The sequence below is a fragment of the Jeotgalicoccus sp. ATCC 8456 genome, assembly GCF_016313225.1.
Classification (GTDB): Bacteria; Bacillota; Bacilli; order Staphylococcales; family Salinicoccaceae; genus Jeotgalicoccus; species Jeotgalicoccus marinus.
Genome location: NZ_CP066224.1, coordinates 1,730,146 through 1,787,816, shown reverse-complemented (window position 1 = coordinate 1,787,816; position 57,671 = coordinate 1,730,146). Strand labels below are relative to the sequence as shown.

The following is a 57,671-nucleotide window of genomic DNA, read 5'->3' as shown; positions in this document are numbered from 1 at the left end:
CCTAGTTACCTCATTCTATCATAACCTTTATTTTTCCGGTCTAAAAGTCGAGGAGATTTTTACAGTATTAGAATGATACAATATTAATATGTATTAATAGGAGGATTTTTCATGAGTGTATATGTAGCAGAAACAGAAATTCAAATCTTGTATGCAGATACTGATATGATGGGCGTCATCTATCATGGTTCATATATCAAATGGCTTGAACTCGGACGTCGGAAACTAATTGAAGACATCGGTTATGATTATTTAGCGATGGAGAGAGAAGGATATTTAGCCCCAGTACACAACGTCAATATTACCTATGCCAAACCACTAAAATACAGTGATCGTGCCTTTGTCCGCACCTGGGTAGAAGAAAATACAGGTATGCGGACCATCTACGGTTTTGAAATTGTCAACGGAGATGGTGAAGTTTGTACTCACGGTACTACGACACTACTTGTAGTAAAAAAAGTTGATGGAGAGTTCAAACCAGTCGTCTTCAAGCGAGTTTTTCCAGAGTGGTACGCTAAATACGAAGAAATCAAAAAGAAATAAACAGTGTTACCGGCAAATGAGCGTATTCATCTGCCGGTACTTTTGTTTTACTGGACAAAGATAGCACTCATTGACCGGTATTTTGACTTTACCAGTCGATATAGAATTCTCATATCACTTATATTTTTTCGGACAAGTTAATAAATAAACTTAAAATAAAAAGACTCAGGAGGTCTTTTTAAATTTCTATAATTTCTAAGGCATCACGTATCTCATGAACAATATCTTTTGTCCGCCATTCTCTACGGTATCCAAGGCATGCACAAATATATTTAACGCCACCTTCAATAACTTGGTGTCGAAAGTGGATATGCCCCATAACGCTGTATTTAATATCATAGTCCCCATAAAATGTGTCAAAGTCTGACGTACCAATAAAGGCATTGTAGTAATCAAATAAGCGGTTTGGCATGGGAACTCTAAATGCTTTATGTGTTGCGACATGGGTCATTAAAATAATTTTCTTATCCTTTACCATTTCCAAATCATGTGCAGCTTTTTCTGCAAATTCTAAAGATATCTCTGGATCGCTTTTTCCCCAATCTACACGTACTAAATCTTGCCATGTTCCACCGTAATAACTCCGCTCTTCAAGACGCGCTTTGGAAAAGCGGTCACTTGCGTAAGTATAGTCGTACCAAGCGGCATTCATAACGATTGCCCAGCCGTTACCTAGATCTACAGGTTCGCCTTCTTTATAATACTTCGTGCTTTTGAAAAATTGATGAATCTCATTTGTCGTCTTATCATCTCCGGATTGATTCCAAAAATCATGGTTGCCTGGCACAAAGTAAATCACAACGCCTGTCATTTGTTCCAGTGCCTGCATGAAACGATAAGACCGCATATGATCGTTTGAAATATCGCCCGCTATCAACAACACATCGAGTGATTGACGATTCACCTCATTTGCCAAGGTTAAGGTAAAATCCTTCTGTTGAAGGTTTTCATCATTGTATCGATCAATATGCAAATCAGAAATCACACCAATTTTCATACTTCTTTTCGCTCCTATAATATGTCGAATTATATATATTATATATGATACCCTTACAAAATTTTAATAATTCGCATCAAGAAAAAAAGCCACCGGTTTTTACCAGCGGCCGATATTCAAATGTTCTATTCACCTTCGTCATCTGATTCAGTATCTTCTGACTCTGTATCTTCTGATTCTGTGCCTTCAGTCTCTGTTTCAGTTCCTTCTGTACCAGATTCTTCTGTTTCTGTACCTTCCTCTGTACCTTCTTCAGAACCGCCTCCGCATGCAGCAAGTGCCAATACGCCTACTAATGATGTAACAGTTAAGAGTTTCTTCATAATTAATTCCCTCTCCTTAAAGTAGTATAGGTTTTCAGACTGAATCGTGATGTTAGTCCTACCTTACCCCAAAGAAATTATGGAATACACATGTTTTACAGACCCTTAACAATTTAGAAAACTTATTATTATGAATAATTAATTTCCTAGTCATTTCTCTCCTTGTATAACATCCCAATTAGATTTATTTTCACACATCTCCCAAAACATATACTCGTACTTACTTGTTTTCACCACAATTTCCTCTAAGACAAGCAATTCACGCTCAGGTTTACCCTCTGCTAAACGATTCATCAGCTTCATTGCAGTATTATTTAATGCAGTAAACTCTGTGTCTGAATACATATCCACCCATTCTTTATATGGATTATCCTCATGGTCATAATTTTTCTTTAAGTGATTTCCTATAAAGTTATAAGACCATGCACAAGTCAATAAGCATGCAGCCACAACAGCTGCATCACCGCGCTGTGCGTGATTCAACATGTATGAGGTATATGCTGTATTTTCACTAGCCGCCTCAGTTTCTAATAGCGCATCCTCTGAAATTCCAAATCGTTTTGAAAAACTTCTATGAAGCTCCATCTCGCCAAACAACGTTCCATGTAACAACTCAGCAAATAAATTCATAGTATCTAAATCCGGTGCCTTCTCTGCACCAATCGCCATTAAGCGTGCATACTCAACTAAATACACATAATCCTGTTTTAACCAATGTTGAAACTTATCAATTTCAAGAGATCCATCACCCAAGCCCATCACAAAAGGATGGTCTAAATACGATTTCCAAATTCCTTCTACACGTGTCCATAATCGATCTGTAAACATATCAATTTCTCCTTTTGACTAAACAAGATAAAAACCCGAACCTTATGAGCGGTCCGAGTCCATAAATACCATGTTGCCAAAGTTTATCGACACAGACTTCCCTATCGCAGGTCCTAACCTACAGGTTCAAAGGGTCGATTGTTCATCTCTCAGCACAAAAGTGCACCCCTAGTCTTTATTATTTAATTTGTAGGTGAGCAAAAAGGCAAAACTTAACACCCAAAAGTTTTTGAGGGAAACTCCATCGAAAGAGATAATCATCACTATGATTGTCCATCAGTCGTTTGATTCGAATTCTTAAATCGTAACAGATAAATAAAACGTAAATTGTAATCCATCAAATTCTCGATTTAAAATAGGTCTCTTTCTACCAATACATGACTTATATGCTTGTTAGTGTGACGTCAATCGTTTCAGTACTGTTAAATTTATCGATTAAGATTGATTTTTTGTTAACGAGTGTTTCAAGTTCTGACAGATATTCTTTGATCTCATCTTCATTGATGATACCCTCTTCAACAATACCTACCCCAGATATAGTCTTAACACGTTCACGACCATAGCCAAAAGTAATATTGTTCTTTATATTGTTGATGATACCACGTTCAATTTTCAATGACTCTAAGGCACTAGATGCGGTTATTTCAGTGCCGTCAAGAACCACTGTAGCTGTAGAATTTTTGTGGTGAATTGCTGTTTTTAAAGTTACTAAATCATTTCTCAATTGCTTTACTTTAGCTAGTGATTCATTAACTTTAGAAAGCTTATCTGCATGATCAATTTTTTCATTGTTAACCGAAATAGGCACTCGGTACTCTGTACTGAATTTCTCATATTCATTAGCGAGTTCGGTTCTAAGATTACTTACAGTAAAAATTGCTTCTTGTAGAGTGAGTGTTGTCATCATAACCTCCAAATTTCATTCTTTATTTAACATTATCGATTAGTACAATCTTTTGCAAATAATTAAACAAAAAAACCAACTCTTGTAGAGTTGGTTGAAACAGCCGACAACGAGAATCGAACTCGTATTGCAGCCTTACCATGGCTGTGTTCTACCATTAAACTATGTCGGCATAAGTAATCAATACACTTTACTATAGTATAAATGGCAAATTATTTCTAGTCTATTTATAAGAAAATAAGAGAACACAGCATGTTGTTTAAAAGTCTTACTTAAAAGTTTTATATAAGAAGTCCAAATCTTCTTTTATTGCACTTATATCATTACCAAGATCATAGTTATATTCAAGAACTAAGTCCGCTTCTGGTGTATACATATTATACAATTTAACAAAGTCTTCAAAATCTAATGAACCATCATGAATTCTATTATGATCATCTCTCCCTTCAACATTATTATGCAAGTGATAATGCGTAATTTGCTCCTTTAAAGAAGAAATAATATTTTCAAGACTCCAGTTATTAGCATTAACGTGGCCAATATCGATAAGTAGATTATTTCCCTCTTCTTTACACATACTTATAAATTCTTCTTCATCAAATAGTACATTATTTTTAGCATAGACCCCTGCATTTTCAACGAGGATTTCAACATCAGATTCTTTACAAATGTCATCCAATTCATGAAGATTTTTTTGACTTTCAACTATTGATGAAGCTTTATTCTCATCAGTAATTTTTTTGTTATTATGATGAAAAACAAGATGCTTGATATTTAAGTCTTCACAGATTTCTAAGGTTTGTTCAATCTGGTCTATGGCATATTTATAAGCATCTGTACCTTTCTCTGCACTATGCTCCACCTTAAAATACGGACCATGCATGGACAAGGGTCTGTCTTTGATTAGCGATTTAATTTCGGCTAATTCATCTTTAAATCTTTTATCTTCAAAATTCGGGAACAGTTCAAGTCCAAAATCGAATGTATCATAATCAACTAGTAATTCTTTTAGTGGCTTAAATCCAGTAGTAATAAATGCGTTTGTACTAAGTAAAATATTCATTATAAATCCTCCATCAAATATTTATAGTTTGTTTCTGTTTCTTTATCAAAGAAGTGAACATGTTCTCGATTAACGATAACCGACACCTCGTCTTGATTAATGATTGTGTTAGACATTACAATAATTTCTGTTGCACCAATTTGAATGGTGTGAGCGACCTCTGCTCCAAAATTTTCTCTAAAAATGACTTTCCCTTTGATGTCCCCATCATCATTTTCACTAATCTTCATATTTTCCGGTCTAATACCGAGATATACTTTCTTACCTTCTAATTCTTTGCCCACTCCATTGATACTACTAATATCTATGGATTGTTCATCGAAACAGAACTGCTTATCTTTAACAAAACCATCAAGAATATTCATTGGTGGTGAACCAATGAACTGAGCTGTAAACAAGTTCCTTGGTTGATGATAGACGTTATAAGGCGTATCTACCATCTGAACTTCACCCTTATTTAAAACGACGATACGATCTCCAAGTGCCATCGCTTCAACTTGGTCATGAGTCACATAGACAAAAGTCTGTTTAAATTCTTCATGAAGCTTTAATAACTCTCTACGAGCCACTACTCTTAGTTTTGCATCTAGATTTGATAAGGGTTCATCTAGTAAAAAGTAATTTGATTGCTTCACTGTTGCTCTAGCCAAAGCCACTCTTTGCCTCTGACCCCCAGAAAGATCTTTAGGCATACGCTTTCTATACTGTTCTAATTCCAGCATTGCTAAAACTTTCTCTAAACGATTTTCTCTATCAGTTTTAGATACTCCATTACGCTTTAATGCATAGAGAATATTTTTCTCCACACTCATATGGGGATATAAGGCATAGTTTTGGAAGACCATAGCAATATTTCTTTCTCCAGATGCTAGATGTGTTACATTTCTATCTCCAAGAAATACTTCACCACTAGTGATTTTTTCAAGGCCTGCAATCATCCTTAATATAGTCGATTTACCACATCCAGAAGGGCCAAGAAATATAGTTCTCTCCCCTTCTTTAATCTCTAGATTCAAATTATCTATTACGGTATTGTCACCATAACTTTTGTTTACGTTTTTTAAAATAATTGATGTCATTAACTTACTCCTCACTTAATTCCGCTAGATGAAAAAGTATTTATGATGTAACGTTGGAAAATTAAATATAAGATCAATGGAATCGCCATTGTTATCACAGATAAAGCCATAGCTACCGTAAAGTTTGTCCCACCCTCTGAACTTACAAATAGCTGTAAAGCGAGTGGCAGTGTATAACTATCTCTAGAACGTAGCATTAGAAGGGGCCAGACATAATCATTCCACGCCAAGATAAAAAACCAAATTGCTGTTGAAGTTAGTGCCGGTCTGACAATTGGTAATACATGATCCTTCATAATATTAAAAGTAGAGATATTATCTACTTGAGCTGCCTCAATTAAAGGTTTAGGAATGTTTCTCATTGCTTGCGTTAACATAAATATTCCTATGGCATCTGCTAATTGTGGGAGAATAACTCCCCATACACTGTCAATTAGGTCAAAATGAGAAACGATTAAATAGTTGGGTATCATAGTGACTGTAAAAGGAATAAAAATGGTACTGATTAGTAAAAAATATGTTGCTTTTTTAAATTTAAAATTAAAATATGTCAATGCGTATGCTGCCAGCAAAGAAGTTACTATTTTGAAAAAAGTGATGATGCTCGCAATGACAAAGGTATTCAATGTAATCTTGAACAATGGAATTGTTTCATATAAACCTTGATAATTCTCGAGAGTAAATGAATTAGGAATTAAATTAATTGTTGACACGAAGGCGTCATTTAAATGTTTAAAAGAGTTTGATACTGCAAATAAAATTGGATATAAGGCAACCACTATAAAAATAATGATTAGAATGTGCCATATAAACTGTCTAATTTTCATAATATACATTCCTTTCTACAAATATGAATTGCATTGCAAGAAGAAACATAAATATGATTAAAGTAATGACAGAGCTTGCTGCTGAGACTCCTGTATTAAATAGATCAAATGCTTCATGATAGGAGTGATATATTAGGTTGCTACTGTGGTAGTTAGGACCACCTTGTGTGACAACTCTAATCGGAGTAAATACATATTGTAGCCCCTGCACAATGGTCATAATTAATATGTAAAAACCTGTTGCTGAACTCATCGGTATGATGATATCTGTAAAAATTCTAAATTTAGATATTTTATCCACCTTAGCTGCTTCAATAATTTCAGTTGGTATCCCGACAATTCCTGAATAGAGCACAATAAAGTTATAGCCAAATACTTTCCAAGCTACGATTAGACTCAGAACGACAATAACCATACCTTCAGTTACTGTCCAATTCGGTATAGATAAACCAAACCAAGCTAAAACGATGGCGACCGGTCCTGATACTGGATTCAAAATCCAAAGAAATAACATGGAGCCAACAACTAGAGAAATTACGGAAGGTGTAAATATCGCAACCTTGTATATACCTTTATTTGATTTAATTAAATGAGCGATAATATATGCCATTATGTAGGTCAGTCCTGTATTAAGAATAATAAAAAGTAAAATATATATGAAGGTTTGGACTATAATTCTTCTAAATGTTGGATCTGTTAATAGTGCCTTATAATTATCTAAGCCTACATATGTTTTATTTGGAGATATTAAGTTCCAATCAAAAAAACTTAAATAAATCGTATAAACTAATGGCCCTACTGTAAAAATAGCTAATAGTAATAATGCAGGTGCCAAAAGTAGTATATTTATATACTTTTTACTCACCAAAAAGCCTCCTTATTTTAAAGCTACAGGAGATTGACCATTCAATCTCCTGTCTTTAAAATTATTCTAAAAGATTGTTGATTTCTTCTTCTGTATTAGATACTGTTTCCTCAACATCTACATCTCCGCCTAGGATAATATCTCTCATATCTAATAATTTTTGTTCCGCTTCTAAGCCAGAATCTCCTGGGAATGAAGCCCACGGAACCATGGCATCCATCTGCTCAATGGCTGGGATCATTAGCTCATTTTCTTCTAAAAATGTTTTTAATCCTTCCTCACTATCCGATACGCCTTCACGTGGTGGCACATAACCCGTACCTTTAGTCCACTCGGCAATAGATTCCACACTGTATAAATATCTCATGAACTCCCAAGCGGCAGCTTGCTCATCTTCCTCTTGTGCTGTAATTGACAACATCGCTCCACCTGCTGGTACACGCTTTTCTTTTCCTTCCCAAGTCGGTGACTGTATTGCAGCAACATCAAATTGTGAATTTGATTCGACATTATTACGCTGTGCAATTGTCGTATAAAGCATGCCGACATTACCGTCAATAAAACTCTGAATGCCTTGATCCCATCCAATGTGTAGCGCTAGATTATCATTGACAAGGTCTTGATAATATTGGAATACTTCAATACCTTCTTCAGATGCGAAACTCGCTTTCCCATCTTCTATAAAGTTAGCACCATTACTTTCAACCATTGCTTGTTGACCCCATGAATCTGCTGGTTCTTGAATATAGACACCATACTTACCTGTAGTTTCATTAATTGCCTCAGAATATTCTCTGACTTCTTCCCAAGTTGTTGGGCCTTCAACATCTAAGCCAGCTTCTTCTAACAAATCTCTATTGATATATAAAACTGGGCTACTTAATGAATAAGGAATACCGACTTGATTTCCTTCTGTATTTTGACCAAGTTCTAGAATATTAGGTAAGAAATTATCTTCTAAAAATGTACTGTCTTCATCATGATAATTATCAATCACTTCCTGAGGTTCAACATACTCAAAATTCTCAGAGAAGTAATCTAAAAATGCCCACCCAACTTGTACAACTGCTGGCGATTTTCCTGAAGCAACTTCAGCTTGCATATTAGACATTAATCCTGCATACATATCTGGATTGTATCTCGCGATAACTTCTACATTATCGCTCTGTGCATTAAAATCCTCGACGAGTTGGTCGACAGTATTTCCACCTTGTGTTTCTGCATTGACGTGCCAGTATTCAATGACAGTTTTCTCTTCGGTTTCCGCTGATGCCTCATTTGATTCATCACTATTTCCACAAGCTGCAAGTGACAGAACAAATAGTGACATGAGTAACAATAAGTATTTCTTTTTCATAAAAATTTAAACCTCCATATATTTTTCAACTAGATAGTCGTTTAACTGATCAAGGTTATAAACGGTAATATTATGTACTGTTTGCTGATTAAAATGATTAATGTGTATTGAATCGATGCCAGAATCCACAGATGCTTGTATATCATTATGATAGTTATCCCCAATTTTAATAATATTATGCCCTGGAAATTTTTTAGCGATTTCTTCTATATGATTCCTAAGTTCAACGGGCTTCTTTGCATCAAAGATATACATATCAAAGTCGCCATTAAGGTTTAAATAATCTATAAATGGTGTCGCACTCACTTCCGGTGAGTTTGTCATTAATACCTTTGGTAACTTTAGATTCTTAATCGTATTGATTAGCTCGAAGTTGATTGAAATCTCCTGATTATTAATCATTTTTTCTCTTGTTTTAAGAAATGCTTGATGATTATCTTCTTCGGAAATATTATATTTATCTGCAATATAAAAGAGGATTTGCCATACATCACCAAGCGCTTTTTCTTTGTATAAAAGTTCTTTTTGATCCGGCATAGAGAATTGCTCAGCAATCTGCTTATAATCCTCCAACATCTCCGCTCTTTTACTTTCCACAACTGTTAAATTATTAATATATGTGTCGATAAAATCTTCCGAGTAATATAATGTGCCATCCATGTCAAATACTAATACGTCGCTAGTCACAGAGTTTCTCCTTTAATATATATTTACTTTTAAAGTGTGGCGCCTATCATTCCCTCCTTAAAATAAGAGAGACCAATACTGACATTTCAACTGAATGTCAATATTGGTCTCTCTATCGCACCATTTGCTATTCACTTTTCAATAATTATAATAACTAGTGAATATTAATTTTTGTTGATTATTTTGTTAATAATTGTTAGAAATATATTTCCACATATTAATATTAGAAGTGGAGACAGCTTCTGCACCATGTTCAAGCGCTCTTTCAAAAACGTAATCGTAATTGACTAAGCCACCTGTAATGATTGGTATATCTGTATGCTTTTTTATTTCAGGAATTAAATCTGAAACTAGAGCGGGCATGATTTCTAAATAGTCAGGTTGATTTTTTTCTAAACCTGCCAAAGTTAAGTTCAACATTCTAGTATCTACTATAAATGACCTTTGTACGACTTCTAATTTTTCTTTGTGTGCCCTTTTAATATGACCGGACCTCGTTGTGATTATACCTTTAGCTTTAACATTATTCTTTAAATACTTAAAAGCATAGTCATCGACCTTCAAGCCATCTATATATTCTAAATGAATATAACACGGAATGTCCTCGTCATTGAGCTGCTTGACTATGTGCTCTAAATTACTAATGTTACCAAATAAAACAAATACACATTTCAAGTTTTCCTTAAATTTAATTGCCTTTTCTAATTGTTTAAAATTTAATACTGCAGCGATTAGTTTTTTATCTGCTTTCATTTTTTCCCTCCATATTTAATCCTAACTAATCCTCTATAAACTTCGCAATGATTGTGCCAATTAATAAGGCCCATATTGGTGCACTGATATAAAAGTAAGTAATGCCTGATGCTGAAATAATAAAAGCAAAAATCACACTCATAGTATATTTAGGATTGGAAAAACTCCGTTTTAATGTTGAAGAAAATACTCCGATTAAGACAAAACCAGTCAGTATTGCCATCAATGATGCTGGTAGATCAAACATTAAAGGAACCAATGCCCAAGCGAATACTGCAAAGATAATCATGACCACACTTGAAATAACTGAAGAAATGTAACGTTTTGATTTTTCTCCTGAGGCATGATCTGACGCAATAGTCGTCATCATTCCACCAACATTGGCAGATTGTCCGCCAAAGATAGTGGCACCAAGTGAAGCAATTCCACTTGCCGTCAAAATATTGTTGACTGGGACTTTATAGCCATTACTTTCCAAAGCACCAATGGCAGGTGTCGCATCATTTGATAGTATTAATAAAGTTAAAGGCAATGTGATTGAAATGATTGCGGAAATAGAAAATTCGGGCACAGTAAAGGTAGGAGCAACCGGAGTGGTACCTATCGCCGAAAAATCGAAATGATTCAAGACAAAATACATAATCACCGCTGTAAATACACCCGCTAACATTGGTGGAATAATTAAATCCCATTTTCTAAAAATAAAAAACACTAGAATCGCAGTCAGACCTATAGCTGGCATTTCTATAGCTGCAGGTATGATTCCAAATACGTACGATGAAATAATACCTGCCAACATCGCAGCAATAATTTCCCGGGGAATCCAGCTCATCACTTTTTTAAATATCCCTGATACACCAAATAAAATGACGATGAGTGCAGTAATGATATAACTACCGACAAGCTCTTCAAAAGTGAAATATGGTGTCACTGTGACTAAAAATGCAACACCTGTAATAGAGTGTGCGCCGACTATAGGCATCCGGTAGTAAAGGGACATAATGAGTCCAAGTAGCGCACCAAAAATATGTACACCATAAAACCAAGTGATTGTTTGTTCATGACTGATCATACCCGCATTTGCCGCTTCAATTACCATAACGGGTGGACCGATAATACCTAGCATTCCAGTCATCAAACCACCTGCAATATTATCTCTGTTTATATCATTTAATATTTGTGGTTTGTATATACTATGTTTCATAAAAAAGTCTCCTGTCTACTAATAACATAATGCTATCACTACTATAAATTTTGTCTAGTTATATTGAGATATTAAGACCATATATAAATAATTCAACCCTCTCATATATAATATGACAGGGTTGATACAAAAGTTTTACCCTCAAAACTAAGCCGAACGTTAGCAATTCTTGAGGCATCGCGTGAGCCTGTAGTCTCACACAGATGCTATTCGAGGCTGCTGAAAAACCTTTAAGATGTTATGGCAATAAGATTTAATTGTGAAGAAAAGAAGCATTATCCAGAAAAACATTCTGATAATGCTTCTTTTTATGTGTATGAGCGTGATCTACTGTCTATTTTTCGTTAATTAGTTTGATTATTCTTTTCATATTAGTGACAAATATTGTGGATGCTCCCTGAATATTCATGCCAAATAGACCCGAGCTGTGTGCTTTTTTATACCCGTGTCGATGTTTTAATTCACTATTTTTCGCTTCAATTTTATATCGCTTTTTGGATAACCGTTTAAACCCTTCGGTTTCCTGAAATGCTTCCTGAGAGCTGTGTTCTGAAGATTTTATTCTGACAGAATAGGTTTTAGTTTTCGCACCTTCCCTGTAACACCCTTCACGTAATGGACATACCTTACATTTTTCTACGTCAAAGAAGTATTTTAATTGATCATTCCGGGCAGTGTCTTTCTGTTTCTTAACCCCTTTGTGGATAGCTAAATGTCCGGCTGGACAGACAAACATATCTGCGTCTTTATTAAATTCAAATTCTTTGTCTGAATGACGTTTACCGTGAGTAATGACGGGATGTAATCTTGAAGTCAACTGTAGATTTCTTTCCTGTGCGTATATAAGGTTTTGTTTACTCGAATAAGCTTTGTCTCCAACTATATGATCTACTGTAGTTCCATTTCTTTCACTTGTTTCGATGAGTGACTGAAGTTGCTTCGTATCACTCTGATTTCCAGTTGTAATGACTGCTGCTGTGATGATTCTTTCATCAGACATCGCAATGTGCGTTTTATAACCGACGAAGGAGTGGTCTGCCGCTTTATATCCTTTACGTGCATCAGGGTCTTCGTTAAAGTGATTATCATCGCTAATATCTTCAATAACCTCTTTAACATGGTTCATCTTTTCCTGAATCGCTGGAATCTGATTGATTTGTGGTTTATTTTTAATCACATCTATAATGTTATGAGTGTAATCTATAGTATCTTCTAAGCGGTCTGATGTCGGTTTCTCAGGAAATTCTGTTTTAATTGATTCATCATACTGGTAGATTACCTTCCTCAAAGACTTCGCATGTTCCTGTATAGACTCTGACGCAGACTTTGATTTAAAGCGAGATACAGTATGTGTAGAGTCCACAATCAATGTATGGCTAGTCAATACATTATGTTCTAAAGCCAGCTCAACAGTTTTTTTAATAAGTAAATCCAATAAACTTACATCTTTTAATCTTAATTTCCTAAATGTAGTAAGTGTACTTTCGTGGATCACAGTGGCTTCGGGACCTAAGTCCAAAAAATACTTAAAAGACATATCATACATTGCCCGTTCGACTAAATCTCTATCTGAAAGGTTATAAATTTGTTTTAAAAGAAGGTATTTGAACATACGAATAGGTGGTTCCGCATTCCGTCCATTATCCAAACAATATTTATCTTTAAGTTCTTCCTCAATAAAGCTAAAGTCAACTAAATCCTTCATCTGGCGAAGGATATTAGTTTTTGGAATAAGCGTATCATAGAGACTGTCGTGGGCGCTGAGTTGTAACGATTGTTGCCTTTCAAGCATCAGTTTCCCCTCACTTCATTTTTATTAATACTATTATAATAGAAAAAGCGGCTGCTGAAATAGTCAAAATGACTTTTTCAGCAGCCTCATGCTATTCCCCTAGAAGTCTAACGTCCGGCTTTTCAAATAAAATTATTTATTTTTCTGTTCTTTCAAGATTTTGTCCTAGACTCAAATAAAAGTTTCTACTTCTTATATTTTTCTTTTATAGCAGTCAACATGGTGGTTGTTAGCTTTTCTAAATCATATTTAGGTGCAAAACCCCACTGCTTTTCAGCTTCGCTACAATCTAGCTGTTCTGGCCATGTATCTGCAATTTTTTGTCTGACAGGATCGACATCATAGTCTATTTCAAAGTCTGGAATATGTTTTTTGATTTCAGTTGTAAATTCTTTAGGGCTTGCACTAATAGCTGTGATATTAAAAGCATTTCCAGTACTTAAAGATTTAGCATCTGCTTCCATCAGCTTGATGATTGCATCAATCGCATCATCAATATACATCATATCGAGATATGTTTCTTCTTCTAGGAAGCAAGTGTACTTGCCTGATTTGATTGCTTCAAAGTATATATCGACCGCATAATCTGTTGTACCGCCCCCGGGTTCTTTGATATGAGAAATCAAGCCAGGGAAACGCACACCTCTAGTATCTACATTAAATTTGTCATAATAATAATCACATAGTAGTTCTCCGGATACTTTATTTACACCGTACATTGTATTCGGTCTTTGGATCGTCGTTTGCGGGGTGTTTTTCTTAGGTGTTGATTCTCCAAAGGAACCGATTGAACTCGGTGTGAAAAATTTCAAATCATGAATTCTAGCTACTTCCAGCGCATTAATCAGTCCATTCATATTGATATCCCATGCTAATAGTGGATCTTTTTCACAAGTTGCACTCAGTAGAGCAGCCATGTGAAGAATTGTATCTGGCTTAAATTTTTTAACCAATTCATCCATCTGATCAAAGTCTCTAACATCTAGAATTTCTAATTTACTTGTAATCATCTCATTATCCGAATTTTTATGAACATCTGTCGGCAGTACATTCTCTTCACCGTACAATTCCATCAATTTTACTGTAAGTTCTGTGCCAATTTGCCCTAATGCACCAGTTATTATTATTCTTTTCATCAAAAACTCCTCACTATAAATTTGTCCATTACATTCTACTGTGTAAATATTCTTCATACTTGCTGGAAAGCGTAACCGTTATGGCCGATATTGCCCAATACATTAATGCCGCTGCAAAAAAATGCTTCTACATAATAAGAATTGTCCGTTGCGATTAGACGTGCTTCTGCAAAAATATCGACAACTGTAATCATGAAACCTAAAGAGATTGCTTTCATTACAATTAAAAACGAGCTACTAAATTCAGGTATAGCTTCTACTAAAGCTTGGGGTGCAATTATTTTTTTAAACATTTGATACGGCGTATATCCTAGTGATTGTGCCGCTTCAATTTGTCCTTTATTTATCGATAAAAATGATCCCCTAATTGTTTCAGCCTGGAACGATGCTACAGTAAAAGAAACAGCTACGATTAGAATAATGGCAGGTGGAATATTCGTCCCATTGTAATCAAGACCGACTAGACCGGATAGGTAAGTGACGGTATCCGGTAATGAGTAATACATCAAGAATATTAGTACAATCAGAGGCGTACCTCTTAATAATAATTTTGTTATCACTACAATTTGTTTGAGTACGGGTACATTATATTCTTGAATCAATGCCATGACCGTACCAATAAGGATTGATAATATAAATATCGTTATCGCCAACAATAACGTCTGCGGTACAACTGCTAATAATTGAACAAAATCCTCAAACAGTATCAAAAAATTCATAGCCTAAGCCCCCTTTGTATTTAAACCAGAATCTAGTTTGAATTTCTTGTTCTTCTTCTCGAAGAAGCGAATTATTGCATCTGATGCAAAAGTCAACACAACATAGATTGCAGCAATAATTAAGAATATTTGCACCTGATTCATCCCATAAGATGAGGCTGCGATTAGTTGTCCACGTCCCATAATGTCTACAACACCAAGTGCAAACACTAATGATGTATCATGAATTAAATGAATCAATGCATTCCCCCAACCAGGTAAGGCTACTGGAATTGTTTGAGGTAAAGTGATTCTTCTAAACTTTTGAATTGGTGTGTACCCCATACTGTCAGCTGCTTCGTGTTGCCCCTTATCTAAAGCTCTGTATGCAGCTCTGAATACTTCAACTAGATAACCACCGTGGTATAGTGATAATGCAACGATTGATGCGACGGTCGCAGTGATATAGGTCGTGCTAAAACCCATACTTTCAATGACTGGTGGAAGTGCATAAAACACTATAAACAGTTGTATAATTATCGGTACACTTCTTGTAAAAGATGAAAATGTGACTGTTATCTGCTTTAGTACAGGTATTTTCTTCACCACAATAATCGTTAAAATTGTTCCTAATATCAGCCCGCAAATTGCTGAAACAACTAACACAATCAATGTGATATATGACACCTGCATTAATGAAAGCAGAATCTCAGTAATTGTAGGATTTAACATTTTGTGTAGCCCCCTTTGTTAAATTACTATGTTATTCTTCCTCTTCTGTTAATTGATAATCGTAAATATCTTCACCATAGTACTCTTCAGAAATCTCAGATAGTGTCCCTTCTTCACGCAATTCCGCTAAAGCTTGATCAACTTCCTCAAGTAACTTTTGATTTTCTTCTGAGTCATGTATCAGCATGATAGTCTCACCGACAAAGATTGGTTCAGTCTCAACCACATCTAAGCCCATTGCTTCAATTACATCCCTTTGACCTAGGTTAGCCGGGCCTATAAATGCATCATATTTACCTGAATCAATTTCTTTCATTCTTTGTGCATATGGAATATCCCCACTTGACTCTTCCAATTTCAAGTCGTATTCTGGATTTTCCTCCATCCAATCTATAACGACTTGTATTGTGCCTCCCCCTGCAGTAAACGGCGTGATTTTCTTACCTTCTAAATCTTCCAGAGTTTCAATTCCACTATCAGACCTAACATACATCTTAATCAAACTTCTTCCCGTCGCATTTTCAGGAACTAAATACTGCTCCTCTCTTTCAGGAGTGGGATAAAAGCCTCCAACATTCAATTGGTACTTCCCTGTTTTCAATCCTGTTTCTTGAGCACTATCTGCTACAGCTTGAATGTTAAATTCATAATCCTCTAGCTTCTCATCAACCGCCCTTAGCACACCTGGCTCATAACCTAAAATTTCACCATCTACTTCTTGCCAACTTAAATTTTTAGAAGTAGGTGGCGTAGTCACGTCGATAACTTTAGCACCGTCTGCAGATACTTCATTTTCATCGTCATCATTACCACATGCGGCTAGTAATACCAATAAACCTAGACATGTCATCACCAAATATTTTTTCATCTGCAACTCCCCCTTTGTATCACTTATTTTGCAGATACAGCTTCTTTCAAATAGAACTTACTTAAAAATTGTTTCGTTCTTTCATTTAGTGACTTTTCGAAGATTTGTTCTGGTGAACCTTCTTCTACAACATAACCATTCTCCATAAAAACAACCTTATTAGATATTTTTCTAGCGAAATCCATCTCATGAGTGACCAGTAAAATGGTAACCCCTGTTTTTGCTACTTTTTCTATAACACTTAAAACATCGTTAACAAGCTCTGGGTCTAATGCAGAAGTCGGCTCATCAAACAACACAATTTCAGGATTTACAGCCAGGGCTCTAGCAATACTCACCCTTTGCTGCTGACCACCAGACAATTTAGATGGATATTCATTTTCTTTGTCACACATTCCAACTTTGTCTAGTAGTTCCATGCTCTTCTCATAGGCTTCACTTTTCGACTTATTATGAACAACAATCTGCGCATCCATAACATTTTCTACAACCGTTTTGTTTTTAAATAAGTTAAACTGTTGAAATACCATCGCTGTCTTTCTTCTTAAACTCAAAATCTCTTTCTTATTTATTTTCTTGAAATCCACACTCATATCCGCAAGGTGCATGTTACCCTCATTTGGTTCTACCAAATAGTTTACGCACTTCAGAATCGTTGTTTTACCAGTACCACTTGGACCAATAAATGTCACAACATCTCCTTTGTTTACATTCAAATCTACGCCTTTAAGCACTTCCTTATCACCAAATGATAACTTCAGATTTTTGAATTCTAACATTTCAATTCCCCCTATTTTTCTAATCCACAATCTTGTAGAATTTCTTCAATCGATAAGTCGTTAAAGCTTACGCCAGTTTCTAAATAATCATTACCTGAGAATAGAGATAAGATATGCACTAATTTTTCAGTGTAAACCGTGTCTACTTCTAGTTTTTTTGCTAACTCCATAATCGGTACTAACCCAAAAGGAATATCTTCAGTAAAATATCTGTGATTTAAAGTGTTCGGTCCCGCTCCATCCGGAAATAGTGATGGTAAGGCTTCAAATAAAGAATCATGACTTGTACCATAGAATTCATTTAATAACGACAGAATATCTTTCGTTTCAATGTTAAAGAGATCTGCAATCTTCATTCTTTCCTTATCAAGATTTTCAATATAATCAACCGTTAATTTAGAAACACCCTCTGGGTAAAATTCAAATTTTTGCGCCGAATCTATTCTGCTCGCATTGAAGGCAACTATAGGAACGTGTACAACAACATTTGTGTTATTTAAAGATGTCATTAAGACATTATTTGCGTGGTTTAAGTGTGGAAATTTTTCAAGTAGATTTTCGTATTTTGTTCTATCTTCTGTATTGGTATGTAAAGTACTGACCATTACATTGTTTTTAATTTTTCTTACCTCTACATTTCCTTTATCATCTGCCTTACTAATAAATGGTTGTGCACTTGTCTCTGCGACAATAAGGTTCTTGTCTTCAATGTCAGAGCCCAAGACTTGTCTACATTCTAATGCACCCCAATAACCTGGAATAAATAAGATAATTTGATCCTTTTGTAGATGCTCCTTCATTTTCTCGATAACATTTTTATGACCATCTGCCGTTGTAGATACAATGATAACTTCCGCATCAGTCACTACATCAGCCATATTTGTATGCGCTTCCAAATTGGCGGTACCTGAATAAACACCATTTACTGAAAGTCCTTTTTCGTTTAAAATTTGAGCTCTTTCTAGATTACTTGTGTATAGCTTAACTTCATCCCGTTTAAAGATAAGTATCCAGATATGGCCTGTCCTGTGTTTCCTCCACCAATAACTGCAAATTTCATTAAAATCTCCCCTTTGTTTTAAAAATTAATTCGTATCATATTCCTCTAGAGACTGCACAACAGAATCTTGTGCATCTAGTATGTGTTTTTCAAGTGTTTCAACAGCTTTTGATTTATTCTTTTCAATCATTAGCTGTAAAATCACTTCGTGCTCATGTGACGATGACTGTATGCCTAACTTGCTATCATGGGCAAGATTTCGGTATCTATTAATCCGATCGTTTAGCTGCTCTAATAGAATTAAAGCTGTGTCATTCCCACTTAACCGATAGATTTCAGCATGGAATCTGTAGCCGAAATTCTCAGTTTCATCTCGACTTTCGAGCTTAGAAGTGACTTTAATCATGTCTGTTAAGTATGTCAGATGGTTGATGCTTTCCTGATCCAGATGATCGATTGCTTCCTCGATTAGGATACCTTCCAATTTACTGCGGATTTTGAATAACTCTTTTACTTCTTTTTTTGATATTGAAGAAACTTTAAAAGTACCGTTAGCTTGTTGTGCAACTAACCCTTCCCCTTCTAACTTTTGTAAAGCCTCTCTCATCGGTGTTCGACTTACGCCAAGTTCCTTTTCTAGGTTAACTCTATTAATTGTTGAATCTGGTTTAAGTTCTAGTTTAATGATTCTTTCTTTTACTTGTTCGTATGCGATATCTTTAGTTGAAATTCTGGTTAATCCATTTATTGTGTCAGTCAAATTTTGATTCACCTCCGTAATTCGTATAATTGTATACAATTATTATAACGTACATAATTCAGATTACAACGAATATTATAATATTTCTGATAATTAATTAAAATTTGTAATCGTTTACTAAAATATTCTTTCTCTTTGCTCATTTATAATGTATATTCAAAACATCCTATAAAGAAGGTGATTATATTATGGAAATAAATCAAGTAACTTCGTTATTTTTAGCAATCTTAGTATTACTGATTGGCTCATATCTAGCTAAGAAAATTAGTATCCTCGAACATTATTCCATCCCTGCTCCGGTGATAGGTGGATTATTGTTTTCTTTTTTAATTTTTATTTTACATAGTTTTGATTTAATCACTATTAGCGTAGATACTTCTCTTCAGAGTCTATTCATGTTGGTATTTTTTACTACAGTAGGACTTGGGGCAAGTTTTAAGTTAATAAAACTAGGAGGTAAACTTCTAATAATTTATCTCCTAGCTGCTGGTTTCTTATCTTTAGTCCAAAACACACTAGGTGTGTCAATTGCCACATTATTAGGCATTGATCCGTTACTCGGTCTAATGGCATCTTCTCCTGCAATGATTGGTGGACATGGTGGTGCTGCAGCATTCGGTAGTACTATTGAAGGTATTGGAGTTGAAGGCGCAATAACAGTTGGGATTGCAGCAGCTACATTAGGTTTAGTTGCCGGAGGGATAGCTGGAGGTCCAGTTGCTCGCTTTCTTCTTAAGAAACATAATTTAAAAGGCCCAGATAACGAACAAATACAGGAAGGAGTTTTAGAGAACTTAAACTCAAAAAAAGAAGTCACGACTTCTGACTTCTTTGTATATTTAGGTATTATTACTTTCTCAATGGCTTTAGGTTCATATCTAGGTGATACCTTTTCAAATTTAACAGGCTTCGTATTACCAAATTATGTTGGAGCAATGATTGTCGCTATCATTGTGAGATCACTAATTGACCACTTCCAAGATAATATTAAATTTGATTTTAAGCCGTCAATGAATGATTCTATTGGAACAGTGGCTTTAGGAATATTCTTAGCAATGGCCATGATGAGTATACAGTTGTGGGAATTAGCAGATTTAGCTTTACCAATCCTATTGATTGTCTCTGTAAATGTGCTATTTATTATTCTTTATACTATCTTTGTAGTGTTTAGATTACTCGGTAAAAATTACGATGCAGTAGTAATGCTGAATGGTATGGTTGGACATGGTTTAGGAGCTACTCCTACTGCAATGGCAAATATGAGTACACTCACTGAGAAATTCGGACAATCAAGAACTGCATTTTTGATTGTACCTATAGTTGGAGCATTTTTAGTCGATACAATTAATATTCCGATAATTGTATTCTTTATTAATTTATTTGGGTAAGAAAAATGGTGGAGAAAATTTCTCCACCATTTTTGTCTGTGTCTACAACACCACTAGCAACTTACTAAGTAATGCTGCTCTATTCGGGACTTCACTTGCGATAATATGTTCATTCTTCGCATGAATACCTTCACCGACTGCACCTAGTCCATCGAGTGTCGGTATTCCCAGATTAGCAGTGAAGTTACCATCACTCCCACCACCGACATAGGCTTGTTTTAATTCACCTAAATCTAGATCTTCAGCAACATCTTGGGCAATTTCAAATAACTCTTCAGTTTTCTCATTTTTATTCATTGGTGGTCTATTAATACCACCAGTCACTTTAAGTTTTATACCTTTTTCATACGGTTGTATGTTTTTAATATATCGATCTATTCTTAATTGCTCCTCTTCATTTTTCACCCTGACATTCACTCCAAATTTCGCAAAGTCAGGTACTACATTTAACTTCCCACCACCTTTGATTGAACCTACATTAATTGTCGTACCAATTTTATAATCTGTTAGGTTTTCTAAATCAACAATATGTCTAGACGCTTCTTTAATTGCATTGATTCCATCTTGGTGATTATTACCAGAATGCGCCTTTCTACCTCTAACCTCTACATAATATCTAGACGACCCTTTACGTCCTGTTTTCAAGGCTCCGGTATCAGCAACAGGAGGTTCTGTAACAAGTACATAATCACTATCCACTGCCGCTTCTTCAATAATTTTCTTAGAAGAAGGACTACCAATCTCTTCGTCACTTGTACACAAGAATACAATCTTATTATCAGTGTCTAAGCCCAAGTCTTTGATTGCTTTAATTGCCCAAATTGCTTGAACTAAGCCACCTTTCATATCAAGTATCCCTGGTCCATACAATTTATCCCCTTCAATTTTTACCTGTAAATCCCCTTCATCCCACACTGTGTCAAAGTGAGATAATATCAGTACTGTACTATCTCCTTCACCATATTCAAATCTAAGATGATTTCCATAATCATCGTTTTCAATGACTGCAGCAGTGTATCCAAAATATCTATTGAACAATTTTTGAATTCTATCTGCACATAAATCAACCAAATCTGCATCATTAGATGGTGAGTCTCTTTCCACAATATACCTAATGTCACTAATAATATGCTCTTGATTTTCTTCCATGTATTTTAAGACTTTATCCATTTAATTACCCCTTTAGAATGGTCCATAGTTCACTAATACTGCAACTGCAACTGTTATGACACCTACTACTGTCCACATCAACACCAGTGGCCAAACGAATTTAAACCAACTCACAAATGAAACTTTACCGACTGCTAATACTGCCATCAGGACTCCAGATGTTGGTGTAATAATGTTTGTGATTCCATCACCTAATTTGAAAGCAATAACACCCGTTTGACGTGTAATATCTAACATATCTACAAGCGGTACTATGAACGGCATTACAATTGCTGCTTGCCCTGTACCTGATGTAATTATCAAGTTAAATAAGAAGTTGAAGAAAAATAATGTGATTGCGCCGAGCATTGGTGGTAGAGTATTTAATGGCTGGAACGCGTAGTTAACGATTGTATCTAGTACAGCCCCTTCTTCTAAAACAAGTACAATCGAACGCGCTAAACCAATAACTAAAGCACCATATACCATGCCTTGAGCACCTTTGATGAACACACTAACGAATTCATTTGGGTTAATCTTAGCTATTACAGCTACAACGATTGCTGCAAGTAAGAAGATTGCTGCAAGTTCGTTCACAGTCCATTCAAACTGAAATACACCATAAAGAAAAACACCAAGGAATGCGAAAAATACTACTAAAATAAGCTTGTGTCTGTTGGTAAACTTACCAAACTTAGGACTAGAATCCTCTAACTCATCCACATCTTCAAACTCAGTCATTTTTTTAGATGGATCTTTGGATATCTTTCTAACGTATAAACATATGTAGACGATTGTAATTAATAGTAGGACCACAAAAGCTGAGAACCTTAGCCAAGCACCAGAGAATAACGGTAATTCCGCTATGCTTTGAGCTAAACCAGTAATAACAGGGTCAAATGTTCCTGTTGCTACACCAGTGTATTGACCTAAGTAAACCATGGCCACACCAACAAGTGGATCTAGATTTAAACCTTTTGCTAGAATAATACCTATTGGAATAAATGCAATAATGGCGTTACCACTTATACCTGCCATATCCATAAAGGCAAAAATTAAGATGAATAAAATAACTAACGGATACTTCCGACCATTAGTCTTTTCAATTAAAGAGTTGATACCAGAATTGATGGCTCCTGTGTGTTCAAGAACAGCAACAACCCCACCAATAATGATTACCATGAAAATTAAATCCGCACTTTCGATTAAGCCATTTTGTATGGCTAAGAAAATGTCGAGTACGCTGACAGGACTCTTTTCACTCGCTTGATAAGTTCCCTCAATAACAATCTCACGACCGTCCATCTCCTCACGATCAAACTGACCAGATGGTACTAAGTAAGTTGCGATGGATGCTATAATTAGAATCCCAAAAATGATGACAAAAGCATCAGGTACCCCAAATCTTTTTTTCTTCTTTTCTTCTCCCACGTTCACCCTACGTTTTCAGAAAATTGTGATACAAAGATATAATAGCATAACGATTGAATAAAATATTGTGATTTTGGGATTTTATTATAATTAATAAATTGATATTTGAAAAAGTGTTGAGCCTTAATCGGGAGGAGCTCTTCAATCTTATTTGGGTTAAGATGATCAGTATACAATTATAGGAAATAGCTGACTTAGCATTACAAATTTTAATAATTGTCACTGTAGTTGTAATATTTATATTGCTATACACAATCTTTGTAGTATTTAAATTACTCGGTAAAAACTAAGATGCTGTATCTAGGTTGAATGGTATGACCAGACATGCCCTAGGAACTACCCTACTGTTTTGGGAAACATGAGTACTCTTACAGAAAAATTTGGTCAATCTGGAGTTGTATTCTTGGTAGAGATTATTAATAATCCAATAACCGTATTCTTTATTAATTTGTTTGGATAATAAAAAAGATAAAAAAATTGTATTGGACCCAAAAAGCTGAACTTTATGGGTCCAATACAATATGTTTGGTGGTTATATTATTGATAACTAAGTCCTTCAAAGTCAAAATATTTATACTAAAAATTAATATATAAGGTATTACAACTATTACTTTTTATTAATGAAACTACTAATAGTTGATAACCATTCTCCTTCTATCTCATTCTCAGTATCTATCTCCTTCATCTGAGTGTAGGTCATATTTTTTACAACAATATTATTCAATTTCTTTTTCACTGTTCTTTGGTTATATTCGCTATTTTCAGAAATTAATTTTGGTATGTCACTACTATTATTTCTATTCAATAATACTTCACCACTTAGAGAGAAATGATTGTTAATTGTCTCAGAATGTATATAGTTTTCCATTTCTCTTTTCGATGTCAAGAAAGCAACTGATTCATCATTTCTTTCATTTACTTTCTTACAATACTTTAGGTATTTAGGTGCTTTTCCCAATTCTGGATCATCTTTGTCATAAATATGAACCTCAGGAATACCAAGTTTAGCTAGATACTGATCTTCAACCCATCCAGAAAGTGTATCGCCACCACAAGGAATAATAAGTGCATTTTCACATTCTTTTAAATTAACAATCTCACTATTTTCCTTTGACACTATTTCACTTATGTTTTTAAGAAAAGAAATATCGTTTGGTCCTTCGACAAATATCGCAACCCTAATTTCTTGATTACTAATAATTTTTTCACTAGCAACCTTAGAATAAACACCTAAAGTATTCGCTATTTTCTCTAAAATATCTTCACTTTCTTGACCAGTATAAATTCTTTTGGATTCATTTTCATTTATTATTAATCTCATTGAGTCCGTCGGTAAAGATTCTGCAAAATTAGGAGTATGTGTAGTTAGAATTACTTGTGTATTTGATCTTTCACTTAATCTCAGCAATGTGTCCGATAGCAACTTTTGATTATCTGGATGTTGTGATGTTTCAGGTTCCTCAATAGCATAAACTATACTCTTTGTGGTTTGTTTTTCTGCTGTTGCTCTAAAAAAATTCAATAATATTAGACGTCTTACACCACTACCTCGTTTATTTAGTGGAATGCCTTTGTCAGAATCTAAAGTAAGTTTAAATAGATTTGCCCATTTAGGTGGATTAGAGAAGCTAGGAATTAATTCGTCAGCTAAAGTTGGATCCATTTCTTTTAATTTACTTATCGTTTCTTTTGCTACTCCCAATGCTTTTTCTTGCACTGTCGTCTCAATTTTTATCAGGTCATTCCTAACCTCTTCAATTGCTTCTTTTATTGCGCTTTTCATAGGATCTTGAACCTCATTATCACCATCCAAACTTGGTCGGTCAGCTTGAAATAAAGTGAAAACAGGTAATTCCTTAGCAATCTTATCCATGAGTACATCTGAATCGCCTTTACTTAGTTGAATATGATGCAAACTTTTATAATTAATATTACAGGTATCGAATAGGTTTTCTCTCATAACACTGTTGATTTTTTTATTACATTCAATTTTCCTAGATTTTATTTGTTGAAGTAACTCACTTTGGGTTAGTTGAATAAAATATTTATTATTCACTTTACCATCATCTGGATAATAACAAACTAATCTTATCTCTGGCTTTAAAGTAGTTTTTGAACTGTCGTATACTTTATGGATTTCCAATAGATTATCTTCATTTAATAAATATTCTTTACTTAGGGATGTTCTCACAGTCTCGTCTAGTAATATTTCTCGAGGGTAGTCACTAAATACACAACCTATTGTTATCTCTTTCTTTTCACCATTTACATTACAATCTTTTTGATCTATTTTTACATCCTGATTATTAAAAAATATTTCTAGGGCCTCAAGTAACGTGGATTTACCAACGTCATTTTTACCAATGATAGTAGTTAAGTCATTAAAACTTATTTCAGTTCTTTCTTCATATGACCTAAAGTTATCAATAATTAATTTTTCCAGTCTCACTAAACTATCCCCCCTAATAAATAAGTGTACATTCTTATTTTAATTTATTATATACAAATTCTATTAAGTCTTCTTTTCTATTAGAATTGGCAACAAAATTTTTAACATAATTTTCTGCGGTAGGACTATTATTCAAAATGTTTGATATGATGTTTTTCTGATAATTTACATTAGCTCTTTTTGGTGTCAACGCCCTATGGCAAGTTGGACACAATTTCACCAAATTCTCTAATACATCCCCGGCTCGGTCTGAGCCAAAAGAAATGACATGATGTATCTCAAGGTAATGCCTATTGCTATCTCTCAGTAAAAAGGATCTATTCTCAATAGAGTACTCATTCTTACATGATGAGCATTCGTCAGGTAAAGTTGCATTGGCAATATTCACTATTGTGGCATTTCTTACGTAATCACTCTTCTCAATATTCTCATAATCAAATTCTAGATCTAAGCGTAGTTTTTCTATCTCTTTAGTCATTTGTTTAGGTGAAAGAATATTCATAAAATCTTTACGACCTAAAATATTTTCTTGATAGAATAGAATTCTTTCCATAAAAGATCTAGTTAGACTGTTACTTAAATTAATTGTCGATATTCTCATACTGTTACTTTTTAATATCTCATATTTATAACGATTTATACCATAAAGATTTTTTCTATATCTCTCGTAGAACCACCTTAAATTTATTCTTAATTGTGAATTCCTAGATTTACCTTGTATATATTCTGGCTGTAATTCTCTAAAGTTTAAATTCAATTGATTGGAGTCTTCTAGTGATATTAATAGACTTGTAATATCTTTGATATATTGATTAGAAATATTATCCTCAATTATATCTACTGCATAATATCCTCCTGTAAAATCTTGGCTTCCTCTAAAGCAGAAAATACTAGTTATGATTATTTCTCTAAAATCTTCCTGTGAATAATCAAATCTAAGTCTCTGCATTTTTGAAAATAATTTTTCTAATAATTTATTTCTTTCTATTTTAATGTCATTATGTAATTTTACAAAATGTGTAGAAGATCCCTTTATCTCAAAATCTAGATCTGTATAATCTCTCATTAAACTATTATTGTTACCTACAATTTCTTTATCTAGTTTCTTTTCTAGAAATTTACTATTCCTATACGAAATACTCAAACTATAATGTTCTTCAAATTCCAATTCTTCGGCACTTTTATTCTTCTCAAGATTAAAATATATTGTTGAAACTTTTTTTAGATTTTCTGAATCTAAAATATCACTTATTTTCTCCATAAAATCATACCTTTCTCTTGAATTATTGAATTTTGAGGGATATAATTTATACACCTCAGAAATGGAGTAATTAAAAATGATTAAATATAAAGTACTAGATTTATTTTCAGGTGCTGGTGGCTTTTCATATGGTCTAGATTCTTTAGAAGAGTTCGAAACATTGGTAGCTTCCGATTTTAATTTGGCAGCTCTTCAAACTTTCTCTAAAAACTTTCCAAATGCTAAAACTATATATGGTGACATTTCCAACCCTGAAATTAAACAAACTATAATAGATGAATCAAAAAGACTTGAAATAAATATGGTAATTGGTGGACCACCGTGTCAAGGCTTTTCAAACAAAGGTAAAAAGTTAGGTCTTAATGATGAAAGGAATTATTTATTCCTAGAGTATTTAGATATTATAAAAAATTTGAATCCAGAAATCTTTATAATTGAGAATGTTAAAACAATGTTGACTGCCGCTGACGGATATTTTATAAAAGAGATTCAAAAAAGAATAAATGATCTCGGATATATTTTGAACTATGATGTTCTAAATAGCTCAAACTACGGAGTTCCACAAAGTAGGCAACGAGCAATACTAATTGCACATAAGTTTAAATTAATACCAATGCCTGAAAATATTGGTCAAATTCAAACTGTTCGGGATGCTATTTCTGACTTATCATACTTAAATTCCGGTGAAGGTAGTCATGTTAGTACTTACATCACTAAGTCCCAAAGTGACTATCAAATTGAAATGAGAAAAAATAGTGATAAATTATATAACCACATTGCTACCAAACATAGTGAATTAGCATTAAAAAAGTTGTCTTTAATCCCTCCGGAAAAGGGTAAAGAGTACTTACCTGAAAGTTTAATAGGAAAACAAAAGTTTAAAACCACTTGGTCACGATTGGAATGGGATAAGCCAAGCCCTACTATTGACACTAGGTTTGATACCCCATCTAATGGTAAAAATTCTCATCCATATTTAAACAGATCCATAACACCTAGAGAAGCTGCACGTTTACAAAGCTTTCCTGATAACTTTGAATTTGTCGGTAACAAGACATCTATATGTACACAAATTGGTAATGCTGTTCCCCCATTACTATCACGATCTATTGGCAAAGTAATTATTAACAGTTTAAAAAAAGATGATATTATTCACGATAATAATTATACTCTTCATAACAACGATGCTTACAATTTAATTGAAGAATTGGTAAACAGTGAAATTATGGTTAATCATATTATAACTGATCCACCTTATAATATATCTAAACCTAATAATTTCTCTACCTTGAAAACAGCTAAAAGAAAAGGTGTCGATTTTGGAGAATGGGATAAAAACTTCGATTTATATCTATGGATAAATCAATATTCTAAAATTCTTGATAAAAATGGATCCTTTATAATTTTCTGTTCATATAGATCTATAAGCTATATTATTGATGCACTTGAAGAAAGTGGATTGGTTGTAAAAGATGTTTTAAAATGGGTGAAAAGCAATCCCATGCCACGTAATATAAATAGAAGATACGTCCAAGATACAGAATATGCAGTTTGGGCAGTTATGAAAGATGCAAAATGGATTTTCAATAAACCTTACGATAAATCATATTTACGCGCTGAATTTAGAACATCCACAGTTTCTGGAAAAGAGAGAACATCCCACCCAACACAAAAATCTTTAAGACTGATGGAAGAAATTATTTCTATTCATACTAATGAAAATGATACAATTCTTGATCCATTCATGGGTTCTGGTACAACAGGAGTTGCTTCTCTCAAAAACAATAGAAAATTTATTGGAAACGAAATTGATAAAGATTACTTTGATATTGCATCAAATAGAATGAATTATTTATCTTAAAAACTTAATTTTCGGAAGTGTAATAAATTATTGTATCTATTTCTTGTAACAGCTCGCTCACTTTAATTAATTCAATATTTTCAGATTCTGATATTTTTAATATTTCGTGATCGAAATAAATATTACTAATTAAAAGTACGATCATAGTCCTGCCATGTTTTGTTTCTATAAATTTTGGAAGAGTTCTCATCACTCTAATATAATCATTATAAAAGATAATATTCTCTTTTAGTTTTTGGGAGAGCATTTTCTTATAGTTTATGTATTCCATTCTATGTGTTATGACCTAAATCACCAGCTTTTCATTGTCTTTATAATTAAATTAGATCAAATTTTCTCACTATTTTCAACTCAATATTTAATGCTTATTAATTTACGTTAAAATCTCTGATAAATCTTTTAATTCATACCCTCCTTAAATTTAAGGGGGGCTTATTTTTTAAGAGAAATTTAACATTAACAGCCAGCAATATTATATAGTAAAAATACTTCTATTCTGGTAAGCCCTATTTTATTTCTCTCTACATATTATTAACAATCCAAAAATTCCTCCTCTGAAAACCAATTAGACATTAACATTAAATTTCAAATAACAAAATATTTATAACTAGTGAAAGAAGGTTTATTCCTTTCTCAAAATCATCTTTATTAATTTCCCGTAACGCTATCAAATAGTAAGCACACTTAAACTAAAACCCCACCAATGTATTCTCACTGGCGGGGTCATACTACTTACTCAACTGGTTCTCCTACTGCAAAATAATTACCTTGACCGTCTTGGAAGTTGAACGTTTTCGTACCTGGAATTTCTACTAGTTCTCCAACTTCGACTCCTTTATTTTTACTTTCCTCATAGAGGGTCTCAATATTTTCTACTTCAAACATCAAGGATGGTGTTTCTAGGCTCACTTCCGGACTGTATTTTCTTATGAAGTCTTTTGAAAACAGCGTCATGCTTGTTTCTGCATAATCATTCGGTGCAAGGTCATAGCCCTTAAAGTCTTCCGGCAGTTCAATTGTTTCTTTTACAACAAAATCAAACTTCTTCGTCCAAAATTCTTTCGCCGCTTCAACATCTTCTACATACACCATCACACTCTGAAGTTTCTTAAACATGTCAGCCTCCTATTTTATACTTTACGATATTTTCTTAAACCGAAGATATCTAGTAAAGTGAATAACACAATAAACCCTACAAGAATCAATAATTCTTGCCATATTGCTATAAAGCCGTTCCCTTTTGTCATTACTTCAGTCAATGCTTCTCCTGCATAAGTTAGTGGAAAGATGTACCCAATTACTGATATCCAATCTGAAATATTTTCTAAAGGTATGATACCTGAGAAAAATACTTGAGGCACAATCACTAATGGTATGAACTGAACCATCTGGAATTCTGTGTTTGCAAAGGTGGAAATGAACATTCCAATAACTAGGGCAGCCATTGCTAAGAGTATCGTTATTACAAATACCCATATAATATTACCTGCAATCGTCATATTCAATAGATAGATTGAGTACAGTACAATGATGATCGTCTGTAAAATTGCATAACCACCATACCCCCCCATATAACCAAGCACAACATCTCGTCTTTTAACTGATGTTGCTAGCATTCTTTCCATGGTACCCATCGTTCTTTCTTTCAGCATCGACATACCTGAAATTAAAAAGACAAAAAAGAAAACAAAGAAGCCCATGAGAATTGGAAACATCTTGTCAAAGAAAGTTGAATCCTCATCACCATACAAATAGCTTTCTTCAACATCCATTGCAGGCATCGTCTCATCACCAGGCATGTTATTAAACATTTCCTGTGCAGTTTCTCTTGTTGTAGATTGAACTGCAGTTTGAATGACCTGCTTCGCTGCGTTGGTTTGAGACGGATCTTCGTTATGATATGTCACTGTAATTTGATCATCGTTTATGTCCATGTAAGCATCTAAATTATCATTATCTAACAACGTATCCAAGGTAGGTTGTAAGGCGTAAGGGATGACTTCTACTTCCTCAGGCATATTTTCTATAAATCGTTCATCAATTGTATCTGGAACACCAATACGTACATTCAAATCATTATTCACATCAAAGACAAAATACATCAATGTAATGACAAGAAGTGGTGCTAACAACATTAAGGCTAGTGTTCTCTGATCCCTATATAATTCTAAGGCAACTTTTTTAGCAATTGCCGTCAATCTGATCATGTTGTCACCTCCAGTTTCAAGAACACATCCTCAATGGAGTTTACTTCAAATTGTGTCATCAGTTCTTTTGGTGTACCGTAAGCGTATATTTCTCCATTCACAATGAGTGCGACCTTATCACAGCGTTCCGCTTCACTCATAACATGTGTCGTGACAACAATGCCTTTCCCTTCATCTCTTAAAACTCTTAGCTGATCCCATATCGTTTTCCTCAATTTAGGATCAATACCAACGGTCGGTTCATCTAGGACGAGTAAATCTGGTGCACCAATTAAAGAGATTGCCAAAGATAATCGTCTTTTCATACCACCTGAAAATTGAGAAACAACTTTATTTCTTGAACTACTCAGGTCAACTAGTTCAAGATTCTTATCAATTTCGTGATTGAGCACATCACCTTTAAGTTTCTTTAACTTACCAAAGAATGCCATATTTTCATGTGCGGTCAAGGTCTCATAAAGTGCCGTTTCTTGACCCATGTAACCAATTTTGTTCATCATTTTTCGGTTCGGCATCTTTTTGTTCATGAAATACGCCTCACCTTTGGTTAGCTCTTCCATGCCTAGAAGTGTTCGAATACATGTCGTTTTGCCGGAGCCACTCGGCCCAATTATACCGAGTATTTCCCCGTCATATATATCAAGATTGATATTATTTAAAACCTGCTTAAAGAAGAAAAACTTATCGCCATCAATCAGTGATGCAATTTTTTCAGCCATTTCTATCACTACCTTTTAATCTACCTATATTTACAAAAAAGACCGGAACGTCTAAAGCGTTCCGGTCATCTATGATTCCGAGTGGGATTGAACCACCGACCCCTTCGATGTCAACGAAGTGCTCTCCCGCTGAGCTACGGAATCACGAGTCAGCATATCATCTACTTTAAGATAGAACGATATATAAAGCAACTCTATAACCGGAAATTACTACTCCATTTCAGCTTTCAATAAATGCCCGACTTCAATGAGAAATTGACGTCCATCTAAGTTTGTCGGCCAACCTTGACTGAGGACTGCAAACTTTAATATTTCCTTATCCATTTTAAATATGCCGACATCATGTTCTAGCTTATCGATTGTACCACTTTTTGATGACACAGTGATATGATTTTCTTCACCACCATCATCCAAAGTACCACCAACTCGGTCGTTAAATTGTTGTTGTCTTAATAAGCGTTTCATTCTATCTCTAATGGGTTGTGATATATACTCATTATCTTCATATATTAAATTAAGTGCTGTCATCATACCTGATGCTGTCGCAATATTATACATTTTATTAGGATCTGCGTTCATATTCATATAATGACTTTTTAATTCGGTATCCCTTAGACCCCACTCTTTAAAGTCTTTGTCCATCTGATCAAAGCCGACATAATCCATTAGTACATTTGACGCAGTGTTATCAGACACAATTAGTGCAATGGTCACTAGGTCATGTAGCGTCATTGTTCTAGTATCTTCCATCGAATGTAAGACACCCGATCCCATCACTTTCTTACTCGCATCGAGCCTTGGGTTTTCATCTAGTAATTCACCTTTTTTTAAGGCGGATAAACATAAAGGAATTTTCGTTATGCTTGCTGAGCGAAAGATATGATCTTGCCGATGTGTATATACTTTCCCTTGATATTCAATTTGATAGGCTATATTATCTGTTGCTTGCTTTGATACTAATGCTTTTAATTTCTCTTCTAACATCGTCATCCCCCTTCATTTGATTATAATCTAAAAATTCTATCAACTCAATGACAATACAGCTTTATAATGTCCCGAAATCATGATAATGTAATCGTATACAAAGGGGAGGTTTACTATGGATAAAAAACTACGTGCAAAAGTTTTATCTGCAAGTTTAATTGGGTCGTCGATTGAGTGGTTTGACTTTTTCTTATATGCTGCTGTTGCTAGCATTATTTTTAACACTCAGTTCTTCGTCACTGATGATCAATTTTTATCAACAATATTAGCTTATTTTGGTTTGGCACTATCATTCTTCATTCGTCCACTGGGCGGGGTTATTTTTGCCCATATCGGAGACCGTGTCGGCCGTAAAAAAACATTAATTATTACTTTAAGCATGATGGGCTTAGCGACTGCAGGGATTGGTCTTTTACCTACATACGCTTCAATTGGGGTCGCGGTACCTCTTTTACTACTTCTTTTCCGTTTAATTCAAGGTTTAGGTATTGGTGGAGAATGGGGCGGGGCTTTACTACTCGCAACAGAGTATGCACCAAAGAAGCAACGTGGGCTCTTCGGTAGTTTCCCACAAATGGGTATTCCGATTGGCTTAGTCTTAGCTTACGGTTTTTTCTTCTTATTAACTTGGGCTATGCCTGAAGAAACTTTTCTAGCTTGGGGATGGAGAATTCCGTTTATCTTTAGTTTACTACTTGTAGTTATTGGTCTATTAATCCGTAAAGGGCTAGATGAGACACCTGCATTCCAAGAAATGCAAAGAGAAGCTGCTAAAAAGAATGAGGTTCGTCAGTTACCAATCGTTGAGATCTTTAAAAAACATCCAAAAGAAGTACTGATTACATCAGGGGCTAAATTCGTAGAAACTGGACCATTCTATATATTTACTACTTTCATTGTTGGTTATGGCGTTGCGACACTTGATGTATCTTTCGAATTTATGATGTTATCCATCATGGCAGTTTCCGTCGGAACAACGATTATGATTCCGATTATGGGGAGTTTATCCGACAAAATTGGTAGAAGGAAAATGTTCTTAGTCGGTGCTGTGGCAATGTTAATCTACGGCTTTCCATATTTCTACATTGTCAATACACATGAACCTGCTTTAGTTATACTCGCGACCTTCTTAGGCCTTGTAGTGATTTGGCCGCCGATTACTGCGATTCTCGGTACGATGTTCTCTGAATCTTTCAGTAAAGAAGTACGTTATACTGGAGTCACACTCGGTTATCAAATTGGTGCCGCAGTCGCTGGGGGATCTGCACCATTGATTGCTGAATTCTTAATGAATCAGTTTAACGGTTCAAGTATCCCTGTATCACTTTACATTATTATGACCGCTATCGTTTCAATTGTAGCTGTCATGGCGATACGTGGGGAAAATGCTCAGGACCGTGAAGATCGACTTAAAAATATTGAAGCTTAATAGGAGTGAATACTTTGATTACATTGACAGACAAAGAAATTGAAGAAAAGTATAAAATTACGCATGCCATTGAAGATGTTAAAAGTATCCTTGATGACTATAAGAATGATCAGATCGTAGAATCCATTCGTACTGTACTACCGGCTGGTGAAGATAATTCTATGTTGTATATGCCTTGTATAAGTATCAGTAGTCAAGTTTCCATTATTAAAACAGTGTCTATTTTCCCAAGTAATAAAAATATGCCAACGACCCAGGGTAATATCTTAGTCACTGACTTAACAGACGGCGAGCATAAGGCGTCGATGGATGCATCTTACCTAACACGCCTACGTACAGGTGCGATGACAGCTATTGCGACAGATAAGCTTGCCACAGAAGATGCTAGATCATTAGGAGTCATTGGTACAGGAAACATGGCATTTGAACAAGTTCTCGGCGTTATTCAAGTCAGAGATATCCAAAGAATTTACTTGTATAATCGTACAGAAAGTAAGGCGGAAGACTTTAAAAAACGCTTAGAAGATTTCGGAATTTGGTCTGATATAGAAGTCGTATCCGATGTCGATGCACTCGTCGAAATGAGTGACATCATCAACTGCGCAACACAAAGTAAAACACCAGTTTATAACGGTGCACTTGTAAAACCAGGTACACACATTAATGGCGTCGGCTCATTCACACCTGAAATGAGAGAAATGGATCATAAAATCGTCGAAAGAGCTGATCAGATTTATGTAGACGACATGCATGGTGCCAAAGAAGAAGCCGGGGAACTCATTGATGCTGTAGATAAAGACATCATAAGCTGGGATGACATCAAAGGGACATTAGCAGATATTTTTGATGGTGACTACCTTCGCCAAAACGATGAAGAAATCACACTTTACAAATGCGTTGGTGCCGGATACTTCGATCTTGCAGTTGCTAACGGTGTAATGAAGATGTTTGCTGAATAAGATATAATATAAAGCGCGTACCGCATTTACGGTACGCGCTTTACTGTAGAATTTAGAAAGTGTGATACACATGATCAATTTTTTAAAACGACAAACAGAACACTTTTACCCAGGCTATTTTGCCATGGTCATGGCAACTGGTCCACTCTATTTGTCTGGTATTTAGGTTATCATTTATTTGCAGAGATTTTACTCTACTTAAATATCGCGGTCTATTTTGCCTTAAAAGTATTAAACATCATCAGACTTTCAGTTAATACAAAGGCTGTCTGGTTAGATTTCATAAATGAAATCAAAGGGCCTGGTTTTTTCACTTTTATTGCGGCAAGTTCCGTGATTGGTAGTCAGTTAAGCATAATTTCTAATATGCCAATTTTAGGTTTTTACATATGGGTCCTCATACTCATTTTATGGATCGTTTTAATATATAGTTTTTTCACCATCCTAATTATTAAAAAATCAAAACCCTTAATAAACGAATCAATCAATGGCGGTTGGCTGTTACTTATTGTCTCAACACAATCCTTAGCCATACTTGGTGTACTTATGCAGTCACCATCAAACTATGAAGACATTATCATGTTTATATCACTCTGCCTCTTCTTTTTAGCATGTATGCTGTACCTAGCAATCATTCATTGTTTTGATTTTTTATAGATTAATGTTTTATGAAATGGAAGCTATGTCGCTCACACCACCCTACTGGATTAGTATGGGTGCCTTAGCAATTACCACTTTAGCTGGAGCCGTTTTCATTTTAAATGGATTAGGACTCATCTTGGAATTTGAATCATTCATAAAAGCCACTACCCTCTTCTTCTGGGCATTTGGGACATGGTGGATTCCACTACTCGTTGTGCTGGGCGTATGGCGTCATGTCATCAACAAAGTACCTCTAAATTACAGCCCAGATCTATGGGGGATGCCTTTCCCTTTAGCAATGTACACTGTCGGAACCATAAATTTATCTCAAGCACTAGAACTATCTTTTCTTATGATTATCTCAGACATCACTTTTGTGATTGCCTTGATAACTTGGATATTAATATTTATAGGTATGATTGTGCATCACGGGAAAAGGTTAAGAAGACATTGAGAATATTTGGATATATTATGATAAGTACCATCGTCTATCCAAACAATCTAGAATAAAGGAGCTGATGCAGAATGTGGTTTGCTATAATTGTCATTCTGGCAATTGGTGTAGGTGCACTCAGCACATTCTTATCTCATAAACAGGATATGGAGAAAATCCGTTTAAAACAAATAGATAAGGAAATAGAATTAGAGAGATTGAAACAAGAGAATTATCTGTTAGAGAATGAAGAAATGCAAAAGGTCCTTGATCGAATTAAGGCAGATAATAGAAAAATTGAAGCGGAGAAAAATAGTCCTTGGTTAATTCAAGAAACTAGAGAAAGACAAGTCACTAAAACTGAAGATTAAGAAGGACGTTTTATATAACTATATAGTGGTTAATTACAAACTAGAAGGTGTTTGTAATTAAGAAGTTTCTTTAAAAATATATACCGCAAGGTTTAAGCATGTTTGCAATAGTTTTAGCATCAAGAATCGCGCTAAATGATGGTAACTTTGAGTCAACGCATCTTATCACAGCTACAATTATGGCTATCGTTTACATGCCAACTATGGCATTTTTAGATTCACACCCAATGTTAAATGACAATGAAGATAATTAAGCAGTCACTTAGGCAATGATTCCTAAGTGACTTTTTCTTAATACATCCTTATACACTCTTCGACTAAATCAAAAAATCTATCATTATCTATTCCAGTTCCTACTTTTGCGTTTGGTTCTTCTTTTAAGACATTCGATTCATCACACACAGTTCTACCGTATGATGGTCCTCTATTGATATCCACTTCTACAAACATCTCTTTAACTTCAAATAAGCTCGGATCAATCAGATATGCTATTGTTGTCGCGTCATGAATTGGCCCCGCTTCTAAACCAAATTCTTCATATTGAGTCTTTAAAGTGAATCTAAGTAAGTCTCCAAACAGTTTTCCTGCCTTATTCCCTACTGCCTCCATTCTCTATATTACTGTTGGAGTACAGAGGGTTTGATTTGTCACATCAAGGCCCATCATCACGATTGGCACACCTGATTTAAAGACTACATGCCCCTTCAGGGTCTGCTAAAATATTAAACTCCGCTGATGGCGTGAAGTTCCCATTACCATAAGCTCCGCCCATCAAGACAATCTCTTTAATTTTCGGTAAAATTGCTGGCTCTAATTTCATTGCCATAGCAATATTTGATAATGGTCCTGTTGGTACAAGTGTAATGTCCCCATCGCTATTCATCAGTGTATCAATAATGTATTGCACACCATGCTGTTCTTTAGCTGAGCGCTGAAGTTCATCGAACACTGGACCATCGATACCTGATTCACCATGAACATTGCCTGCTACTAATTGTTCACGCACAATCGGTTCAGACATCCCACCGTAAATGTCTACATCTATATCTAATAACTGTGCAACACTTAAGCCATTTCGTACAGTATTATCTAAGGTCTGATTCCCAGACACAATCGTAATTCCGAGTAAATCAATCGCAGGATGGGCATAAGCCATTAACATTGCGACAGCATCATCGTGACCAGGATCACAATCTAAAATAATCTTTCTTTTTCCATTCTATATCTCCTCTGTTTTTCGCCTTAAATTCACACTTATTACATACCCATAATTAATGAAATTTATCGTGTTTCTAACTAGTTGATAGGGGTAAATATTTGAAAACAGAGGTGATAATATGAATTTATCTAATTATAAAGTACCAGGTACTAAAGATATAAAATTAAAAGATTATAAAACAAGTGAGGGAATGAAAAAAGATAATGATGACATTAAAGAAAATATCATTCCACCACTTGTTGAAAAACTAAAAAATTTACATTTAAAATTAAACGCTGAAGAAGAACACGGTATTATGGTCGTCTTACAAGCCATAGATGCTGCTGGTAAGGATGAAGCAATTTCTTATATATTTTCTAATTTAAATGCTCAAGGTCTAAAAGTTACTTCTTTTGGTAAACCATCAGAAGTGGATAAGAAAAAAGATTATCTACGAAGAATTCATGCAGGAGAACCAGATCGTGGTGAGATTGCGATTTTAAATCGTTCTCACTATGAAGAGATCATTGCCACTAAGGTCCATAATCTACTGGATGACGAAGACGATAATATATTTGAACAACGTTATCGACAGATTAATGATTATGAAAGATATATATGTGAAAATGGCTTTACTGTCATTAAGTTTTTCTTCAATATGTCTAAGAAAGAACAGAAAGATAGACTATTAGAAAGAATGAAGAACCCTGACAAGCAGTGGGAATTCTCATTTTCTGATGTTGAGGAACGTAAGAAATGGAATCAATATCAGAAGGCGTTTGAAGATATGCTTAATAATACTTCCACCCAGCATAGCCCTTGGTACATTTTACCCGCAGATGATGAATGGCATAGTCGTCGAATTATTACAGAGGTTATGATCCATGTGTTAGAGAAAATTGACCCTAAACTCCCTGAGATTTCAGGTGAGGATAAAGAGAAACTGGAAAAGTATATTAAAGAATTGGAGAATGAATAGAGGATAACAGTTCTGTAAATATGGAGAGTGTTGGTTATGAATAAAGAAGAATTATTGAACTTAGCAGAAGAAATAAGTAAAGAATATCATGAGGATCTCAAAGAATTAGTTGATAGATAATTGCATAAAAATAAACGCTGCTTAGTAAACCCTATCAAGGATTCCTAAGCAGCTTCTTACAGAATTAAATTACAAAATAGCGTTAGCTAATAGTCTATCTATTTCCCTTATATCTATACCTTTACCAAGTTTAAGTTTTAAATGGCCCGCTCTAGTCCACAGCTCAACCTCAGCATTTACATCAAAAATACCTTTAGCATTCTCACTTGACCAAGCATTGATCGTGCTATAAGGGATTGAATAGACCTCTACTTTTTTACCTGATAGTCCTTGTGAATCTCCGAAGACAATTCTTTTGTTGGTGAATGTCACACTATCTCTGTATGTTTTAAAAGCAGTGACAAACCTTTCATCATCAATCATAATTTCTTCAACTTCTGCAGGTAACTCACATTTACTAAGTAAAGTATATTCAGGAAGATTGACACTAGACATATTAACACTCCATTTTTTTAAATATAATGTTTATGGCTTTATCATTTCAAGCTACTTATTGCTCCATATTAGCAACTGCTTCAATTTCAATTAGACAATCATGATGCAGTGGTGTTGTCGGCACAATTGCTCGTGCAGGTTTGTGATCTTTGAAATATTCACTGTAGATGACATTGATCTCATCCCAATACTTCACATCAGGTGTGTAGACACGGCACATAATGATATTTTCTCTAGTAATTTCAGCAGCTTCTAACACAACATCTAAGTTTTTTAGTGCTTGTTCAGTTTCAACCTTGATGCCACCACTCGGAATTTTCCCTGTTTCATTATCTATAGACAGCTGTCCTGAAATATAGAGTGTGCCATTATGCTCCATGGCAGGCACATAGTGTCCAGGATTGTTTTTTGAGTACTTTGTATGAATTGGTTTCATAGTTATCTCCTTCACACCGACTTATATTTTGATAGAGTCAACTCGTTTGCTTTTCACGTACGTGCAACACCTAAAGCATGACTATTGAATCTTATTCAAGACAATATCAGCTAATGCTTTTGCTGAAATCAGCAATGATTTTTCATTGACTTCGAATTTAGGGTGGTGGTTCGGGTAGGCATTTTCTACGCCTTCTGGTTTAGCACCGACAAAGATGAATGCGCCTGGTTTTTTCTCTAAGTAATACGCAAAGTCTTCTGAAGCAGCTTGTGGTTTGGCACGGTAAACTTTATGGAAGTATGTGCCTGCGCTCTCTTCTAAAGTCGCTTCAATTTCATCTATAATTTCTGGTGTGTTATATAGAACTGGATAGTCATAGACATAGTCTAAAGTGCAATCTACGCCGTAGCTTCTTTCTAGTCCTTCAACCAGATTTTTCATTTCTTCATAGACTGGTTCCATATTATCCATAGATAAATAACGTACTGTACCACGAAGTGTTACACTGTCTTGAATTACGTTGTAACCACCTGGTGCATCAAAGGCTGTAATTGACACAACCACAGAGTCATTTGGATCCATACGACGGGAGACGATTGTTTGTGCTGATGTGACAAAGTAACCACCTGCAACAAGTGCATCATTAGTAGTGTGTGGCATTGCGCCATGACCGCCTGAGCCTTGGATTTTAAGGTCAAAGTTTGAACGGCCTGTCATCGCTTCTTCTGCACACACTGTAATATCACCTACTTCAATCGTTGGGAAGAGGTGAATACCATATACTTCATCTAAATCATCTAAGATGCCTGATTCTACGATACTTTTGGCACCGCCTGGTGGAATTTCCTCAGCATGTTGGTGAATGAGCTTAATTCTACCTTTCCACTCATCTTTAAGATCGATTAAAGCTTCCCCTAAAATTAACATGTAAGCCGTATGACCATCATGTCCACAGGCATGCATGACACCTTCATTTTTAGATTTAAACTCAACATCTGCTTCTTCTTTAATTGGTAGAGCATCAAAGTCCGCACGCAGTCCGATTGTCGGTCCTTCACCAGCTCCACCTTCTATTTCCACGATAATGCCATAGCCATTACCCACATTTGTTGTCAGAGTCACATCTTTGTCTTTATAAAATTCTTCGATAAACTGTGCTGTTTTCTCTTCTTCAAATGATAACTCTGGATTTTCATGTAAATGACGTCTAATTTCAATCATTCGTTCTTCATTTTCTTCTAATTGTTTAAAAATCTTTTCTTTTAATGACATTGTTCATAACCCCTTTTCTTGATTTAATCGAAAATTTCTTCTTTAAAGAAATGGAACAGAACTAAAGGCAAGATTGCAACATTAGGAAGATAAGGCATAATTATGCCAGTAGCAAGGAATGTATCCCAGTTACCCTCTTCTTCTGTAAATAAAACTTGTCCGGCTTGTACTTTCTCTTTAAATCTCTCTAATTCATCTTCATCAAAGAGCTTTAATTTTTCTTCCATATATTCTTTATGGACTAATCGCTTAGAAATTGCATTAATAATTTGTGGTCTTGTCTTGTACTCTTCAAGGTCTAAGTCTAAGTTTTCTGCCACAAGATTCATGTGCTCTTCTGTTAATAATAAGTCATAATATTCGATAATTGGATAGTCTAGTAAATTTACAGTTGTGGTATATTCTGCATTATTCAACGTTACATTTGATACATTAATACCTTCTGGTAAGGGTGCTAAATGGATTGTTGAACCAAAGTTCCTTAATATCCCATCGATCACTTCTTCATGCATTACCCCTTCGCCGTCGCCAATGTATAAGAGGTGATGATTGTAAATTAAAAATGGATTATCATCAGGATTGAAAGGCAAGGTAATGATATTGTCACCTGTTAAGGCGTTAGAATAACGCTTGATTAACTCAATTTCTTCCATTTTTAAGCTATCTCCAAGTAAGGTGAGATAGTCATCCGATTTTGCTTCTTCTATTTTTTCTTCTACTATCTTATCTAGTTGGGATAAAGACTCTCCCACTTTATCTAGATGTAAATATGTTAAATACGTCTTATAAAATGTTGCTAGCTCCATCTCGATTCTCCTTAAGTAATTGGGCTACCTCTGTTAAATAGTTTTAGAAGCTGTTTATTTACAGCACTGACCGGATAGCGTTCCCTAAAGTTTTTATTTCTAACCTTGGCATAGGTGCTCACATAGTCCGGATGGTTTTTATCTTGTAGTATAGTGAGGATATCCTGAAGTTGGTCGATGTCACCGATACCTTCAATTGGGACTGGGCCACCGTAAGACAGGACTTTAGGTAGTGCCTTTTCTATATTTATATAGTCCTCAACTTCAATATCGACGACATAATAATCATCTGATGATGCCAGGTATTGAACTGGACCACCTTGTAAATACACATCCGCCATACGGACATTTTTCGGTGAGGATTCAAGATCTGTTAGAACTTCATCGTCCGTGACAAAATCTCCGCTCCCGGTATTCTGCCAACCAAATGCTTCAGAAATGACAATTTCTAATTCTAAGAGGTTTAAACGTGTTGGTAATTGAATTTCTCTATAGATCTCATCCATTCCATTAATAGACAACATAATTCGGTAAGCGTTGTAGTTTTCACTGACACGTGCTGTCGTCATATGGTTGATAGTTTTAAAGTCTATTTGTTTTAAGGTCGTCAATACATCTTCATGCATGATCAGGTAATCTTTATGAACCTTAACTAATAGGCCCATTTCTACAGCATCTTGCCAGCGTGGGTGATTTGCATAAAGGTAATCATCCTCTTTAACTTTATGCGCCACTTCATTGGCTAACTCCCGATCTAAGAGAGAAATCGCAAGTTCTAATGATTCTTTAGTCACAATATGAGCAGTGACTTCGGATAAATAATCGTCCTTATATTGTCCGATGGATTTAATATTTAATTTCGACATTACTTTTCGTAATTTAATGAAGGTCAGATTATTATAGAGCCAGTAGATTGGACCCTTAAAAATGGGTTCAAATCTTGACAGTTCACTAGGTTTAATCTCTTGTGAGTCTGGAATGTACATCGGTTCAAATGGGAAAATACCTGTTTTTCTCAGACCGTAATTTAAGTGATTGATGATATCTTCATGAATCACACCTTGATTGACATTATCCTCTAAAATGTACTGGTAGTCGATTAAGGTAGAGTATTTGTTTTGATTGTATGCAACCCTGTGGACTTCATCATGGCTTTCTTCTGCTGCTAAACGCCTGATGAGTTTGGCTTCTGCCATTGATAGATGTTCAAAAATTTCAGCTTGTAAAGCCGCATCACTAAGTTCTTTTAATTTATAGTCAATCAACTCATCCATACTCGTAAAATTTACAGAGTTAAACAAACTGGCTCTGACCAGTTCATGTTCTCCTAAATAAGTCTGATAGAAAGTTTGAATATCCATAGACATAATCCCCCAGCTCTTTGACTACTTTTATACTTACTATTTTACACTTATTAATCATAAAAATCTGTTGAGACAGTTTAATCACAAAAAAACACTAGTGATAAATCACCAGTGTTTAAAATTATGCGATTCTACTTCTTATTCTGGCAGTTTAGATACACCAATGTTCGTCATTTCAAAAGCATTTAACACATGATTTAACTGTTCTTCTGAAAGGACATCATATTTCTTACATATGTCTCTTACTGGTTCACCACTTGCCATCGCTTCACGTGCAATTGATGATGCTTTCTTATAGCCAATGTGAGGCACAAGTGCTGTGATTACACCGATACTCTTATCCACGTATTCCGACATCTGTTTTTCATTAGCTGTAATACCTGCAATACATTTTTCTGTAAAGACTCTAAAGCCATTGTTCATAATGTCTATGGATTGAAGTAGGTTATATGCAAGCACGGGTTCCATAACATTTAATTCAAACTGTCCAGCTTCTGATGCGAGACAAATGGTATTGTCGTTACCGATGACTTGGAAGGCAATTTGATTAATCACTTCAGCCATAACCGGATTCACTTTGCCAGGCATAATTGAAGAACCTGGCTGACGTGCAGGAAGATTGATTTCATTCAGACCCGCTTTTGGTCCTGAAGCCATCATTCTTAAGTCATTTGCAACCTTAGACATGTTCATCATACATACTTTAAGTGCTGCAGAAATTTCAGTATAGGCATCTGTATTCTGAGTTCCATCAACAAGATTTTCTGCAGATTTAAAAGGATAGCCTGTAAGGTTTCTAAGTTCTTCAACAACTGTATCAATGTATTTTTGGTCTGCATTTAAACCAGTACCAACTGCAGTTGCACCGATGTTGATTTCATAAAGATTTTCTAAAGCGTTTGATACACGGCGAATATCTCTTGATAAGACCTTAGCGTAAGCACTAAATTCTTGACCTAGGCGAATTGGTACGGCATCTTGAAGATGCGTACGTCCCATTTTAATGACGTGATCAAACTCCGTTGCCTTCGCTTCAAATGCTTGTTTCATCGTGTTCATCGTTTCTAACAAGCTTTCTGCACGTATTAAAAATGCAATATGGAGCGAAGTTGGGAAGGCGTCATTTGTTGATTGTGACATATTGACATGGTTGTTCGGACTCACAAAGTCATAGTCACCTTTTTCTCTTCCTAAGATATCAAGTGCACGGTTTGCAATGACTTCATTTGCGTTCATGTTTGTCGAAGTCCCAGCACCACCTTGAATTGGATCTACGATAAAATGACTGTGCCACTGACCGTCTATAATTTCTTCACTCGCTTGGACAATGGCATTTTTTCTTTCCTCATCTAAGACGCCATTCTCATGGTTTCCAATAGCCGCTGCCTTTTTGACCATACCAAGGGCTCTGATTAAGTCCGTGTTTAAACGATAACCTGTAATTGGGAAATTCTCTAAAGCTCTTAGGCTTTGAACTCCATAATAGGCATCATTATTAATTTCTTTTTCTCCAAGAAAGTCTGCTTCAATTCTTGTATCTTTCGTCATGTCTTCATACAGCTCCTAGGGTTTATTGTATAATCATCGATTCAAAATCTTTTGGAAATGCGTTGAGATTAATTGTATTATCATCTTCAATATACAACATATCTTCGATTCTGACACCGCCAAAATCAGGAATGTATATTCCTGGTTCTATGGTAATCACATTCCCCGCTTCTAACTTATCTTTGTTTTCACCATGAACAGAAGGTGCCTCGTGGATATCTAAGCCAAGACCGTGACCAATACGGTGCATGAAATACTCACCGTACCCTGCATCTTCGATAACCTGTCTCGCACTTTTATCGATATTTGAGAGTTCTGTTCCTTCTTGACTCGCTTTAATACCTGCAAGATTTGCATTCAACACTGTTTTATAGATTTCTTCTTGCTTTTCAGTCGCTTCTCCAACAATAAAAGTTCGTGTCATATCTGAAACATAACCTGTATCCGATACAACTCCGAAATCAATTAACAAGAAATCTCCTTTTTGGATGACGGCATTGCCCGTGTCACCATGTGGTAAGGCAGATTTTTTACCTGTTAATACACTTGGTCCAAAACTTGGTCCTATTGCACCATAAGATTTAAATTGTTTGACCAGGAAGTCTGACACTTCCATTTCTGTCTTGCCTTCAACAGTAAATGTTTTAAGATTCTCTAGTGCCTTTTCTGTCATATCGACGGCACGTTGTAATTCATTTTTGTCATGGTCATCTTTTATTCCACGTAAGTAATTGATGTGATTATCAAGGGTCTGAATATTCTCAGCTTGATATTGTTCAATCAACCTAAGGTAACGATCATAGATTAGATGACTGCCTTCGACTGCGATCGTCTTATCACTTGGAATTGTCTTAAAGACATATGAAAATGCATCTTCCTTATCATCATGTGGAAGGTAATGATCTAAATCCGTATTATTTTTCACTGTTTCACCATCTAGTGCTGGGTAAATCATCGTTGTTTCTTTTGACTGATTATCGATTAACAAGAGTAACAATCGTTCATGTGGGTCTAAGCGTACACCGGTAAAGTAAAAAATGTTTAATGGATTAGATATTATTGAATAATCCGCTTCGACACTTGCTGCTAATTCATCGATTTTGCTCGCCATCTATTTTCCCTCCTCAGAATATGAAATGTACTTATCAAACCATCCTGTGATTTGTTCTAATCTTGCGAGACGTAAACTCGGTTTTCCTGAACGTGAAAGCTCATGAGAAGAAGATGGGAAACGGACAAACTCAGTTTCCTTACCGTGATATTTCAACTCTATAAAGAACTGCTCTGCTTGTTCGATTGGACATCTAATATCTTCTTCACCATGTAAAATAAGTAAAGGTGTTTCAACTTGTTTCGCATATTTCAAAGGTGAGTGATGCCACAATTTTTCAAGATCATCAAGTCCAGCTAAAATCTGCCAATCTGTAAAGTAATAACCAATATCTGAGACCCCTCTAAAGCTAATCCAATTCGAAATTGAGCGCTGGGTCACAGCTGCTTTAAAACGGTTCGTATGCCCTACAATCCAGTTGGTCATAAAGCCACCATATGATCCACCTGTTACACCTAAATTATCTTGATCAATCCAATCATACTTATTGGTAATATAGTCCACTGCGGCCATAATATCTTTATAGTCACCGTTACCGTAATCCCCTCTTACAGCATCAACAAACTCCTGAGAATAACTGTGTGACCCTCTAGGATTAATAAATAATACGGCATAGCCTTTCGCTGCTAACACTTGCATCTCATGGAAGAACGTATTGGCATATAAGGCATGTGGTCCACCATGTATATTGGTTACCATCGGATAGATTTGACCAGCCTGATAATCAGCTGGTTTCATGAACCAACCGTGAACTGTCGTCTCATCAAAACTAGAAAACTCAATTTTTTCTGGATCAACGAGTGTTGTTTTCGATACGTAGTCCTTATTGACTTCGGTTAATTGAACAAGTTCTTCTGTTTCAAAATCAAATTTATATAGTTCACTCGGTGACACATGCGTTGAAATTGTTAAGTAGGCACCTGACTCATCTGCATCCATACCAAAAATGTTATGGTCGCCACGGTAAAGTGGCTTAATATGCCCATTAATGTCTCCTTGGTATAAGTTCACACTACCAAATTCCGACACGATAAAAACATACTCACTATTTGAAATCCACTTCGTCGGATTACCGTCAATATTTTGTTGGGTATCTTGTGCGACTAAGCCACCGACTGGTTTGTCGAGTGCTGTAGTGACATCAATAATATCGCCTGTAGTTAGATTCAAAACTTCGATATGTGGGTGTGTTGCATTCTTATATTGACGTGTCATCACTGTCATTAAAATATGTGACCCATCTGGTGATAATTCCGCTTTAAAGACATTCATGTCTGAACGTAACAATTGATCCGTACCGTTTTTACGTAAATACAGTTTAGAAGAAAAATTGAAATCTGGATTATCACTTTGATCAGTTGAGTAAATAAAACCAGTATCTGTTAAGTCATGAAGTTGATAGTTCGCTTCGCCTTTTAAGACCACTTCTGTTTCTTTAGTATGAATGTTTACTTTTTTAATCTGTGAATATTTCTCGGGAAATATTCCATATGGTGATGGCCCACCATCAGATTTATATTTCATTTTATTAATAATCGTCGGTTTCGGTGTTTTACTATCTTTTTCTTCTTCAGACTCTTTTGTGTCCTTTCCTTCTCTGACAGAATAATAAATTGTCTCATCATCTGAACTAAAGACTGGGTTAGATGCACCATCTTTTTCAAAGGTAATTTGTTCGCGTTCCCCACCTGTGTGACGGAGTATGAAGATCTGTGTTTTTTTGTCTTTATCAGGTGCTGTGAAGGCTGTCATATTTCCATTATAGGCATGACACACATTACCGATTACTTCATCTTTATATGTAAGTTGAATGTTGCCTTGGCCATTGTGAGAATGAAGGTAGGCATAGTACGTATCCTCGTCCTTATCAGTACGACTCGTTAAATACGTCACGCTCGAGCTATTTGGGACGACTTTTGGTGCAGAAACGGATTGTATATCAAAAATGTCTTCGATTGAAACTTTTGTCATTAAAAATCCCCCTTTTTAATTAATATAACACTCTTTAGTTCACCCTACTAACGAATGAATGAAATGGCTTCATTTTTTAGTACTTAATGTGCGTTGATATAAGAGATATATAAATATAGGAACAGCAGATAACATGACCATAACACCTGTAGGAATGCTAACTGGTGCAAAAAGTGTACGCCCTAAAGTATCTACGATTAGAACATAGATTGCACCAACAAGAATCGAACGTTTTAACAACGGGATAAATGGCATCGGCTTAAGGTACATAATCACCTGAGGAACGATAATGCCTACAAGAGCAATAATACCGGTGTAACCTAAGGCAACAAGTGGCGGAACAGCAGCGGTCATTAATAACATCGGGCGTATTTTACTCACATTGACGCCTAAGGCATGTGCCCGAATATCTCCTAACTTTAACAAATCTAACTGTCTGCCATATCTTATTAACAAGATAAATGCAATAAATGTCAGCACCATAACGACGGCAACTTGGTAGTAATTTACGCCACTCAAGGAGCCAAACATGTACCTTGAGATGTTCTGTGTATCTTCTGGATTAACTAAGATAATCAAGTACAAAATACCCGAGAGTAATGAACCCAGTAGAACGCCGGTTATAATTAATGTTTCTGGACGGTAAGACAAATCTAAACGCCGTGCAATTATTAGCACGAGTACCATGGTCAAAAGACCACAAATGATGCTCATAATTGGTGCGAAGATAACAGGGATGACTGTAATCACTGTCAAAGCTGAACCGAGAACCGCCCCATTAGCCATACCTAAAGTAAAGCTATCCACCATCGGATTTTTCAAGATAATTTGAAATACTGCCCCACTCATACTTAAGCTTGCTCCAAGGAAAATTGCCATTAACACTCTTGGCAATCTCACATCTAGCATGATTGTATATGACTGCATTGTAGACACATCAGAGAAACTAACAGATCCAACAAACACACTAACAACCAGACAGAGCATTAAGATTATTGATAGAACAACATTTGTCTTATTCATATATACACTGAGCGACTTCTTCTAAGCCTTCAACGAACCTAGGACCTGGTCTTGAAATCGTATCTGGATTTGGAATACATTGGTTGCGTTCATCGGCAATCTCAGTTGTATCTAGCCCAGAGATACTAGAAATTTCTTCAGATAATGTTTCATTATCTTGTCCAGATGTTGAGATCACCTTCGTTGGTTCACGTGCAATTAACTCTTCCGATGTAACAGATGGATAACCTTCGACATCATCAAAAGCATTCTCTACTTCTAAAGTTTCCAAAAAGTCATCAATAAAGGTATCATCACCTGCAATATAAATATCTGGTACCACTGACACTAGGAGCAGCACACTATCATCAGTTTGTTGATCTTCATAAGTGGCTTTAAGGTCTGTAAGTTCTTTTTGAAGTTCAGTATTTAAATTTTCAGCTTCACTACGCTTATCAATAAAATCACCAACTTGTGTTATCGTATCGTAAATTGCATCAATTGATTGCGCATCGTCTACTACTAAGATTTCAGCACCTGTATTATCAGCCACACGGTCAATAATATCCTTGTTCGCATCATGGTTTGAAGCATGTGAAATAATATGTGTTGGATCTAGAGCCATCATAGCCTCTTCATCTAAATCAAAAGTATCCAGCCTTGTTAAATCTTCAGACAAATCCTCAGGGTATGTATCTACTGTTGTAATGCCCACCAAGTCTTCTGTTGAACCAAGCTCTGCGATGATTTCCGTATTACTTGGTATCAAAGAAATAATATTCATATCTTCATTCGAGCTCTGATCAACAGCGGATTCATTAGAACAGGCTGTCATAACTATCGTAAATAAGGTTAAGAAAAATAATTTTGTGTGCCTAGGTAATTTTTTGATAATCACCATCTCCTTTAGCATCATTATAATAAAGTTACACTGTCTATTGTAGGGTGATTTATTTATAAAATGACATACAAAAAGGGGCTGGGCAAAAATATTCCCAACCCCTTCTTAGTTACTTACATTCTTTCAGGTGCATTCACATCTATTAATCTTAGGGCATTCTCTAAAGTTTGACGAACGGCTTCAATCATTAAAATATAAGCACGTGTCTTATCGTCATTTTCTCCTAGTACTTTTTCAGCATTATAGAATTTATGGAAGCTCGCAGCTAAGTCATGGATGTAATTTGGAATTCTTTGTGTCGCACGAGCTTCTGCTGCACCTCGAACAATATTAGGAAATTCTAATATTTTCTTCAGTAATTCAAGTGCTTGCTCGTTGGTGATTACATCCACTGCAACTGTTTGGTCTATATCAAAACCACTTTCCTTCGCTTGACGTAAAATACTGCATATTCTAGCGTGTGCGTATTGTGCATAGTAAACCGGATTATCAGAGGATTCACTACGTGCTAAGTCTAAATCAAAGTCAAAATGCGTATCAGTTGAGCGCATAACCATGAAGTAACGTGCAGCATCAACACCAATCATATCGATTAAATCTCGCATCGTCACTGCCTTACCAGTACGTTTACTCATCTTCACTTCTTGACCGTTTTCAATTAAACGGACAATTTGCATGATTTCAATCTCTAACTTCTCCGGGTTCTCACCTAAAGCACCGAGTGATGCTTTTAGACGGTTAATATAACCATGGTGGTCTGCACCAAAGAGGTTAATTAACTTATCATATCCACGCTCCACTTTGTCATAGTGATAAGCAATATCTGGCATTAGATATGTGAAGGTCCCGTCTTTTTTCACGATAACGCGGTCTTTGTCATCCTTAAAGTCTGTTGTGCGTAGCCATGTCGCATCATCACTTTCATAGATGAAACCATTGTCTTTCATCTTGGTCATCGCTTCATCTATTTCGCCACTTTCGTATAGTGAGGTTTCACTAAACCAGTTGTCAAAGTGAATACGAAAATCGCTTAAATCTTCTTTTAGTTTACGCATTTCATATTCGACACCAAGGTCTCTAAATTTACTAATACGTGCAGTTTCATCTAAATCTTTATACTCAGGGTGAGCCTCAGCTAACTTTTCACCAATCACCTTAATATCTTTACCGTTATAACCATCTTCCGGCATGTTCAACCCTTGACCTAAAGCCTCAAAATAACGTGCTTCTATGGAACGTGCTAAGTTGTTAATTTGATTACCGGCATCGTTGATATAGTATTCACGTGTGACATCATAGCCAGCAAAATCCATGATATTAGAAAGTGTTGCACCAACTGCACCATTTCTCGCATGACCAATGTGAAGATCGCCTGTAGGATTTGCAGAAACATACTCGATTAACACTTTTTCTTTTGTTTCAAGCTCTGAACGACCATAGTTTTCTTTTTGGTTTAGAACCTTAAATATAACGTTTAAGAGTTCTTTACTTTCCATTTTAAAATTGATAAAACCTGGTCCTGCAATGCTGACTTCACTTACACTTGCTTTTTCTTTATCCAGTTTTTCAATGATTAATTCAGCAATTTCTCGAGGGTTTCTACGCGCAAGTTTAGTCAAAACCATCGCTGCATTAGTAGAAAAGTCTCCGTTATTCTTATCTTTTGGAACTTCGACTTTTACACTAGGCATATCTGATTCTTCGACTAAGTTTGCACTTTTGATTGCACTTTCAATCGCTTCTTTAAGTTGTTGTTTTAAATCCATATTTAAGCCCTCTCTAACTTATATTTGTAGTGACCAAGTAGTGACCCCGATTCAAATAAATCATATTCAATATACAAGCCTGTGTCACTAGCATCCAGTTCATGCGTCAATATTTCAAACTGATGTCGGCCGGCTGGAGAATCATAAAATGTTGATGTTCTCATACCTTTTTCAAAGTGAAAATTCATATTGATAATGCCACGTCTCTGTAATTTTATATTACAATCACTTATTCTAACTGTGACTTTTAGCTCATGTTCATCCAATGATTCTGTATAACGCAAATAACGGTCTTCTTTATCTATGACTGAAACGTTTAAATCTTGTTTGTATTCATTTTTCTCACCATGCATATCAACGATTTGAGATAGCTTATACATACCTTGATTTGGAGCGTTCATTTTATCACCTTCAATATTACAAATTATAGCACAATGCATGTAAATTGACGCCTAAAACATAAAAAAGGCAGGGCTTTCGCCCCACCTAAGTGTCCTAGTTATATCACTATAACTATAATATATTTTATCCATAGATTTAGGAATGTGCAACGTAATTTTAGAAAGTCATAAAAAAGACATATTTGCTAGGACTGAACACCGAGTGCTTCCTGCATACGGTCTGAGTTATTCCACATTTCTTCATTATGTTGTTGTAAAAAGTCGATTAGTGCATCTTTTGAGCCCTGATCCAGAAGCTCAAGCTTAATGCGACCTTTCATTGCATCATCTAAACTATTTACGTGTTCATGCATCATTTTATAGCCGCGACGTTTTTCCTTATTAACCATTAAATAACAAGCACCTGCCCCGTTATAGACAGGACCAACTTCCTTACGTTCGACTGCTATCCAAACAAGATAATACTCTTTAGCATCTTCACCTTCGGCTTCAGTCTTATCCGTAATCCACTTCACTCTTTTTTCAACTTCAGCTTTACCATGTAAGCCGCCGATATCTAATACTGCTTCTTTCGTTTCAATATTAATATATATTGGTGCAATGTTTTCTAGACTAATTGAACCAAAATTTTGTCCTCTATGACCATCAAGTGGGTCATTTTTTATAATATTAAATTGAAATCCTGGCTTTTTCTTTGGTTTTTCATCTGCCAAATTGAACCCTCCTAATCAAGTTCGTTTAGTAAATTAATAATTTCCGCCTTTACACTCAAATCTTCGATGGCTAAAATTTTCTCTTTCGGATAATACAGACGAGACCCTAAACGATGCAAGCCTGTAATTGAATTAATGATGGCAGATTGTGAACTAATTTCTCTAATATCACCATTCGATCTCAATAGATGAATCGGCTGACGATTTGTTTTTTGACCAGGGCGGTCGTAGTCATATGGTAAATCAGAATAACTATCACTAAATACATAATAGTTAGGGTCTAGGCCAGCTCGTCTATACAAATCATTGAGTTCAGAAATTGTAATTATAGAGCCATCAAACGGCAAGTATTTAAATAAATCTCTGTTTACAAAACGACTTGCTAAATCGCTGAGAATTTCATCGTCTTCACGAATCCACTCTTGTAAGTAAAAGTTCACAACCATTTCATCAAGTCGTAAATAATCTTCAACAGTTACATTCTCATTAAAGAAAGGGATGAAATATGTTGGTGCTTGTTTAAAATTATAGCTAGACTGGTAGAGATGCTTCGCACGTCTTAAAATAAGATTTAAAAGTACTTCCCCACCACGTGACACGGGATGGAAATACACCTGCCAATACATCTGATAACGACTCATCAGGTAGTCTTCAACAGCGTGCATCCCACTTTCTTTGATCAACACTTCATTTTTTGAAGGTCGCATCACTCTTAATATACGTTCCATATCAAAATTACCATAACTGACTCCTGTATAATAAGAATCTCTCTGCAGGTAGTCCATACGGTCAGCATCAATTTGGCTTGAAATCATGCTGATAACTAATTTATTTGGATGTGTCTTATTTATAACTGCTGCCACTTGTTCTGGGAAGTCTTGAGAAACTCTCGATAGTACCTCATTGACTTCTGTTGAACCTAAAATAATTTTCTTTGTAAATTCCTCATGGTCAGTATGAAAAATATCTTCAAAGCTATGGGAGAACGGTCCATGACCTAAATCATGTAGGAGTGCTGCAGTAAGTGCGAGCAACTTATCATCCTTGTTCCACTCAGGATATTCTTCAAAGTTATCAATCATACGTCGCACAATTTCATAGACGCCTAGCGAATGGTTGAAGCGAGAATGTTCTGCCGAATGAAAAGCAAGATACAGAGTCCCGAGTTGTTTTATTCTACGCAGGCGTTGAAACTCTTTAGTTTTAATAAGGTCCCAAATCACCTGGTCTCTGACATGAATATATCGGTGAACTGGATCTTTAAATACTTTTTCTTCTTGCAGTTGCTTGTGAGTATATTCGCTCATTACCAATGGGTGACGCCTCCTTTTTCAATCCAATAATATCATAAATTTACGATTAACAACCAATAGCTCACATTAGCTTTGAAATCGGTTGGCTCTTTTTCCAACAAAAAGCATGTAACATAAACCAGCTATGAGAATTGGGAGAATCAACCACAGATACATACCGTCATATCCGACAAATGGTATCAAAAGACCGAGTAAAACTGGGCCAAAACCTAAGCCGATTTCTAAAATAATAAAGTAAGTTGATGTGGCAAGACCTACATTTTCTTTCGGTGCCACTTTCACACAGATAATCTGGGCAGCCGATTGGAAGTTACCAAAACCTAAACCAATAATGAAACCTGCGACTAGTACAAGCAGTCCGGAGGTCGTATTTCCAAGAATTAAAAAGCCAATCGCCATTAGAATAAATGTCGGGTAGATGACCATATTAGGTCCCTTTTGGTCAATTAAGCGCCCCGTAAATGGTCGGGTCGATAAGACCGCTACTGCATAAACAATAAAGAAGAAACTCGCAGCAGTCACAACATCAATTTCAATTGCATAAGTATTTAAAAATGATAATACACTGGAATATGCTAACCCCATTAGGAATATAGGCATCAACATTCGTAGAGAATTTTTCTCTATCAGAATAAATTTAGTCGGCTTAACTGCTGTCTCTTTAGTTATGTTATTAATTTTTATCATTGGGATCATCAACACAACTAAAACCATGAGTACGCCGACGTATACTAACATCATTTCAAAGGTAATTACTTCAAGTAATAAGAAAGCAATAAAGGGTCCAACTGCACTCGCAACTACCATACTTAAACTAAAGTAACTTATTCCTTCACCCCTACGCTCTTCAGGGACAGAAATTGTTGCGAGTGTATTGAGTGCTGTCGAGATAATACCTGTTGCGAGACCATTTAAAAGACGTGTCACCAAGAGGAATGTTAGGCCAAAATCAAAGAAATATAAAATGTAAGTTAAAAAATACAGGCTAGTTCCGATAACCATAATTTTCCGAGCACCAAGATGGTTAATTTGATACCCTGTCACTGCGCGACCGATTAGAACACCGACAATAAAAATACTCGCCGTAAAACCAGCAATACTTGGATTGATATCATATTTTTCAATGGTGTAGTTTCCTACCGTTACTAAAGTTGAATACATCGCACCCATTAGAATAAAGTGAAAGGCAAAAATCGCTATAAATTCCTTGGTCCATATTTTTAGTGCGTAGACACTGTTTGACATTAAATTCCTTCTTTCTGACAAATTAAAACCAGTATTTAAAATACTGGTTAGTTAGCGTTCATATATTTACTATTGCGGTTTTTGATATTATCTGTAAAACGTTCATAGACTGTCTTATCCGTTTCTGATAACTCTCTGAAATCCACAACATTCGCACCCATTTTCTCAAGTACTTTTAAGGTGAGCGCCTCAACTTCTTGAACGCTAAAGTTTGTTTTTAAGAGCTCATTTAGAGAAGCCATATGTTCTGGATTAATCAAGGGATAAGTAAATTTCTCACTTTCTACTGCACGTGCATACTTATAAAAATCCTTCATTAATTTAGCACGTTCACTACCACTGTCCGTAACAGATAAATAAATCTGTACTGCCACCCCGTCCTTGATTCGGCGTTGTGAAATACCAGCAAATTTTTTACCATCAATGCTTAAATCATATGTACCTGGGCAATAACTATCATGAATTTCATATGCTTCAATACCTTGGTCCTTAAACATAGTTTGAACCAACTCTACCATCATATCATAACCATCTTCTATATACTGGAAATCCGCCTTAGGTAAGACAAGTGAAATATTCAACACACCATCATCAAGTACGACACCGAGTCCCCCACTATTTCGAACGATAAATTCAAAACCTGCATCATTTAAAAAATCTAAGCCATAATTCAACTTAGGCAGACGTGCATCTTGTAGTCCTAAGATGATAAATGGACTGTGCTGCCAAAAACGAATCTTTGGAGTGTTATCTTCTGATACTTGATGTTGTAAAAAATCATCGAAAGCAAAGGATTCAAAGGGATGTGTTGTATGATACTTGTGAATCACTTCAACAGTTTTACCTGTGAAGTAAGTCTCACTCATTACTATCGCCTTCACAATTTGCAACAACTTGTGTTGCAGTAAATAGAGCTAGGTTATAAACCTCTTCTGTTGTCGTACCACGAGACAGATCATTAACAGGCTTTCTTAAACCTTGAAGAATTGGCCCATATGCCTCAAAGCCACCGAGTCTTTGTGCAATTTTGTAACCGATATTTCCCGCTTCTAGTGATGGGAAGATGAATACATTAGCGTTTCCTTTTAAAGGTGAGTTTGGTGATTTTTTCTCCGCTACACTTGGTACAAAGGCCGCATCGAACTGTAACTCGCCATCAATAATCGCATCAGGTAATTTGTTTTGTGCATATTCTGTTGCGAGACGCACACGTTCTGCTTCTTCAGTCTTCGCAGAACCTTTAGATGAGAAGCTCAATAAGGCAACCCTTGGTTCAACACCAAAACTTGCTGTTGTTTTCGCCGTTTCCACTGCAACCTCAGCCAATTCATCAGCAGTCAATGTCGGGTTAATGGCACAGTCACCCATGACATATAATTCATTATCACGACGCATGAAGAAGATACCACTTGTCTTAGAGACACCTTCTTTAGTTTTAATGATTTGAAGCGCCGGGCGAACAGTGTCTGGTGTAGAATGCATAGCGCCTGATACAAGACCTTGTGCATAGTTTGTATGTACCAGCATTGTGCCAAAATAGTTTACGTTTGTACCGATAATTTCGACTGCCTGATCTGCAGTTACCTTGCCATTTCTTACTGTTTGAAATTCATCCGCGAGTTTCTGACTTAATTCAGAAGTTGCTGGGTTTATAATTTCTAAGTAATCTATATCTATATTTTCTTCTTTTGCTATTCTTATTATTTCATCAGTATCCCCAAGAACAATTGGATGCACATAGCTATTCTTTGAATGCTGTGAAGCGGCAGTTAATATGCGCTTATCAATACCTTCTGGGAACACTATCTTAATTTTTTCACCATGTAAGTTGTTTTTAAGATTCGTAATAAAGTTACTCATTATGGCCTCCTCGGTGAATTACTTTATATATTATTATACTGGTTCTGTCACATCTTTTAAACATAATCTGTTGTTAAAACGTTTTCTACTAACTAAAATAGAGTTATATATATATCAAAAGGAGAGAATAGAATGAGCGAACCGGTCAGTACAATAGAAGGTTATTATAGCTTACATTTACTTTATAGCGTGGATTGGGCTGCATTTAAAGTTTTAGATGATGAAGAGAAAGATGCCTTGTTAGAAGAACTCCGGACATTCTTGGTTGAACAAGAAGCTGTTCACAACAATAAAGAAGGTGACTATGCTTTCTACAATGTTATGGGACACAAAGCAGATTTGATTTTCTGGTTCTTAAGAAACACGCCAGAAGAATTAACTAAACTTGAACTTCAAATCAATAAACTTGGTATTGGAGATTTCTTAGTTCCAACATACTCTTATGTTTCAATCATTGAAATGAGTAGCTATCTAGGTGGTAATAAGACTGCTGAGGAAATGCTTGCCATCTCTCACATTCAAAATAGACTCTTCCCTAGCCTAGATAAGTCTAAATATATTTGTTTCTATCCGATGGATAAAAAACGTGACCTAGACGATAATTGGTATATGCTACCGATGGATGAGCGCAAACAATTGATGCGTGATCACGGTATGATTGGTCGCCAATATGCAGGTAAAATCAAACAGTTCATTTCTGGTTCTCAAGGTCTAGACAAATACGAATGGGGCGTAACGCTACTATCAGATGA

59 protein-coding genes, 2 tRNA genes and 1 riboswitch (1 of these 62 running past the window's edge) are annotated in these 57,671 nt (G+C 35.5%); of the genes, 12 read left to right on the top strand and 49 right to left on the bottom strand.

What is annotated here, in order from left to right:
• Positions 1 to 111 precede the first annotated feature (111 nt).
• Positions 112 to 543, top strand: a complete 432-nt coding sequence (locus JEM45_RS09265) for an acyl-CoA thioesterase (RefSeq protein ID WP_035855668.1) — start codon at positions 112 to 114, stop codon at positions 541 to 543.
• Positions 544 to 721: 178 nt separating this feature from the next.
• Here JEM45_RS09265 and JEM45_RS09260 read toward each other — a convergent pair whose 3' ends face one another.
• From JEM45_RS09260 to JEM45_RS09160, 21 genes are all read right to left on the bottom strand, one after another.
• A complete protein-coding gene (locus JEM45_RS09260; protein ID WP_198687364.1) occupies positions 722 to 1,540 on the bottom strand; it encodes a metallophosphoesterase in 819 nt (272 codons plus the stop codon).
• Between the two features lie 125 nt (positions 1,541 to 1,665).
• The gene (locus JEM45_RS09255; protein WP_198687363.1) at positions 1,666 to 1,863 is read right to left on the bottom strand and encodes a hypothetical protein; all 198 of its coding nucleotides are present in this window, start codon (positions 1,861 to 1,863) and stop codon (positions 1,666 to 1,668) included.
• 150 nt (positions 1,864 to 2,013) lie between these two features.
• Positions 2,014 to 2,691, bottom strand: a complete 678-nt coding sequence (tenA, locus tag JEM45_RS09250) for a thiaminase II (RefSeq protein ID WP_035855684.1) — start codon at positions 2,689 to 2,691, stop codon at positions 2,014 to 2,016.
• A gap of 81 nt (positions 2,692 to 2,772) precedes the next feature.
• Positions 2,773 to 2,871, bottom strand: a riboswitch (TPP riboswitch).
• A 202-nt stretch (positions 2,872 to 3,073) separates the two neighbouring features.
• A complete protein-coding gene (locus JEM45_RS09245) occupies positions 3,074 to 3,595 on the bottom strand; it encodes a hypothetical protein (RefSeq protein ID WP_217623503.1) in 522 nt (173 codons plus the stop codon).
• Positions 3,596 to 3,696: 101 nt separating this feature from the next.
• Positions 3,697 to 3,767, bottom strand: a tRNA-Thr gene (locus JEM45_RS09240).
• Positions 3,768 to 3,863: 96 nt separating this feature from the next.
• Positions 3,864 to 4,658, bottom strand: a complete 795-nt coding sequence (locus JEM45_RS09235; RefSeq protein ID WP_166626969.1) for a sugar phosphate isomerase/epimerase family protein — start codon at positions 4,656 to 4,658, stop codon at positions 3,864 to 3,866.
• Complete coding sequence (locus JEM45_RS09230; RefSeq protein ID WP_166626970.1) at positions 4,658 to 5,737, bottom strand: ABC transporter ATP-binding protein; 1,080 nt, start codon at positions 5,735 to 5,737, stop codon at positions 4,658 to 4,660. Before JEM45_RS09230 ends, JEM45_RS09235 begins: the two co-directional genes overlap by 1 nt.
• A gap of 11 nt (positions 5,738 to 5,748) precedes the next feature.
• Positions 5,749 to 6,564: a carbohydrate ABC transporter permease gene (locus JEM45_RS09225; RefSeq protein WP_166626971.1), complete on the bottom strand. Its 816-nt coding sequence runs from the start codon at positions 6,562 to 6,564 to the stop codon at positions 5,749 to 5,751.
• Entirely contained in the window at positions 6,554 to 7,429 is an 876-nt protein-coding gene (locus tag JEM45_RS09220) for a carbohydrate ABC transporter permease (RefSeq protein WP_166626972.1), read from the bottom strand. Before JEM45_RS09220 ends, JEM45_RS09225 begins: the two co-directional genes overlap by 11 nt.
• Positions 7,430 to 7,490: 61 nt before the next feature.
• Positions 7,491 to 8,786, bottom strand: a complete 1,296-nt coding sequence (locus JEM45_RS09215; protein WP_166626973.1) for an ABC transporter substrate-binding protein — start codon at positions 8,784 to 8,786, stop codon at positions 7,491 to 7,493.
• A gap of 6 nt (positions 8,787 to 8,792) precedes the next feature.
• The gene (locus JEM45_RS09210; RefSeq protein ID WP_198687361.1) at positions 8,793 to 9,473 is read right to left on the bottom strand and encodes an HAD family hydrolase; all 681 of its coding nucleotides are present in this window, start codon (positions 9,471 to 9,473) and stop codon (positions 8,793 to 8,795) included.
• 186 nt (positions 9,474 to 9,659) lie between these two features.
• Positions 9,660 to 10,226, bottom strand: coding sequence for a glycerol-3-phosphate responsive antiterminator (locus JEM45_RS09205; RefSeq protein ID WP_166626975.1), 567 nt, complete (start codon positions 10,224 to 10,226; stop codon positions 9,660 to 9,662).
• 25 nt (positions 10,227 to 10,251) lie between these two features.
• Positions 10,252 to 11,430 (bottom strand): benzoate/H(+) symporter BenE family transporter, encoded by a 1,179-nt coding sequence (locus JEM45_RS09200; RefSeq protein ID WP_198687360.1) that lies wholly within the window; start codon positions 11,428 to 11,430, stop codon positions 10,252 to 10,254.
• Positions 11,431 to 11,764: 334 nt separating this feature from the next.
• Positions 11,765 to 13,222 (bottom strand): IS1182 family transposase, encoded by a 1,458-nt coding sequence (locus JEM45_RS09195; RefSeq protein WP_198687359.1) that lies wholly within the window; start codon positions 13,220 to 13,222, stop codon positions 11,765 to 11,767.
• Positions 13,223 to 13,407: 185 nt separating this feature from the next.
• On the bottom strand, positions 13,408 to 14,358 hold the full coding sequence (locus JEM45_RS09190) for an NAD-dependent epimerase/dehydratase family protein (protein ID WP_198687358.1): 951 nt from the start codon (positions 14,356 to 14,358) through the stop codon (positions 13,408 to 13,410).
• A gap of 53 nt (positions 14,359 to 14,411) precedes the next feature.
• Positions 14,412 to 15,077, bottom strand: a complete 666-nt coding sequence (locus tag JEM45_RS09185; protein WP_198687357.1) for an ABC transporter permease subunit — start codon at positions 15,075 to 15,077, stop codon at positions 14,412 to 14,414.
• Positions 15,078 to 15,080: 3 nt separating this feature from the next.
• Complete coding sequence (locus JEM45_RS09180) at positions 15,081 to 15,788, bottom strand: amino acid ABC transporter permease (protein ID WP_026866081.1); 708 nt, start codon at positions 15,786 to 15,788, stop codon at positions 15,081 to 15,083.
• A gap of 31 nt (positions 15,789 to 15,819) precedes the next feature.
• Positions 15,820 to 16,656: a transporter substrate-binding domain-containing protein gene (locus tag JEM45_RS09175; RefSeq protein ID WP_198687356.1), complete on the bottom strand. Its 837-nt coding sequence runs from the start codon at positions 16,654 to 16,656 to the stop codon at positions 15,820 to 15,822.
• A 23-nt stretch (positions 16,657 to 16,679) separates the two neighbouring features.
• Entirely contained in the window at positions 16,680 to 17,435 is a 756-nt protein-coding gene (locus JEM45_RS09170; RefSeq protein ID WP_198687355.1) for an amino acid ABC transporter ATP-binding protein, read from the bottom strand.
• Positions 17,436 to 17,446: 11 nt separating this feature from the next.
• Entirely contained in the window at positions 17,447 to 18,313 is an 867-nt protein-coding gene (locus JEM45_RS09165; RefSeq protein WP_198687354.1) for an NAD/NADP octopine/nopaline dehydrogenase family protein, read from the bottom strand.
• Positions 18,314 to 18,520: 207 nt separating this feature from the next.
• Complete coding sequence (locus JEM45_RS09160) at positions 18,521 to 19,195, bottom strand: GntR family transcriptional regulator (protein ID WP_198687353.1); 675 nt, start codon at positions 19,193 to 19,195, stop codon at positions 18,521 to 18,523.
• Between the two features lie 188 nt (positions 19,196 to 19,383).
• On the opposite strand from JEM45_RS09160, the gene gltS reads away from it, so the two are divergent.
• Positions 19,384 to 20,583, top strand: coding sequence for a sodium/glutamate symporter (gltS, locus tag JEM45_RS09155; RefSeq protein ID WP_198687352.1), 1,200 nt, complete (start codon positions 19,384 to 19,386; stop codon positions 20,581 to 20,583).
• Between the two features lie 42 nt (positions 20,584 to 20,625).
• Here gltS and JEM45_RS09150 read toward each other — a convergent pair whose 3' ends face one another.
• Together JEM45_RS09150 and JEM45_RS09145 are read right to left on the bottom strand one after the other, a co-directional pair.
• Complete coding sequence (locus JEM45_RS09150) at positions 20,626 to 21,753, bottom strand: M20 family metallopeptidase (protein ID WP_198687351.1); 1,128 nt, start codon at positions 21,751 to 21,753, stop codon at positions 20,626 to 20,628.
• 12 nt (positions 21,754 to 21,765) lie between these two features.
• A complete protein-coding gene (locus JEM45_RS09145) occupies positions 21,766 to 23,163 on the bottom strand; it encodes a YfcC family protein (RefSeq protein WP_198687350.1) in 1,398 nt (465 codons plus the stop codon).
• Between the two features lie 185 nt (positions 23,164 to 23,348).
• On the opposite strand from JEM45_RS09145, the gene JEM45_RS11020 reads away from it, so the two are divergent.
• Positions 23,349 to 23,453: a sodium/glutamate symporter gene (locus tag JEM45_RS11020; protein ID WP_198687986.1), complete on the top strand. Its 105-nt coding sequence runs from the start codon at positions 23,349 to 23,351 to the stop codon at positions 23,451 to 23,453.
• A gap of 317 nt (positions 23,454 to 23,770) precedes the next feature.
• Here the strand turns inward: JEM45_RS11020 and JEM45_RS09135 are convergent, their stop codons facing one another.
• Entirely contained in the window at positions 23,771 to 25,612 is a 1,842-nt protein-coding gene (locus JEM45_RS09135; protein WP_198687349.1) for an ATP-binding protein, read from the bottom strand.
• A 34-nt stretch (positions 25,613 to 25,646) separates the two neighbouring features.
• Entirely contained in the window at positions 25,647 to 26,873 is a 1,227-nt protein-coding gene (locus JEM45_RS09130; protein ID WP_198687348.1) for an HNH endonuclease signature motif containing protein, read from the bottom strand.
• 76 nt (positions 26,874 to 26,949) lie between these two features.
• Here JEM45_RS09130 and dcm point away from each other — a divergent pair, with 76 nt between their 5' ends.
• Positions 26,950 to 28,734 carry a DNA cytosine methyltransferase gene (dcm, locus tag JEM45_RS09125; RefSeq protein ID WP_198687347.1) on the top strand — a complete coding sequence of 595 codons (1,785 nt, stop codon included), beginning with the start codon at positions 26,950 to 26,952 and terminating at the stop codon, positions 28,732 to 28,734.
• A 732-nt stretch (positions 28,735 to 29,466) separates the two neighbouring features.
• On the opposite strand, the gene JEM45_RS09120 is transcribed toward dcm, so the two are convergent.
• From JEM45_RS09120 to JEM45_RS09100, 5 genes are all read right to left on the bottom strand, one after another.
• Positions 29,467 to 29,850, bottom strand: coding sequence for a VOC family protein (locus JEM45_RS09120; protein WP_198687346.1), 384 nt, complete (start codon positions 29,848 to 29,850; stop codon positions 29,467 to 29,469).
• 14 nt (positions 29,851 to 29,864) lie between these two features.
• Positions 29,865 to 30,938, bottom strand: a complete 1,074-nt coding sequence (locus tag JEM45_RS09115; protein ID WP_198687985.1) for an ABC transporter permease — start codon at positions 30,936 to 30,938, stop codon at positions 29,865 to 29,867.
• A complete protein-coding gene (locus JEM45_RS09110; RefSeq protein ID WP_198687345.1) occupies positions 30,938 to 31,660 on the bottom strand; it encodes an ABC transporter ATP-binding protein in 723 nt (240 codons plus the stop codon). The genes JEM45_RS09115 and JEM45_RS09110 overlap by 1 nt, the downstream gene beginning before the upstream one ends.
• 72 nt (positions 31,661 to 31,732) lie before the next feature.
• Positions 31,733 to 31,804, bottom strand: a tRNA-Val gene (locus tag JEM45_RS09105).
• A 66-nt stretch (positions 31,805 to 31,870) separates the two neighbouring features.
• Entirely contained in the window at positions 31,871 to 32,644 is a 774-nt protein-coding gene (locus JEM45_RS09100; RefSeq protein WP_198687344.1) for a serine hydrolase, read from the bottom strand.
• A gap of 115 nt (positions 32,645 to 32,759) precedes the next feature.
• On the opposite strand from JEM45_RS09100, the gene JEM45_RS09095 reads away from it, so the two are divergent.
• The 6 genes from JEM45_RS09095 to JEM45_RS09070 all read left to right on the top strand — a co-directional run bounded on the left by JEM45_RS09095 (position 32,760) and on the right by JEM45_RS09070 (position 36,732).
• On the top strand, positions 32,760 to 34,073 hold the full coding sequence (locus tag JEM45_RS09095) for an MFS transporter (protein ID WP_198687343.1): 1,314 nt from the start codon (positions 32,760 to 32,762) through the stop codon (positions 34,071 to 34,073).
• A gap of 14 nt (positions 34,074 to 34,087) precedes the next feature.
• Positions 34,088 to 35,032 carry an ornithine cyclodeaminase family protein gene (locus JEM45_RS09090; protein ID WP_198687342.1) on the top strand — a complete coding sequence of 315 codons (945 nt, stop codon included), beginning with the start codon at positions 34,088 to 34,090 and terminating at the stop codon, positions 35,030 to 35,032.
• 186 nt (positions 35,033 to 35,218) lie between these two features.
• Positions 35,219 to 35,689 (top strand): SLAC1 family transporter, encoded by a 471-nt coding sequence (locus JEM45_RS11015; protein WP_370545425.1) that lies wholly within the window; start codon positions 35,219 to 35,221, stop codon positions 35,687 to 35,689.
• Entirely contained in the window at positions 35,676 to 36,128 is a 453-nt protein-coding gene (locus JEM45_RS09080) for a tellurite resistance/C4-dicarboxylate transporter family protein (protein WP_255527054.1), read from the top strand. Before JEM45_RS11015 ends, JEM45_RS09080 begins: the two co-directional genes overlap by 14 nt.
• A 71-nt stretch (positions 36,129 to 36,199) precedes the next feature.
• Positions 36,200 to 36,478 (top strand): hypothetical protein, encoded by a 279-nt coding sequence (locus JEM45_RS09075; RefSeq protein ID WP_198687340.1) that lies wholly within the window; start codon positions 36,200 to 36,202, stop codon positions 36,476 to 36,478.
• 98 nt (positions 36,479 to 36,576) lie between these two features.
• On the top strand, positions 36,577 to 36,732 hold the full coding sequence (locus JEM45_RS09070) for a hypothetical protein (RefSeq protein ID WP_198687339.1): 156 nt from the start codon (positions 36,577 to 36,579) through the stop codon (positions 36,730 to 36,732).
• Positions 36,733 to 36,769: 37 nt separating this feature from the next.
• Here JEM45_RS09070 and JEM45_RS10965 read toward each other — a convergent pair whose 3' ends face one another.
• Both JEM45_RS10965 and JEM45_RS10960 read right to left on the bottom strand, forming a co-directional pair.
• Positions 36,770 to 37,087 (bottom strand): nucleoside hydrolase, encoded by a 318-nt coding sequence (locus tag JEM45_RS10965; RefSeq protein WP_198687338.1) that lies wholly within the window; start codon positions 37,085 to 37,087, stop codon positions 36,770 to 36,772.
• A 76-nt stretch (positions 37,088 to 37,163) separates the two neighbouring features.
• The gene (locus JEM45_RS10960; RefSeq protein ID WP_255527053.1) at positions 37,164 to 37,640 is read right to left on the bottom strand and encodes a nucleoside hydrolase; all 477 of its coding nucleotides are present in this window, start codon (positions 37,638 to 37,640) and stop codon (positions 37,164 to 37,166) included.
• Positions 37,641 to 37,815: 175 nt separating this feature from the next.
• On the opposite strand from JEM45_RS10960, the gene JEM45_RS09055 reads away from it, so the two are divergent.
• Entirely contained in the window at positions 37,816 to 38,655 is an 840-nt protein-coding gene (locus JEM45_RS09055; protein ID WP_198687337.1) for a PPK2 family polyphosphate kinase, read from the top strand.
• Between the two features lie 189 nt (positions 38,656 to 38,844).
• On the opposite strand, the gene JEM45_RS09050 is transcribed toward JEM45_RS09055, so the two are convergent.
• The 17 genes from JEM45_RS09050 to pta all read right to left on the bottom strand — a co-directional run bounded on the left by JEM45_RS09050 (position 38,845) and on the right by pta (position 56,919).
• Complete coding sequence (locus JEM45_RS09050; protein WP_198687336.1) at positions 38,845 to 39,210, bottom strand: PH domain-containing protein; 366 nt, start codon at positions 39,208 to 39,210, stop codon at positions 38,845 to 38,847.
• Between the two features lie 55 nt (positions 39,211 to 39,265).
• Complete coding sequence (locus JEM45_RS09045) at positions 39,266 to 39,646, bottom strand: RidA family protein (RefSeq protein ID WP_198687335.1); 381 nt, start codon at positions 39,644 to 39,646, stop codon at positions 39,266 to 39,268.
• Positions 39,647 to 39,727: 81 nt separating this feature from the next.
• Positions 39,728 to 40,918 (bottom strand): amidohydrolase, encoded by a 1,191-nt coding sequence (locus JEM45_RS09040; RefSeq protein ID WP_198687334.1) that lies wholly within the window; start codon positions 40,916 to 40,918, stop codon positions 39,728 to 39,730.
• A gap of 23 nt (positions 40,919 to 40,941) precedes the next feature.
• Positions 40,942 to 41,724 (bottom strand): hypothetical protein, encoded by a 783-nt coding sequence (locus tag JEM45_RS09035; protein ID WP_026866103.1) that lies wholly within the window; start codon positions 41,722 to 41,724, stop codon positions 40,942 to 40,944.
• 11 nt (positions 41,725 to 41,735) lie between these two features.
• Positions 41,736 to 43,085 carry an IS1096 element passenger TnpR family protein gene (locus JEM45_RS09030; RefSeq protein ID WP_198687333.1) on the bottom strand — a complete coding sequence of 450 codons (1,350 nt, stop codon included), beginning with the start codon at positions 43,083 to 43,085 and terminating at the stop codon, positions 41,736 to 41,738.
• A 141-nt stretch (positions 43,086 to 43,226) separates the two neighbouring features.
• Complete coding sequence (aspA, locus tag JEM45_RS09025) at positions 43,227 to 44,636, bottom strand: aspartate ammonia-lyase (protein WP_026866105.1); 1,410 nt, start codon at positions 44,634 to 44,636, stop codon at positions 43,227 to 43,229.
• Between the two features lie 22 nt (positions 44,637 to 44,658).
• Complete coding sequence (locus tag JEM45_RS09020; protein WP_026866106.1) at positions 44,659 to 45,747, bottom strand: aminopeptidase P family protein; 1,089 nt, start codon at positions 45,745 to 45,747, stop codon at positions 44,659 to 44,661.
• Positions 45,748 to 47,718: a S9 family peptidase gene (locus tag JEM45_RS09015; protein WP_198687332.1), complete on the bottom strand. Its 1,971-nt coding sequence runs from the start codon at positions 47,716 to 47,718 to the stop codon at positions 45,748 to 45,750.
• Between the two features lie 69 nt (positions 47,719 to 47,787).
• Positions 47,788 to 48,741: a FecCD family ABC transporter permease gene (locus JEM45_RS09010; protein WP_166627003.1), complete on the bottom strand. Its 954-nt coding sequence runs from the start codon at positions 48,739 to 48,741 to the stop codon at positions 47,788 to 47,790.
• The gene (locus tag JEM45_RS09005; protein WP_051220443.1) at positions 48,734 to 49,618 is read right to left on the bottom strand and encodes an ABC transporter substrate-binding protein; all 885 of its coding nucleotides are present in this window, start codon (positions 49,616 to 49,618) and stop codon (positions 48,734 to 48,736) included. The genes JEM45_RS09010 and JEM45_RS09005 overlap by 8 nt, the downstream gene beginning before the upstream one ends.
• A 116-nt stretch (positions 49,619 to 49,734) precedes the next feature.
• On the bottom strand, positions 49,735 to 51,387 hold the full coding sequence (gene argS / locus JEM45_RS09000; RefSeq protein WP_198687331.1) for an arginine--tRNA ligase: 1,653 nt from the start codon (positions 51,385 to 51,387) through the stop codon (positions 49,735 to 49,737).
• A 2-nt stretch (positions 51,388 to 51,389) separates the two neighbouring features.
• Positions 51,390 to 51,788 carry a YwiB family protein gene (locus tag JEM45_RS08995; protein ID WP_026866110.1) on the bottom strand — a complete coding sequence of 133 codons (399 nt, stop codon included), beginning with the start codon at positions 51,786 to 51,788 and terminating at the stop codon, positions 51,390 to 51,392.
• 185 nt (positions 51,789 to 51,973) lie between these two features.
• Positions 51,974 to 52,501 carry a YwhD family protein gene (locus JEM45_RS08990; RefSeq protein ID WP_026866111.1) on the bottom strand — a complete coding sequence of 176 codons (528 nt, stop codon included), beginning with the start codon at positions 52,499 to 52,501 and terminating at the stop codon, positions 51,974 to 51,976.
• Between the two features lie 11 nt (positions 52,502 to 52,512).
• Positions 52,513 to 53,808 carry an HD domain-containing protein gene (locus JEM45_RS08985; RefSeq protein WP_198687330.1) on the bottom strand — a complete coding sequence of 432 codons (1,296 nt, stop codon included), beginning with the start codon at positions 53,806 to 53,808 and terminating at the stop codon, positions 52,513 to 52,515.
• A 72-nt stretch (positions 53,809 to 53,880) separates the two neighbouring features.
• Complete coding sequence (locus JEM45_RS08980) at positions 53,881 to 55,059, bottom strand: MFS transporter (RefSeq protein ID WP_198687329.1); 1,179 nt, start codon at positions 55,057 to 55,059, stop codon at positions 53,881 to 53,883.
• A 47-nt stretch (positions 55,060 to 55,106) separates the two neighbouring features.
• Positions 55,107 to 55,925 (bottom strand): lipoate--protein ligase family protein, encoded by an 819-nt coding sequence (locus tag JEM45_RS08975; protein WP_198687328.1) that lies wholly within the window; start codon positions 55,923 to 55,925, stop codon positions 55,107 to 55,109.
• Positions 55,918 to 56,919, bottom strand: a complete 1,002-nt coding sequence (gene pta, locus JEM45_RS08970) for a phosphate acetyltransferase (RefSeq protein ID WP_198687327.1) — start codon at positions 56,917 to 56,919, stop codon at positions 55,918 to 55,920. The genes JEM45_RS08975 and pta overlap by 8 nt, the downstream gene beginning before the upstream one ends.
• 132 nt (positions 56,920 to 57,051) lie before the next feature.
• Here pta and hemQ point away from each other — a divergent pair, with 132 nt between their 5' ends.
• On the top strand, positions 57,052 to 57,671 hold the 5' portion of the coding sequence (hemQ, locus tag JEM45_RS08965) for a hydrogen peroxide-dependent heme synthase (RefSeq protein WP_198687326.1). The gene runs 130 nt beyond the window's last position; 620 of the gene's 750 nt are visible here — the first part of the coding sequence; its start codon is at positions 57,052 to 57,054; the stop codon falls past the right edge of the window.

Bases quoted from the DNA above. Each gene is read 5' to 3' on its own strand.
- JEM45_RS09265 (WP_035855668.1), top strand. From the start codon at position 112: ATGAGTGTATATGTAGCAGAAACAGAAATTCAAATCTTGTATGCAGAT.
- JEM45_RS09260 (WP_198687364.1), bottom strand. From the start codon at position 1,540: ATGAAAATTGGTGTGATTTCTGATTTGCATATTGATCGATACAATGAT.
- JEM45_RS09255 (WP_198687363.1), bottom strand. From the start codon at position 1,863: ATGAAGAAACTCTTAACTGTTACATCATTAGTAGGCGTATTGGCACTT.
- tenA (WP_035855684.1), bottom strand. From the start codon at position 2,691: ATGTTTACAGATCGATTATGGACACGTGTAGAAGGAATTTGGAAATCG.
- JEM45_RS09245 (WP_217623503.1), bottom strand. From the start codon at position 3,595: ATGACAACACTCACTCTACAAGAAGCAATTTTTACTGTAAGTAATCTT.
- JEM45_RS09235 (WP_166626969.1), bottom strand. From the start codon at position 4,658: ATGAATATTTTACTTAGTACAAACGCATTTATTACTACTGGATTTAAG.
- JEM45_RS09230 (WP_166626970.1), bottom strand. From the start codon at position 5,737: ATGACATCAATTATTTTAAAAAACGTAAACAAAAGTTATGGTGACAAT.
- JEM45_RS09225 (WP_166626971.1), bottom strand. From the start codon at position 6,564: ATGAAAATTAGACAGTTTATATGGCACATTCTAATCATTATTTTTATA.
- JEM45_RS09215 (WP_166626973.1), bottom strand. From the start codon at position 8,786: ATGAAAAAGAAATACTTATTGTTACTCATGTCACTATTTGTTCTGTCA.
- JEM45_RS09205 (WP_166626975.1), bottom strand. From the start codon at position 10,226: ATGAAAGCAGATAAAAAACTAATCGCTGCAGTATTAAATTTTAAACAA.
- JEM45_RS09200 (WP_198687360.1), bottom strand. From the start codon at position 11,430: ATGAAACATAGTATATACAAACCACAAATATTAAATGATATAAACAGA.
- JEM45_RS09195 (WP_198687359.1), bottom strand. From the start codon at position 13,222: ATGCTTGAAAGGCAACAATCGTTACAACTCAGCGCCCACGACAGTCTC.
- JEM45_RS09190 (WP_198687358.1), bottom strand. From the start codon at position 14,358: ATGAAAAGAATAATAATAACTGGTGCATTAGGGCAAATTGGCACAGAA.
- JEM45_RS09185 (WP_198687357.1), bottom strand. From the start codon at position 15,077: ATGAATTTTTTGATACTGTTTGAGGATTTTGTTCAATTATTAGCAGTT.
- JEM45_RS09180 (WP_026866081.1), bottom strand. From the start codon at position 15,788: ATGTTAAATCCTACAATTACTGAGATTCTGCTTTCATTAATGCAGGTG.
- JEM45_RS09175 (WP_198687356.1), bottom strand. From the start codon at position 16,656: ATGAAAAAATATTTGGTGATGACATGTCTAGGTTTATTGGTATTACTA.
- JEM45_RS09170 (WP_198687355.1), bottom strand. From the start codon at position 17,435: ATGTTAGAATTCAAAAATCTGAAGTTATCATTTGGTGATAAGGAAGTG.
- JEM45_RS09165 (WP_198687354.1), bottom strand. From the start codon at position 18,313: ATGGCTGATGTAGTGACTGATGCGGAAGTTATCATTGTATCTACAACG.
- gltS (WP_198687352.1), top strand. From the start codon at position 19,384: ATGGAAATAAATCAAGTAACTTCGTTATTTTTAGCAATCTTAGTATTA.
- JEM45_RS09150 (WP_198687351.1), bottom strand. From the start codon at position 21,753: ATGGATAAAGTCTTAAAATACATGGAAGAAAATCAAGAGCATATTATT.
- JEM45_RS09130 (WP_198687348.1), bottom strand. From the start codon at position 26,873: ATGGAGAAAATAAGTGATATTTTAGATTCAGAAAATCTAAAAAAAGTT.
- dcm (WP_198687347.1), top strand. From the start codon at position 26,950: ATGATTAAATATAAAGTACTAGATTTATTTTCAGGTGCTGGTGGCTTT.
- JEM45_RS09120 (WP_198687346.1), bottom strand. From the start codon at position 29,850: ATGTTTAAGAAACTTCAGAGTGTGATGGTGTATGTAGAAGATGTTGAA.
- JEM45_RS09110 (WP_198687345.1), bottom strand. From the start codon at position 31,660: ATGGCTGAAAAAATTGCATCACTGATTGATGGCGATAAGTTTTTCTTC.
- JEM45_RS09100 (WP_198687344.1), bottom strand. From the start codon at position 32,644: ATGTTAGAAGAGAAATTAAAAGCATTAGTATCAAAGCAAGCAACAGAT.
- JEM45_RS09095 (WP_198687343.1), top strand. From the start codon at position 32,760: ATGGATAAAAAACTACGTGCAAAAGTTTTATCTGCAAGTTTAATTGGG.
- JEM45_RS09075 (WP_198687340.1), top strand. From the start codon at position 36,200: ATGTGGTTTGCTATAATTGTCATTCTGGCAATTGGTGTAGGTGCACTC.
- JEM45_RS09070 (WP_198687339.1), top strand. From the start codon at position 36,577: ATGTTTGCAATAGTTTTAGCATCAAGAATCGCGCTAAATGATGGTAAC.
- JEM45_RS10965 (WP_198687338.1), bottom strand. From the start codon at position 37,087: ATGGAGGCAGTAGGGAATAAGGCAGGAAAACTGTTTGGAGACTTACTT.
- JEM45_RS10960 (WP_255527053.1), bottom strand. From the start codon at position 37,640: ATGTTAATGGCTTATGCCCATCCTGCGATTGATTTACTCGGAATTACG.
- JEM45_RS09055 (WP_198687337.1), top strand. From the start codon at position 37,816: ATGAATTTATCTAATTATAAAGTACCAGGTACTAAAGATATAAAATTA.
- JEM45_RS09050 (WP_198687336.1), bottom strand. From the start codon at position 39,210: ATGTCTAGTGTCAATCTTCCTGAATATACTTTACTTAGTAAATGTGAG.
- JEM45_RS09045 (WP_198687335.1), bottom strand. From the start codon at position 39,646: ATGAAACCAATTCATACAAAGTACTCAAAAAACAATCCTGGACACTAT.
- JEM45_RS09040 (WP_198687334.1), bottom strand. From the start codon at position 40,918: ATGTCATTAAAAGAAAAGATTTTTAAACAATTAGAAGAAAATGAAGAA.
- JEM45_RS09035 (WP_026866103.1), bottom strand. From the start codon at position 41,724: ATGGAGCTAGCAACATTTTATAAGACGTATTTAACATATTTACATCTA.
- JEM45_RS09030 (WP_198687333.1), bottom strand. From the start codon at position 43,085: ATGGATATTCAAACTTTCTATCAGACTTATTTAGGAGAACATGAACTG.
- aspA (WP_026866105.1), bottom strand. From the start codon at position 44,636: ATGACGAAAGATACAAGAATTGAAGCAGACTTTCTTGGAGAAAAAGAA.
- JEM45_RS09020 (WP_026866106.1), bottom strand. From the start codon at position 45,747: ATGGCGAGCAAAATCGATGAATTAGCAGCAAGTGTCGAAGCGGATTAT.
- JEM45_RS09015 (WP_198687332.1), bottom strand. From the start codon at position 47,718: ATGACAAAAGTTTCAATCGAAGACATTTTTGATATACAATCCGTTTCT.
- JEM45_RS09010 (WP_166627003.1), bottom strand. From the start codon at position 48,741: ATGAATAAGACAAATGTTGTTCTATCAATAATCTTAATGCTCTGTCTG.
- argS (WP_198687331.1), bottom strand. From the start codon at position 51,387: ATGGATTTAAAACAACAACTTAAAGAAGCGATTGAAAGTGCAATCAAA.
- JEM45_RS08995 (WP_026866110.1), bottom strand. From the start codon at position 51,788: ATGAACGCTCCAAATCAAGGTATGTATAAGCTATCTCAAATCGTTGAT.
- JEM45_RS08985 (WP_198687330.1), bottom strand. From the start codon at position 53,808: ATGAGCGAATATACTCACAAGCAACTGCAAGAAGAAAAAGTATTTAAA.
- JEM45_RS08980 (WP_198687329.1), bottom strand. From the start codon at position 55,059: ATGTCAAACAGTGTCTACGCACTAAAAATATGGACCAAGGAATTTATA.
- JEM45_RS08975 (WP_198687328.1), bottom strand. From the start codon at position 55,925: ATGAGTGAGACTTACTTCACAGGTAAAACTGTTGAAGTGATTCACAAG.
- pta (WP_198687327.1), bottom strand. From the start codon at position 56,919: ATGAGTAACTTTATTACGAATCTTAAAAACAACTTACATGGTGAAAAA.